Source organism: Micromonospora sp. WMMD964, assembly GCF_029581455.1.
In the GTDB taxonomy this organism is placed as follows: Bacteria; Actinomycetota; Actinomycetes; order Mycobacteriales; family Micromonosporaceae; genus Micromonospora.
Genome location: NZ_CP120860.1, coordinates 6,748,612 through 6,806,282, shown reverse-complemented (window position 1 = coordinate 6,806,282; position 57,671 = coordinate 6,748,612). Strand labels below are relative to the sequence as shown.

Sequence of the window (57,671 nt, the reverse complement as noted above, 5' to 3'; positions counted from 1 at the left end):
CCCGACCTGCTGCCGGACCGGCCGGCATGCCTGACGCACGGCGACCTGTGGGCGCAGAACGTCCTCGCCACTGCGGACGGACAGCCCGCGCTGATCGACCCGGCGGTGTCCTACCTGTGGGCCGAGGTGGACCTCGCCCACGTGTGGTCGACGGCGCCCCCGCCCGAGGCGCATCGGTTCTTCGCGGTCTACGCGGAGCTGACCTCCCTCGACAGCGACTGGCGGGCCCGGATGCCGATCGTCCAACTGCGACAACATCTCGCCGTGCTGGCCCAGTTCGACGACGACTGGGGGGCGGCTGATCAGATCCGGGCCACGCTCGCCCCGTTCCGGACGCGATCCTGACCGGAGGACGGGCGGTAGGGGCGGCTCGCCGTCTCGCCGTCGGGGACGCCGGCGACCCGCCCGACGCGGACGTGCCTGCCCGGCGCGGTGTGACGCAACCGGAATTGACAGTTGACCTGCCGCCGGAGCAGGGTTGCAGAGTGACAACGATGTCAACGGACAGAGAGGGAGGAATCGCACGGATGATCCCTCCGCCTGCGCAACCGGTACGGCCAGCCGGTTCGTGGGGTCCTGTTGACGGTTCTCCGGCGCGGACCCGGTCCGCCCGCCGATCCTGGCCGTATGTCCCTTTCCTACCCGACGGTGACCAGCTGAGATGACCGACCTGCCCCGATCCGACGCCGCCCCGACCCCCGCTCCGGCCGGGTCACCCGAACTACCCGACCTGGACGAGTTCCTCGCCGACCAGACCCGCACACTGCTCGACACGGCCGGTCGGTCGGTCCGCCCCGAGGGCGGCTTCTGGTGGCTCACCGACGACCGCACCCCGGACCGGGGCGAGCCGGTCTTCACCTGGATCACCTGCCGGATGACCCACGTGGCCGCCCTTGCCCATCGCGGTGGTGACCCGGACGCCGCCGCCCTCGTCGACCACGGCGTCGCCGCGCTCAGCACACTGCTGCGCGACGACCGGTACGGCGGCTGGTTCAGTGCCGTTGACCAGCAGGGCGCACCCGTCGACGACCGGAAGGCCGGCTACGACCACGCGTTCGTGCTGCTCGCCGCGTCCAGCGCCGTGCGCGCGGGCCGACCGGGCGCGGAGCAGTTGCTCGCCGACGTGCTGGCCGTGGTGCGGGACCGGTTCTGGGACGACGAGGTCGGCGCGGTCCGCGAGTCGTGGAACCGGGACTGGACCGTCACCGAGGACTACCGGGGCGCCAACAGCAGCATGCACATGGTCGAGGCGTTCCTCGCGGCCACCGCCGCGACCGGCGACGCGAGTTGGGCCGACCGGGCCCTGCGGATCGCTACCCACCTGGTCCACGGCGAGGCCGCCCGGCACGACTGGCGGCTCCCCGAGCACTTCACCGCTGACTGGACGCCGCTGCCCGACTACAACCGGGATCAGCCCGCCGACCCGTTCCGCCCGTACGGCTCCACCATCGGCCACTGGCTCGAATGGGCCCGCCTGCTGCTGGAGCTGGAGGCCGTCCTTCCGCAGCCACCGCGCTGGCTGCTCAGCGACGCCCGTGCCCTGTTCGCCGCCTCCGTACGGCGTGGGTGGGCGGTCGACGGCGCCGACGGCTTCGTCTACACGATCGACTGGGACGACCGGCCGGTGGTCCGCTCCCGGATGCACTGGGTCCTCGCCGAGGCGGTCGGTGCGGCGATCACCCTGCACCGGCGCACCGGTGACGAGGTCTACGCCGACTGGTACCGGGTGTTCTGGGCGTACGCCCGTCGCAACCTGATCGACGGCACCGGGTGGCGGCACGAGCTGGACGCGCAGAATCTGCCCTCGGACACGGTCTGGCACGGCAGGCCGGACGTCTACCACGCGTACCAGGCGGTGCTGCTGTCCCGCGCGGCCGACGGTCTCGGCGGCACCGGTCCACTCGCACCGGGGGAGGTGACCGCGTGATCGTGGTCGCGGGTGAGGCGCTGATCGACCTGGTGGTCACCGCCGACGGAGAGCGGGCCGTGCCGGGTGGCTCCCCGGCGAACGTGGCGGTCACCCTGGCGCGGCTCGACCAGCCGGTACGACTGCTGGCCCGGCTCGGCACCGACGACTACGGCCGGCAGGTCGCCGAGCACCTGAGGGCCAACCAGGTCGACCTGGACTGGGCGGTCCGCGCCGAGGAGCCGACCTCGGTGGCGGTGGCCACGTTGAACGCGACCGGGCAGGCGAGCTACGAGTTCCGGCTGGCCGGCGCGGCGGACTGGCAGTGGACGCCGCAGGAGCTGCCCGAGCTGGCCGGGTCCTCGGCAGTCGCGTTCCACACCGGGTCGCTCGCGCTCGCGCTGGCCCCCGGCGGGCAGGTGTTGGAGGACCTGCTCGCCCGCGAACGCCACCGGGACGGGCTCACCCTCTCCATCGACCTCAACCTGCGGCCGAGCATCGTCACCGACCGGGAGGCCGAGCAGCAGCGCGTACGCCGGCAGGTGCCCCTCGCGCACCTGGTCAAGGCCAGTGACGAGGACCTGGCCTGGCTGTATCCGGACCGGTCGGTGGCCGACGTCATGGCCGAGTGGCGTGAGGTCGGGGTGTCCTGCGCGGTGGTGACCCGGGGTGGTGAGGGCGCCTGGCTGCTGGCCCCGAACGGCACGCTGCACGAGGCGGCGGCGGTACGCACCACTGTCGTCGACACCGTCGGTGCCGGCGACTCCTTCACCGGTGGCCTGCTCGCCGCGTTGGCCGACCTCGACGCGCTCGGCGACCGACCGGCCGACCGCCTCGCCGCGGTGACCGAGCAGCAGTGGGACGCCGTGCTCCGGCAGGCTGCCACGGTGGCCGCGTTGACCTGTGGCCGCCGAGGCGCCGACCCACCCCGTCTCACCGAGCTCAACGCCCTGCTGACCCCGCAGGTCTGACCAACCCCGTCGATCATGGAGTTGTGGTGGCCGTTTGACGGCGTTCCGCGGCATATGCGGGGCACCACAACTCCATGATCGACCGGGGGTTAGGACAGGCCGCGAGGCATCAGGTTCGTGGGGAGCACTGTGGTGGCGGGTGGGGAGTCGTCGCCGGCGATCCGGCTGAACAGCCGCTCGGTGGCGACCCGGGCCAGCTCCCGGGTGTCGTACGCGACGACGGTCAGCGGTCGGGGCATCAGGTGGGCCAGTTCGAAGTCGTCGAAGCCGACCAGTGCCGCGTCGTCGCCCCGGCGGTGCAGCTCCTGGAGCGCACCCACGGTGAGCCGGTTGTTGGCGCAGAAGAACGCGGTGGGCGGATCCGGAAGGTCGAGCAGTTCGCCGACCGCCCGCCCCGCCTCCTCCGGCGCGATCAGCCTCTCGCGGAGCAGCGAGTCGTCCGGCTCGACACCGGCGGCGACCAACGCCGCCCGCGCACCGGCCAGCCGCTCGCGCATCGTGGGCACGCTCGGTGCGCCGAGCAGCAGGCCCACCCGGCGGTGCCCCTCGTCGAGCAGCGCGCCCACCCCGGCGTGGCTGCCGCCCCGGTTGTCCAGCAGCACCGCGTCGGCCTGCAGCTCCTGCGGCGGCCGGTCCAGGAACACCACGGGCATTCCCAGCTCGACCTCGCGGCGCAGGAACGAGTGGTCCAGGCCCGCCGGCACCACCAGCAGCCCGTCCACCCGACGTTGGGTGAAGTCCTGGAGCAGGGCACGTTCCCGCTCCGGGTCCTCCTCCGAGGAGGCGGTGATCAGCATGGTGCCGTGGGCGGCGGCGATCTCGGCGGCGACACTGGCGATCGTCGCGTAGAACGGGTTGGCGATCTCCTCGATGAGTAACCCGACGGTGGCGTTGAGCTGCCGGGAGCGCAGGTTGCGGGCGATGTCGTTGCGCCGGAAGCCCAGCTCGGCGATGGCGGCCAGCACCCGGCTGACCAGCTCCTGCCCCACGGGCTCGTCGTTGACCACCCGGGAGACCGTCTTCAGGCTGACGTCGGCACGGCGGGCCACGTCGACCATCGTCGGGCGTCGGCGCACTGTCGGCCGGGTCGGGGTCTGGGTCACGGGGTGGTCCTCCACGGCGAACGCGGGTCAGCGGTCGAGCGCGGCGAGCGCATCGACCGCTTTTCGGGCGGCGATGAGCACCGGGTCCCACACCGGCGCGTACGGCGGAGCGTAGCCCAGGTCCAGTGCTGTCATATCGTCCACCGTCATGCCGTTCCAGAGTGCCACGGCAAGTGCGTCGATCCGTTTAGCCGCCTCCGACCAGCCGACGATCTGCGCGCCGAGCAGCCGACCGTTGGGACGCTCGGCGATCAGTTTCACTGTCATCGGGCGGGCACCCGGGTAGTAGCCGGCCCGGTTGGTCGACTCGGCGATCACCGAGACGAAGTCGAAGCCGGCCGCCTCGGCCTCGCCCTCGCGCAGGCCCGTCCGACCCACCTCCAGGTCACAGACCTTGGTCACCGCCGTGCCGATCACCCCGGCGAACGTGGCGTACCCGCCGCCGATGTTGATCCCCGCCACCCGGCCCTGCTTGTTGGCGTGCGTGCCCAGCGGCACGTGCACCGGCATCCCGCTGACCCGGTGCAGCGTCTCCACACAGTCGCCGGCCGCCCAGATGCCGGGCATCCCGGGCACCCGCATCCGGCGGTCCACCCGGACCCCACCGGTCGTGCCGATCGGCAGCCCGGCAGCCGCGGCGAGCGCGGCGTTGGGGCGTACACCGAGACCCAGGACCACGACGTCGGTGGGCATCGGCCCCTCGGCCGTGACCACCGCGGACACCCGGCCGTCCCGCTGTTCCAGGCCGGTCACCGGCAGGCCGGCGCGGATCGTGATGCCGAGGCCGCGCATGGCCTCGGCCACCAGTTCGCCCATGTCGGGGTCCACCGTCGACATGGGCTGCGTGCCCGCCTCGACCAGGGTCACCGAGAGGCCGCGCTGGATCAGGGCCTCGGCGATCTCGACGCCGATGTAGCCGCCACCGACCACCACGGCCCGGCGCGGTCGCGGCTCGGCGTCCAGCCACTCGCGCAGCGCCGCCCCGTCGTCCAGGGTCTGCATGCCGAACACGCCACCCGCGTCGGTGGCCGCCCACGGTGGCTTCACCGGCACCGCGCCGGTGGCGTACATCAGCTCGTCGAAGCGCTCGCGGACCTCGCCGCCGCCCTCCAGGTCCCGGGCCACCACCTCCCGGCGCTCCAGGTCGATGGCCGTGACCTCGTGCCGCATCCGCACGTCCATCGCGTACTCGGTGCGGAACGTCTCCGGATCCCGGGCGATCAGCGCCTCCGGGCCGGGCACCAGGCCGCTGATCCAGTACGGGATGCCGCAGGCCGAGTAGGAGGTGAAGTGACCGCGCTCGAAGACCATGATCTCCAGGTCGTCGCGGCCGCGGCGGCGACGGGCCTGGGACGCCGCCGACATGCCGGCGGCGTCCCCGCCGATGACGATCAACCGTTGGGCCACGGGATCATCCTGTCACGAGGTGTTCAACCGCGGGTCTGTCGCGCGACGTCCTGCACCACGTCGGTGAGTCGGCCGGTACGCGCGTACACCGCGCGTTGCCGCGCCGCCCCGCTGCCGTGCCGGCGCAACCCACCCAGCAGGTCGGTCACCTCGGCCCAGTCGCCGTGCTGCTCCAGCGCCGGTCGCATCCGGTCCACGAACCGGTCCAACAGTTCCCAGGCGGTGGCCAGCTCGCCGGTGGTGACGTCGACGGCCTGGCCCTCCAGGCCGTCGTGGGCGGCCCGCCAGTGCGCCCCGACCAGCAGGTGATGGTCGGTCCGCAACGCCGGTCGGCCGGCCTCGACGTCCGCCATCGCGGTGGACACCAGGGCCCGGACCAGCGCGGCGACCAGCACCGCGTCGTCCACCGACGGGCAGACGTCGCCGATCCGCAGCTCCACCGTCGGGTACTTCGCCGACAGGCGGGCGTACCAGTAGAGCATCCCCTCGTCGAGCATCACCCCGCTGGAGATCAACTGACGGATCAGCCGCTGGTAGTGCTCGTGCGACTCCAGCCACGGCGTCGGGGCCACCGACGGCCAGCGTTCCCACTCCACCGACCGCCAACTGGCGTAGCCGGTGTCCGCGCCACGGGCGAAGGGCGAGTTGGTGGTCATCGCGTGCAGCAGCGGCAGCCACGGCCGCACGTGGTTGAGCACCTGCACGCCGGTCTCCGGGTCGGGCACGCCGACGTGCACGTGCATGCCGTTGTTGCCCGGGCCGGGGACGAGCAGCTGGAACCGCTCGATCATCCGGTCGAACCGGGGCTTGTCCACCACCGGCGGCACCGGGCCGTCCACCGGACCGGTGCCGATGGCGAGCAGGCGTACGCCGGCCCGCTCGGCGGCGTCGGCGAGCGCCCCGCGCAGCACGCCGAGGGAGTGGCGGATCGACGAGAGCTCCAACCCGGGTGGGCTGCCGATCTCGATCTGACTGGTCTGGAACTCCCGCTCGACCTGCCCGCGCAACTCGGCCGGCACCTGCTCCATGACCAGGTCGACGGCCGGGACCGCAGCCCCGGTGTGCGGGTCGACGAGGAGGAACTCCTCCTCGACACCCACGGTGAGCAATCCGGTCGCCGCAGCCGTTCCGCTGGGCGCCTCCGCCACCTGGCCGGTCATCGACACCACCGTCCGTTCCTACCGTTCGCGGTCCGTCCGCGTCGGTCCGCCGTTTGGTTACCCAACGTGGCGAGGCCGGGAAACGTGGCGACGGCACCTCGTGACCGGCTTGCCGGTGATCGGCCGGACGACGTGACACGGAGTCCTATGCTGAGCCCGTGCCGGTGCCGCTGGGATTCTTCGGGTTCGCGTGGTTGTCCGCGTTCGCCCAGCTCACAGTGCTCGCCGACCGGCCGGTCGACCTGCTCGCGGGTGCCGCGCTGACCGCACTGGTGCTGCTCGCCGTGGTGCTGGCGGCGCGGCTGCGCGACCGCTCGGGTGCACCCGGCGTCGGGCCCCGTTGGGCCGGCCTGCGGGCCCGTTCCCGGGGTCGACGGATGCCCCGCCAGATCGACCCGGACGCCGCCGGTCGACCCCGTCCCCGCGCTCCCGGGCACCCCTCGGCCGCGTAGCGCCACGCCGCCGCGCGGCCGATCCCGCCGTCACCGGTCCCCCTGCCGAGCGCACGCCGCCGGAGGGGAGACCGCACCGGAATCGGACCGAGGGGTTTCCCATGCTTGCCTTCGCACCACTGCACGGCGTTGTCGGCGCTGCCGGCACCGCGTTGTCCTGGCTCACCGATCTGCTCGAACCGCTGGCCGGCGGCATGGCGACCGCCGCCGCCATCGTGCTCTTCACCATCGCCATCAGACTGCTGATCTCGCCGCTCACCGTCGTGCAGGTCCGCGGCGAGCGACGCCGCGCGGCCCTCGCCCCGCAGGTGCGTGAGCTTCAGCGGCGGTACGCCGACGACCCGGCCACCCTTCAGCGCGAGGTGTTCGCGTTGTACTCCGAGGCCGGTGCGAACCCGATCGCCGGCTGCCTGCCGTTGCTGCTCCAGGCGCCGTTCCTGCTGGTCCTGTACCGGCTGTTCACCACGAGTGAGGGCGGCACCGGGCTGCTGGAGGAGCGGCTCGCCGGGGTGCCCCTGGGCCACCATCTCACCGACGGGCTGACCGGCGCGGCGGGTCCGCTGTTCGCCGTGCTGCTGGCGGTGCTGGTGGCGGTGGCCTGGTGGTCGTCGCGGCGGGCTCGTCGGGCCTCGGCGGCGGTCGGCACGGTGGCCGGTACGCCCACCGAGGGGCCGGGGGCGGCGGTGCTCGGGCGGCTGCTGCCCCTGCTGCCGTTCACGACCGTGCTGGTGGCGCTGGTGCTGCCGCTCGCCGCAGTGATCTACCTGGTGACCACGAGTGTGTGGTCGGCGGCCGAGCAGGCGGTGCTCCGTCGGCCGCAGGCGGTGTCGACGAACGCCGACGCAGATCGACGTTGACAAATGTCATGACCGAGGCGTACAACCCTGAGAGAGCGCTCTCTCGACCCGTCTCCGTAGAGAGGCACGTCCATGACACCTCCTTCGGCGGCCCCCGCCGCCCCGCTCGTCCGACGCCGGCTGCGGCTGGCCTCCGTCCTGCTCGTCGCCACCACCACCGTCCTGGCCGGCGTCACCGTCACCGCGCAAGCGGCCGTGCCGCCACCACCGACCGGCTGGAGCACGGTCTGGAGCGACGACTTCACCGGTGCCGCCGGCACCCTGCCCTCGTCCGCCAACTGGATCATCGACACCGGTCACAGCTATCCCGGTGGTCCGGGCAACTGGGGCACCGGCGAGATCCAGAACTACACCGCCAGCACCGCCAACGTCAGCCACGACGGTGGTGGCAACCTGCGGATCACGCCGCTGCGCGACAGCGGAGGCGGCTGGACCTCCGCCCGGATCGAGACCGTGCGCAGCAACTTCAAGGCCCCGTCCGGCGGCGTGCTCGCCATCGAGGGTCGAATCCAGATGCCGAACGTCACCGGCGCCGCGGCGGCCGGCTACTGGCCCGCGTTCTGGGCCCTCGGCGCGCCCTACCGGGGCAACTACCAGAACTGGCCGGGCATCGGTGAGTTCGACGTGATGGAGAACGTCAACGGCATCAACTCGGTCTGGGGTGTGCTGCACTGCGGCGTCGCGCCGGGCGGGCCGTGCAACGAGTCCAACGGCCTCGGCGCGTCCCGGGCCTGCCCGGGGTCGAGCTGCCAGTCCGCGTTCCACACGTACCGGTTCGAGTGGGACGCCTCGATCAGCCCGCAACAACTGCGCTGGTACGTCGACGGGCAGCTCTACCACACCGTCACGTCCAGTCAGGTCGGTGCGTCCGCCTGGTCGCAGATGACCTCGCACCAGGGCTACTTCCTGCTGCTCAACGTCGCGATCGGCGGGGCCTTCCCGAACGGTGTGGCCGGCAGCGGCACGCCGACCTCGGCCACCGTCCCGGGTCGGCCGATGCTCGTCGACTACGTGGCGGTGTACCAGCGCGGAAGTGGCACCACCCCGCCGCCCACCACACCGCCACCCTCCGGCACGAGGGACGCGTACGCGCAGATCCAGGCCGAGTCGTTCAACGGTCAGAACGGCGTGCTCGTCGAGGCGTGCTCGGAGGGCGGGCAGAACATCGCCGCGCTGCGCAACGGTGACTGGGTCCGCTACGACAATGTCGAGTTCGGCTCCGCCTCGCCCCGGGACTTCCTGGCCCGGGTCGCCTCCGGCGCGGGTGGCGGTGCGAGTGGCCTCGTCGAGGTGCGGTTGGGCAGCCCGACCGCGACGCCGATCGGCAGCTTCGCGATCGGCAACACCGGCGGCTGGCAGAGCTGGCGCTCGGTGCCCGGCAACGTGGGGGCGGTGACCGGTCGGCACTCCGTGTACCTGACCTTCACCAGTGGCCAGCCGAACGACTTCGTCAACGTCAACTGGTTCACCTTCCGCCGCTGAGCGGGCCTTCCCGGTTCTCCCGTCGCGTCGGCGCGCGGCGGGAGGCCGGTCACCCGCGCCTCTGGACAGGAACAGTTAACTGTCTTAATAATAAGCGGAACGTCGACGTCCATGGATGCCCGAGCCGGGCGCGGAGGGCCGCATGAAACGCTCCAGATCCCTTGTCCTGTCCCTGGTCACCGCCCTCGTCGCTACGCTCGGCGCGGCCTGGGTGGCACTGCCCGCGTACGCCGCGGGGGCCACCGCCAGCTTCGTCAAGACCGCCGACTGGGGTTCCGGTTGGGAGGGGAAGTACACCATCACCAACGGTGGCACCTCGACCATCAACGGCTGGAGCCTCGCCTTCGACCTGCCGTCCGGCACCACGCTCGGCAGCTACTGGGACGCGCTGCTCACCTCCGCGGGCCAGCGGCACACCTTCACCAACCGGTCCTGGAACGGCACCATCGCCCCGGGCGCCTCGGTCTCCTTCGGCTTCCTGGCCAGCGGCTCCGGCTCACCCAGCGGCTGCCGGCTCAACGGCGCGTCGTGCGGCGGCGGCACCCCGCCCACCACGCCACCGCCCACGACTCCGCCGCCGACCACGCCACCGCCCACCACCCCACCGCCGACGAACCCGCCCACCGGTGGCCTGCCCGAGCATCTGCTCACCGGCTACTGGCACAACTTCGACAACCCGGCCGTCGAGCTGCGGCTGCGTGACGTCCCCACCGAGTACGACCTGGTGGCGGTGGCCTTCGCCGAGGCCACCTCGACGTCCGGCGCGCTCACCTTCGGCATCGATCCCGGCCTCGCCGCGTCGCTCGGCGGCTACACCGACGCGGACTTCACCAACGACGTACGCACCCTGCACAGCCGGGGCAAGAAGGTGATCCTCTCGGTGGGCGGTGAGACCGGCCGGGTCACCGTGAACGACGGCGCGTCGGCCACCGCGTTCGCCGACACGGCCGCCGCGCTGATCGCCCGGTACGGCTTCGACGGTATCGACATCGACCTGGAGAACGGCCTCAACCCGACGTACATGGCGCAGGCGCTGCGCGCGCTCCGGGCCAAAGTCGGGTCGAGCCTGATCATCGCGATGGCCCCGCAGACGATCGACATGCAGAACCCGGCCGGCGGTTATTTCAAGCTGGCGCTCGACATCAAGGACATCCTCACCGTCGTCAACACCCAGTTCTACAACTCCGGGGCGATGCTCGGCTGCGACCAGAACGCCGCGTACGGGCAGGGCACGGTGAACTTCATCGTCGCGTTGGCCTGCATCCAACTGGAAGCCGGGCTCCGCCCCGACCAGGTCGGCCTCGGTCTGCCCGCCGGACCGGGGGCGGCCGGTGGTGGCATCGTCGCGCCCAGCGTGGTCAACGCGGCGCTCGACTGCCTGGCCCGGGGCACCAACTGCGGCAGCTTCCGCCCGCCGCGCACCTATCCCGGCATCCGCGGTGCGATGACCTGGTCGGTGAACTGGGACGTCAGCAACGGCAACACCTTCGCCCGCACGGTGGCCCCGCACCTGGACACCCTGCCCTGACAGTCCTGGCTGGCGTCTGTGCCAGCGGCAACCGGTAGCGCGGATCAGCGACCGGCGGTCACCGACCGCCGGTCGTCGCGGTCCCGGCGTCGCCGAAGCTTGCGGACCACCCAGGCGACCACCATCACCACGAAGACCGCGCCGATCGCGTAGTTGAACCAGTCGCTGTAGCGCTCGACGTCCTGCCACCGGCTGCCCAGCGCGTAGCCGGCCCCCACGATCAATCCGTTCCACACCCCGCTGCCGATCGTGGTGAACAGGATGAACTCGCCGAGCGGCATCCGGTTGGCCCCGGCCGGAACGGAGACCAGACTCCGGACCACCGGCACCACCCGGCCGATCAACACCGCCCACCGGCCGTGCCGCTCGAACCAACGGTCGGCCCTCTCCAGGTCGTCGCTGTCCACCAGCGGGATGCGGTCCAGCCACCGCTTGAGCCGGTCCTCGCCGAGCGCCGCGCCGAGCCAGTAGAGCACCAGCGCGCCGACGAGCGAACCGACGGTCGCGGCCACCACCACGACCACCACGTTGAACCGGCCCTCGTGAGCGAGGAAGCCGGCCATCGCCAACACGATCTCGCTGGGGATGGGTGGGACGATGCTCTCCAACGCCACCAGCAGCGCCACGCCGACCGGGCCCATGGCCTCGATCACGGTGGCCACCCACCCGGTCAGCCCGGTGAACTCGGACGGGTCGCCACTCTGGGCGTACGCCATGGTCGTCCTTCCGCGTCGGCTCCGGGGGATCGGGTGGTCATACCCGACCGGGCCGGTCGTTACACCTCCGGGTGCAGCGCGGCGTCCGCCGGCCCCTGCCGCCAACCAGTGAACACCACGGTCAGGCCGGCGCGGGACGGCGCGCAGCAGAACGGACCGGCCATCGCCTCCGCCGTCGGATCCAGCGGGGTGAGCCGGACCAGTCGCCACGGCTCGTCGTCGGCCCGGGCGCGGACGGTCAACGCGTCGCCGGCGCGGCTGACCCGCACTGTCACCTCCCGGCCCGACCACTGCGGCACCGGCGCCACCGACCAGTCGGAGAACTCCCGGGTCACCACCGCGCCGAGCTGCGACTCGCCGTCACTCATCTCGACACCGGCCTTGGTCCAGGTCCGTTCGTCGACCCGGACGAGCACACCCGTTTGGTCGAACTGCGCCGAGAAGTCGAGCCGGAAACCCACCTCCATGGCCGTGCCCACGGGAAGGGGCGCCAGCAGGGCCGGAGCGTCGTCGTGGACGAATCCGTAGCTGGTCCGCCGCCACAGGTCGCTTCCGGCCGCCGGTTCCACGACCAGCTCACCGGTCGGCCGCTCCTCGACGCGTACCGGCGGGTGCAGCCACCGCCCCCGGGACCAGTCCAACGGTTCGCTCGGTGGTACGAGGTCGTCTCCCATGACGGGCACGATAACCAAGGGTTTGCCGAGCTGATCGTTCGGAGATGTTCCTCCGGCATGGGTGACCGTTGGTATTCCGAAGCCGTCGTCTACTGCCTCGACATCGACACGTACGCCGACTCCGACGGCGACGGGGTCGGTGACATCCGGGGGCTGATCGGAAGATTGGACTATCTGGCCCGTCTCGGGGTGACCTGCCTGTGGCTGCACCCGATCCACCCGTCGCCCAACCGTGACGACGGCTACGACGTCACCGACTTCTACAACGTGGACCCGCGCTTCGGCACCCTGGGGGACTTCGCCGAGCTGCTGCACCAGGCGCAGAACCGGGGCATCCGCGTGATCATCGACCTGGTCGTCAACCACACCTCCGACGAGCACCCGTGGTTCCAGTCCGCCCGCTCCTCGCCGGACTCGCCGTACCGGGACTGGTACGTCTGGTCCGACACCGAGCCGGACGACCGGCACCAGGGCATGGTCTTCCCCGGCGAGCAGAACGAGACCTGGAGCTACGACCGGACCGCCAAGGCGTGGTTCTACCACCGGTTCTACAAGTTCCAGCCGGACCTGAACTTCGCCAACCCGGAGGTCCGGGCCGAGGTCAAGAAGATCATGTCGTTCTGGCTCCAGCTCGGCGTCTCCGGCTTCCGGATGGACGCGGTGCCGTTCATCATCGAGCTGACCGAGCCGGGTAACCCGAACTCCCCGAAGGACTTCGAGTTCCTCACCGAGATGCGCCAGCACGTGCAGTGGCGCCGTGGCGACGCCGTCCTGTTGGCCGAGGCGAACGTCGAGCCGGACCAGCTACCCACGTTCTTCGGCGACTCCAGCGGCTCCGGCAACCGGATCCACATGCTCTTCGACTTCATGCTCAACGGTCGGCTCATGCTCGCCCTGGCCCGGGAGGACCCGGAGTCGTTGATCGAGGCGCTGCGCGACACCCCGAAGCTGCCGGTCGGCGGGCAGTGGGCCACCTTCCTGCGTAACCACGACGAGATCGACCTGTCCCGGCTCACCACCGAACAACGCAACCAGGTGTACGCGCAGTTCGGCCCGGACGAGAACATGCGCATCTACGACCGGGGCATCCGTCGCCGGTTCGCCCCGATGCTCGGTAACGACCGGCGGCGCATCGAACTGGCGTACGCCCTGCAGTTCTCGATGCGCGGCACGCCGGTGTTGCGCTACGGCGAGGAGATCGGGATGGGCGAGAACCTGTCGCTGCCCGGTCGGGAGGCGATCCGTACCCCGATGCAGTGGTCGTACCAGCCGAACGCCGGATTCTCCACGGCGGACCCGGAGAAGCTGGTCCGCCCGGTGATCGACAAGGGTGAGTTCGGCTACCAGAACGTCAACGTCACCGCCCAGCGCAGCGACCCGAAGTCGTTGCTCGCCTGGTTCGAGCGGATGATCCGTACGCTGCGCGAGGCCCCCGAGATCGGCTCCGGCTCGACCACCCACATCGACGTGGCGATGCCGGCCGGCGTGCTCGCGCACCGGGCGGACGGGCCGACCGGGACCATGGTGTTCCTGCACAACCTGGGCACCGACGACGTCGAGGTGGACCTGAGCAGTCTCGAACCCGAGGCCGACCTGCCGATCGACGTGCTCACCGACCGGGGTTACGGCGAGCTGGGCAAGCTCGGCGCGGTGAAGGTCTCCGGGCACGGATACCGGTGGATTCGCCTATGCCGGGGCCGGGGGTTCTGACGCTAAGCTCCTCCGATCACCCAAGTTACTCGGAGGTAGTCATGTCGGAGGAGCCCCGCGTCGCCATCGTCACCGGAGCCGCGCGCGGTATCGGCGCGGCCACCGCCCGGCGGTTGGCCGCCGACGGGATGGCTGTCGCCGTGGTCGACATCGAGGAGGCGGCCACCAAGGAGACGGTCGACGCCATCGCCGCCGCAGGCGGCCGTTCGCTGGGCGTGGGCGCCGACGTGTCCGACCGGGAGCAGGTGGAGGCGGCCGTGGAACGGATCGCCACCGAGTTGGGCGCGCCCACCGTCCTGGTCAACAACGCCGGTGTGCTGCGGGACAACCTGCTCTTCAAGATGACCAGCGCCGACTGGGACACCGTGATGGGCGTACACCTGCGGGGCGCGTTCCTGTTCAGCCAGGCCGCGCAGAAGCACATGGTGGAGCGCAAGTGGGGCCGGATCGTCAACCTCTCCAGCACCTCGGCGCTGGGCAACCGGGGCCAGGCGAACTACGCCGCCGCCAAGGCCGGCCTCCAGGGCTTCACCAAGACGCTCGCCATCGAGCTGGGGCCGTTCGGGGTGACGGTCAACGCGGTCGCGCCCGGCTTCATCGTCACGGACATGACCGCGGCCACCGCCGCGCGGATGAAGGTCGACTTCGACGACTTCCAGAAGCACGCCGCCGCCGAGATCCCGGTGCGCCGTCCGGGGCGGCCGGAGGATGTCGCGCACACCATCTCGTTCCTGGCGAGCGAGGGCGCCGGATTCGTGTCCGGCCAGGTCATCTACGTGGCGGGCGGCCCACGGGACTGACTCGTACCCCGGCGGGGCGTTCCCTCGTGCGGGGAACGCCTCCGCCGCCGGGTCAGGCGGGGTCGCGGCGGGTGCGCCAGAGCCAGATCAGGCCGAGCACCGGCAACACCAGCGGGATGTAGCCGTACCCGCTGCCGAACTGCGACCACACCGTCTCGTCCGGGAACAGTTCCTTGTCGACGAGGCTCAGGATGCCGACCGCGACCACGCCGACCAGCTCCACGGAGCAGCAGGCCAACGCCACCCGTCGGCCGGTGTGCCCGGCCCGGGCCAGCCCCACGGCCGCCACGATGTAGATGAGCGCGGCCAGCGCGGACAGCAGGTACGCGACCGGGGCCTCGTCGAACTTCGTCGCGATCTGCAAACCCGCCCGGCTGGTCGCGGCGATGGCGAAGAGCAGGTAGACCGCGATCAGCAGCCGACCGGGGCCGGAGTTCGTGCGGCGTCGAGCCGATGCGGTCTCAACCACCGAGCACCTCCCAGGTCTGCTGCAACCGGACCACCACCACCGGGATCACCAGGCAGACCGCGCACACGATGGCCGAACCCCACCGGGTCGGCTCCATCCGGGCCAGCACCCAGGCCAGCGGTGGCAGGCACACGAGCGTGACCAGGTAACCGAAGAAGGCCCCGGGCTCGCCGGGCCGGTCCCCGCCGCCCACCGCGACGAGCGCCAGCACGCCCAGCACGAGCAACGACACCTCGAGTACGGCCAGGCCGACGAACTGCACCCGGTCCGGCGGTCGTTGGCGCACCGCCACGACCAGCGCCCACACCGCGACGAGCAGCGACAGCACGATCGGCACCGTCGCGACGATCCCGTCCACCGGTGAGTCGACGCCCACGCTGGTCACCGGCCCCACCCGGTCGTTGCCTCGGTCACCGGCACAGCCTACTAACCGTTGTAGTAAACGGCTGAACCCGCCTCGGCTCGCGTCCGTCAGTCGCTGCCCTGCAACCAGTACACGGAGACGGCGAGGAGCGGGTCCGGTCCGTCGTTGCGGATCTGGTGCGGCACCCTGCTGTCGAACGCCGCGACGTCCCCGGCCCGCAGCACGCTCGTCTGGTCGCCGAAGGTCAGGGTTCCCGTGCCGGACACGATGATCCACACTTCGCGGGAGCGATGGACATCGAGGTCGTTGGAGGTGTTCGGCGCCACCGACCAGCGAGCGACCTCGAACGGTGCGGGCGCGCTCGCCGGGAACGGCAGCAGGCCCTGGTGCACGGGCCCGCCCTCGGCGAAGTCGTACCAGTGGGCGAAGGCGACCGGGCCGCTGGTCGATGGTGGGTTCGTGTTCGGCATGCCGTCGAGGCTGCCGCCCGGAACCCGGTGTGTCTGGCGGCAAACGGACCTGGCGTTGCCGGGGAAGGGCCCCTGGGAAACGGGGAGTGGGCCGCTTCGATTGGTCGAACCCGCCGCCGTCGTGGCTGGTGGGGCGACTAGCGTGGATCACGTCCGTGGCGTCGCCACGGCGGGGGGAAAAGCGGAGGTACACGTGCTGCGGTTCGGTTTGTTCGGCACCGGTCACTGGGCGATCGAGACGCACGGGAAGGCGTTGCACGCCCACCCGGACGCGGAGTTGGTCGGGGTGTGGGGTCGCAACCCGGAGCGCGCCGCCGCGCTGGCCGAGCGGTACGGGGTGCCCGCCTACGCCGACGTCGACGCGCTGATCGAGCAGTGCGAGGCGGTCGCCGTCGCCCTGCCGCCGGACGTCCAGGCCGACATCGCGGTCCGGGCCGCCTCCGCCGGGCGGCACCTGCTGTTGGACAAGCCGCTGGCGCTCAGCGTGGCCGACGCCGACCGGGTGGTGGCCGCCGCCGAGGAGTCCGGGGTCGCCTCGGTCGTCTTCTTCACCCAGCGCTTCCAGCCGAACGTGACGGCGTTCCTCGCCGCGACCGCCGCCGCCGGGGGTTGGCAGCACGGCCGGACCACCGCGTTCGCCTCGATCTTCCAGGAGGGCAGCCCGTACGGTGGTTCGTTGTGGCGTCGGGAGCACGGCGCGCTCTGGGACATCGCCCCGCACGCGCTCTCCATCCTCCTGCCCGTGCTGGGTCGGGTGACCCAGGTGGCGGCGATGGACGGACCGAGCGGCATGGTGCACCTGCTGCTCACCCACGAGGGCGGTGCCACGAGCAGCGCCTCGCTCTCCCTGGACGCCCCGACCGAGTCGATGACCCGGGAGTTCGTGTTCTACGGCGAGAACGGCATCGAGAACGTCCCGTTCGGCGAGAACGACGCCGCCACCGCGTTCGGCGTCGCCATCGACCAGTTGATCGAGCAGGTGCGGGCCGGTACGCGGGACCACCGCTGCGACGTCCGCTTCGGCCGCGAGGTCGTCGAGATCATCGCCGCCGCCGAGACCGCCCGCGCCGAATCCCGCACCGTCCCCCTCCCCGCCTAACCCCCCGGCCCCCATCCACCGCCCTGGTGATCACCCCAGGCCCACGCCAAGATCGCGCTCGATCATTGATGTAGTGGTGTCGGCGCGCCTGTGAGGCCACTACTGCCTGGTTCGAGCGCGATCTTGGCGTCGCGTGGCCAAGATCCGCACAAGTTCGGGGATGTTGCTGCCTCGGACGTCCGGGAGGCAGCAACATCCCGGAAAGTGCGCGGATCTTGGCGGCAGTCCAGACGCCGGCCCCGGGAGCGTGTGGCCCGCCCCTCGCCGGTGCCGCGCGTCCCGGGGGTGGGGGCGGCACGACCCAGTGGGTGGTAGGTCTACGTCATGCGGCACGGCGTGTCGTGACGCAAACCTCTTGATCACCGAGGGAAGAGGGTGTGCGGCCGCCGGGGGGCGGGTTGCGGTTTGTCGGTGGGGCGGTCGGGTAGCCGCTGGCATGCTGGTTCAGCGGCTCGGCGCGCCGAGCGATTTCGACCCGTTGCTGGAGCGCGTCCGGGACGCCCGGGTGGTGATGATCGGCGAGTCCACCCACGGCAGTTACGACTACTACCGGTTGCGTGAGCAGCTCACCCGTCGGTTGATCGCGGAGTGCGGCTTCTCCTTCGTCGCCGTGGAGGGTGACTGGCCGGACTGTGATCGGGTGCACCGGGCGGTGACCGCCGCGCCGGGCGGCGCGCTCGAACCGCAGCTCGCACTCGACCAGTTCGAGCGGTGGCCGACCTGGATGTGGGCCAACGCCGAGGTGGCCCGATTCACCAGTTGGTTGCGCGCCTGGAACGTGGAGCGGCCGGAGGACCAACGGGCCGGGTTCCACGGGCTCGACGTGTACAGCCTCTGGGAGTCGATGCAAGCGATCTTCGACTACCTGGGGGAGGAGGACCCGAAGTCGCTGGAGGCGGCGCAGGACGCGTACCGGTGCTTCGAGCCGTACGGCAAGAGGGTCGAGGAGTACGGCGCAGCCTCCAGGTTCGTCTCGGCCCGGTGCGAGGAGGAGGTGGTCCGGCTGCTCGCCCGGACCCGTGAACACGCTCTCTCCGACGGCCCGGACAGCTTCTCGGCCTGGCAGAACGCGGAGGTGGTGGCCGGCGCGGAGCGTTACTACCGGGCGATGGTGGCCGGCGGGCCGGATTCCTGGAACATCCGCGACACCCACATGCAGGACACCCTGGACCGGCTGCTGGACCGGTACGGGCCGGACGCCCGAGGGATCGTCTGGGCGCACAACACGCACGTCGGGGATGCCCGGGCCACCGACATGACCGCCGACGGGATGGTCAACATCGGTCAGTTGGCCAGGGAACGGCACGGCGAGGACGCCGTCGCCCTGATCGGCTTCGGTACGTACCGGGGCACCGCGATCGCCGCTCCCCGCTGGGGTTCGCCGGCCGAGGCGATGGTGGTGCCTCCGGCCCGCGAGGGGTCGATCGAGCGCCGGTTGCACGAGCTGATGCCGGAGCGGGCGGTGCTGATCTTCGGTGGTGACGACCAACCGGGCTGGGTCACCGACACCACTGACCATCGGGCGATCGGTGTCGTCTACGACCCGTCGTTCGAGTCCTGGGGCAACTACGTCCCGACCCGCCTGGGTGACCGCTACGACGCCTTCATCTGGTGCGACGAGACGACAGCCCTGCACCCGCTGCCGGTCCCGGCTGCCCCCGGCGAGATGGAAACCTACCCCGCGGGCGTCTGAGTCGCGTCGATCATGGAGTTGTGGTGCTGGACGAAGGCCCCTGACCGGGGCGCGACGGGCACCACAACTCCATGATCCTTTCGAAGCGCGATCAGACGGGGGTCGGGGTGCGCTCCTTGAGCTGGGTGCGCAGGCCCTCGCCCTCGATGTCGACGTTCGGCAGGGCGCGGTTGAGCCAGCGCGGCAGCCACCAGGCGCGGTCGCCGAGCAGTGACATGACCGCCGGGACGATGGTCATCCGGACCACGAACGCGTCGATGGCGACGCCGATGGCGAGAGCGAAGCCCATCGACTTGATCACCGGGTCCTCCAGGAAGACGAAGCCCCCGAAGACCGAGATCATGATCAGTGCGGCGGCGGTGACGACCCGCGCGCCGTGCCCCATGCCGCTGATGGTGGCCTGGCGGGCCGACTCACCGTGGACGAAGTCCTCCCGCATCCGGGACACCAGGAAGACCTCGTAGTCCATCGCGAGCCCGAACAGGATGCCGATGAGCAGGATCGGCAGGAAGCTGATCAGGGGGCCCGGGGTGTCCAGACCGACCAGGTCGGCGAGGTGTCCCTGCTGGAAGACCGCCACCGTGATGCCGAACGTGGCGGCGACGGTGAGCAGGAAGCCCAGCGCGGCCTTGACCGGCACCAGCAGCGAGCGGAACACCAGCATGAGCAGCAGCACCGAGAGCCCGACCACCAGCAACAGGTAGACCGGTAGCGCGTCGGAGAGCTTCTCGGAGACGTCGATGCCGATCGCCGTGACGCCGGTGAGCAGCACGTCCGCGTCACGGATTCCGCTCACCGAGTCACGGATGTCGTGCACCAGGGTCTCTGTGGCCTCGTCGGTGGGGCCGGTCTTGGGCACCACGCCGAGCAGCGCCGTCCGACCGTCCGGGCTGAGCTGCGGCGGGGCCACCGCGAGGACGTTCTCGGTGCGTTGCAGCAGCGCGGTCACCTGCGGCACGGCGCCCGAGGTGGCCTCGGGCGTGTCACCGGCGACGACCACCGCGAGTCGGCCGGTGAAGCCCGGTCCGAAGCCCTCGACGGTCAGGTCGTTCGCCACCCGGGCGGGTGAGCCGACGGCGGCCGTCGCGGCGCCCGGCAGGGCCAGCCGCATGTCCGGCGTGGGCAGCGCGAGCAGGCCGAGGCCGAGCAGACCGACCAGGATGACGGGTACGCGGAACCGCGTGACCATCCGTGCCCAGCGGAAGCCGAACGCGGAGCGGTCCTCGACGGCGGCCGGTCGGTCGGTGACGTCCGACTCGGTGTCCGACGTGCCGTCGGTGGCCGTGGTGCCGTCGGTGGCGACCGTCCGCAGCCGACGGGGGAGCACCCGACGGCCAGCGAAGCCGAGCAGTGCCGGCTGGAGGGTGATCGCGACGAGGACCGCGACGGTGACCGTTCCGGCGGCGGCGAGACCCATCACGGTGAGGAACGGGATGTTCACCACGGCGAGCCCGGCCAGCGCGATGACCACCGTGGCACCGGCGAAGACCACCGCGGAGCCGGCGGTGCCGACCGCACGGCCGACCGCCTCCTCCGGGGACAGGCCGTCGAGCAGGTTCTGCCGGTGCCGGGAGGTGATGAACAGCGAGTAGTCGATGCCGACCGCGAGTCCGAGCATCAGCGCCAGGATCGGTGCGGTGCTGGTCAGTTGGATCGCGCCGCTGAGCGCGAACAGGCCCGCCATCCCGACGCCCACACCGATCAGCGCGTTGAGCATGGTCATGCCGGCCGCGACCAGGGAGCCGAACGTGATGATCAGGACGATCGCGGCGACCAGGACGCCGAGCGCCTCGGTGGAGCCGATCTCAGGCTCGCCGCCGAGCACCTCGCCGCCCGGGGCGACCTGCCATCCCTGGGCCTTCGCCGCCGCACCCACCTGCTCGTACGCGGTGCGCTGCTCGTCGGTCACCTCGTCCCCGCCGGTCGCGAACTGGACCTGGACCAGCGCGTACCGGCCGTTGGGGGTGACCGCGCCGACCTGGAACGGGTCGACGGCGCCGACCACGCCGGGCAGTGTGGACGCCTGCTGGACCAGCTCCCGGACCACGGTCTGGCCCTCCGGGGTGGCCAGTCGGCCGTCGGCCGGTGCCTTGACCGTGATGGTGCCGGTGGCGCCGCTGGCGGCGGGGAACTGCTCGGCGAGCAGATCGAGCGCGCGTTGGCTCTCGGTGCCGGGCATGGTGAAGTTGCTCGCCGTCGGGCCGCGCAGGGTCGCCGCGGCCAGGCCGGCGACGACGAGTACGACGAGCCAGAGCGCGACGACGAGCCGTCGCCGGCGCAACGCGCCCCGGCCGAGCCGGTAGAGCAGGGTGGCCATCAGGAGTCCTTGTCCTCGGTCGTGGGTGGTTGGGGCAGGGGAACGGCGACGGGCTCGACGGCCCGTCGGACGAGGGTGAGCAGGGCGGGGCGCAGTTCGTCGTCGGGGATGTCCGCGAACTCGGCACACGCCTCGGAGATTCCGGCGAGCAACACCAAGGCGGCGATCCGGGCGCCCGGCCGGTCGGAGTGACCGGCCAACGCGTCGCGCAGCCGGTCGGAGATCTGCTGGATGTGTGCGAAGGCCGGCTGGCACAGCAGTTCGGGGAACTCGCCGCGGAGCACCGCTATCTCTCGCCGGAACCGGACCGCGAGGTCGACGAAACCCTGCGCGGCGACCTCCTGGGCCGCCGCTCCGGTCAGGCCGGTGAGCCGGTCGTCGAGGTCCCGCAGCACGCCGATCGCCGGGGCCATCAGCTCGGCGAGCAGGGCTTCCTTGTTGGCGAAGTGGTAGAGGACGGTGGCCTTGGAGCAGCCCACCTCACGGGCGATGTCCTGCAGCGAGGTGCCCCGGTAGCCGGTCACCGCGAACCGCCGCGCCGCCGCGGCGAGGATCTCGCCGTGCGTCTCGGACACCGCTCTGGCCATCACTGGTCCACCTCCGCAGACCAGCATGCCTGACCGATCGGTCAGACCCTGACCGATCGGTCAGAACGAAGCGGTGGTGTTCGCCACACCCCGGGCGCGTTTCACTCGGCGTGCTCGGCGTCGTACCTGGTCCGCGCCTCGGCGATGGCCCGGCGATGCCGCTCGGCCCAGTTGGTCAGCGCCACCAGTGACTCGTAGAGCTCCAGCGCCATCGGGGTCGCCGTGTACTCGACCTTGGGCGGGACGGTCGGATAGACCGTGCGGCGCAGCAGGCCGTCCCGTTCCAGGTTGCGCAGGGTCAGCGTGAGCATCCGCCGACTGATCCCCTCGACGTGCCGCTCCAACTCGGTGAAGCGCACCGGGCCGTGCGAGGCGGACACCAGGATGCTGATGCTCCATTTGCCGCCGACCCGGTCGAGCACCTCGCGGACGGTGCACGCCCGTGCCTGGCCGGGGGTGAACGGCACGTTGTCGGCCGTGCAGGCCACGTCGGCTGCGACCTGCGCGGACACATCGCTGTTCCTCTGGGACACAACAGTGCCTCCTTCCGCTCCGGCTCATGGTCACAGACGATGACCTCGGTAACAAACCGTGCACCTAGGAGGAGTGTCGTGGAGAGTGTCGTCCCATCCCGCTGGCCGGCCATGCTGGTTCTCTGCGCCGGCAGCCTGATGATCATTCTGGATGGCACGGTCGTCGCGGTGGCGCTGCCCGCCGTACAACGGGATCTGGGTTTCACCGCCGCCGGTCTGGCCTGGGTGGTCAACGCCTACCTGGTCGCGTTCGGCGGGCTGCTGCTGCTCGCCGGACGCCTCGGTGACCTGCTCGGCCGACGGACGGTGTTCCTGGCCGGCGTCGCGCTGTTCACGGCGTCCTCGCTCGCGTGCGCGGTCGCCACCGGACCGGCGGTGCTGGTCGGCGCACGTTTCGGGCAGGGCGTGGGTGGCGCCCTGGCGATGGCGGTCAGCCTCGGCATGATCGTGCGGCTCTATCCCGAGGCGGCCGAACGGGCCCGTGCCATCGCCGTGTTCAGCTTCACCGGCGCTGCCGGCGCGTCGGTGGGCACTGTCGCCGGAGGGGTACTCACCGACGTGGCCGGCTGGCGGTCGATCTTCCTGGTCAACCTGCCGATCGGTGCGGTCATCCTGCTCGCCGCCGTCCGCCGGCTCCCCGCCGAACGGGGGATCGGCCTGCGGGCCGGGCTGGACGTGCCCGGCGCACTGCTCGCCACCGCCGGTCTGATGGCCGCCGTGCTGGGCATCGTGGGCACCGCCGAGCACGGCTGGACCAGCGCCCGCACCCTCGTCACGGCGGTGCTCGCGGCGCTGCTGCTCGGCGGGTTCGCGGTACGTCAGCGGACGGCGACCACCCCGCTGTTGCCGCCCCGGGTGCTGCGCGTCCCAGGCCTGGTGGCGGCGAACGCGGTGCAGTTCCTCATGGTCTGCGCGTACTTCGGCTTCCAGTTCCTGCTCGCCGTGGAGTTGCAGGTGGTGCTCGGGCTGGGCGCGTCGGCCACCGGCTGGGCCTTCCTGCCCACCCCGGTGACGATCGCCGTGGTCTCGCTCGGACTGGCCGGTCGGCTGATCGCCCGCTGGGGTGCCCGGAGCGTGCTCCTCGCCGGGCTCGGCCTGGCGACTGTCGGTTTCCTGCTGCTCGCGCGGCTCCCCGTCGACGGCGTCTACGCGGTGGACGTACTCCCCGCGATGTTGATCTTCGGTTTGGCCGGCGGTCTGACCCTGCCGGCGGTCACCACACTGGCCATGGCCGGCGCGACCGACGCGGACGCCGGGCTCGCCTCCGGCCTCGCCAACACCACCCAGCAGGTCGGCGGCGCTGTCGGCCTGGCCGTGCTGGCCACCCTGGCCGCCAGTCGCAGCGACGGCCTACGGGCCGCCGGCTGGGCCGAGACCGCCGCGCTGGCCGGCGGCTACCGGACCGCGTTCGCCGTGGCCGCCGGGCTGGTGGTCGCCGCACTGCTGGTGGCGGTGACGACACTGCCCCGACGCTCGGCCGGGTCGTCGCCGGACGCCGAACCGTCGGGTCCGGCCACGACGAGCACCGACGACGATCGGCAGGTCCGGTTGACCGGCGGCACCGGGGCCGGGAGGGTGGTCGGGTGAGCAAGGCTGACGAGACCCGGGACGGCGTGGCCCTGACCAATCTGGACCAGCCGCTGTCCGACCGCGACGACGCGACGAAGCGTGACCTGGTCGACTACCTCGACGCGGTCCACGACCGCATCCTCCCGCACCTGGCCGGCCGGCCGCTGTCGGTGATCCGGGTCCGCCCCGGCCAGCCGCCGTTCATGCAGAAGAACCTGCCCCGCTACACCCCGGAGTGGGTGCGTCGGACGTCGGTCTGGGCGGAGGCGTCGCAGCGTGAGATCTCGTACGCCCTCTGCGACGACCGGCGCACCCTGCTCTGGTTCGCCAACCAGCGGGCGGTGGAGTACCACCCGACGCTGGCGACCACGGCCGACCTGCACCGCCCGACCCATCTGGTGCTCGACCTGGATCCACCCGAGGGCGACGGGTTCCGCGCGGCGGTCGGCGCGGCCCTGCTGGTCCGTCAGGCGCTCGCCGACGCCGGTCTGGCCGGCGCGGTCAAGACCAGCGGCGCCAAGGGCGTGCACGTCTTCGTCCCGGTGACCGAGGAGCCGACGGCCGAGGAGTTGGCCGCCGCCACCCGGGCACTCGCCGTCCGCGCCGAGCGGCTCGACCCGACGCTGGCGACCACGGCGTACATCAAGGAGGACCGGGGCGGTCGGGTGTTCGTGGACGCCACCCGCGCGGGCGGTGCGACGGTCGCCGCCGCGTACAGCCCTCGGCTGCGCCCCGGGATGCCGGTCTCGTTCCCGGTCGACTGGGCCGACCTGACCGAGGTGACCCCCGCCGACTTCACCATCCGGACCGCGCCGACGCTGCTCGCCGACGGCGACCCGTGGGCGGCGCTGATGCCGGCCCCGCAGTCACTCCCCGCCGACCTGATCGCCGAGGGCCGGACCATCCCGGTGGCCCGGGTGCAGGCCATGCACGAGGGGAAGCGCCGCGCCCGCGCCCGGCGCGAGGCCGGCTGACCAGGCTCGACCGCCGCGCTCGCGGCCGGGCTGAGTCGGCCTCCCTGGCCGCGCTCGCGGCCGGCTGGCGGCCGATTGTCGGTGGGTTGTGGCACGATCTGCCAGGTGAGCAGCAGGACTGACGCGACCCAGCGCCTCGCCGACCTCGCGGTGCTGCGCCGGGTCCGCGACCGGATCGACAGGGAGTACGCGTCTCCGCTGGACGTCGAGGCGCTCGCCCGTGGTGCGCACATGTCGGCCGGGCATCTCAGCCGCGAGTTCCGGGTCGCCTATGGCGAATCCCCCTACAGCTATCTCATGACTCGCCGGATCGAGCGGGCCATGGCCCTGCTGCGTCGCGGCGACCAGAGTGTCACCGATGTCTGTTTCGCCGTCGGATGTTCGTCGCTGGGCACCTTCAGCACCCGCTTCACCGAGCTGGTCGGTGTGCCGCCCAGCGTCTACCGGCGGCAGGCGGCACAGGCGACGGCGGGGATGCCGTCGTGCGTGGCGAAGCAGGTGACCAGACCGGTCAGGAATCGAGAAGCGCGGCCCGCCGAGCCGCAGTTAGCGTGACCGGCATGGACATCACCATTCACTCGAGCTTCCTTCCGCACACCGACCCGGAGGCCTCGCTGGCCTTCTACCGGGACGTTCTCGGCTTCGAGGTCCGCCTCGACGTCGGGTACGAGGGGATGCGCTGGATCACGGTCGGGCCGGCCGGCCAGCCCAGCACGTCCATCGTCCTGCACCCGCCGGCCGCCAACCCGGGCATCACCGACGACGAGCGGCAGACCATCCTCGAGTTGATGGCCAAGGGCAGCTACTTCGGCGTCAACCTCGCCACCACCGACCTCGACGCCACCTTCGCCAAGCTGGAGGCCAGCGACGCCGAGGTGGTCCAGGAGCCGACCGAGCAGCCGTACGGCGTGCGGGACTGTGCCTTCCGCGACCCGGCGGGCAACATGGTCCGCATCCAGGAAGTGCGCTGAGTCATCCGCGCCCGACAGATGGAGACACGATGAGCACGGCCGTCCAGCCGTCCACGCCACACGTCGCCGACAGTCACGACCTGATCCGCGTGCAGGGCGCACGCGTCAACAACCTCAGGGACGTCAGCGTCGAGATCCCGAAGCGGCGGCTGACGGTGTTCACCGGTGTCTCCGGCTCCGGCAAGAGCTCGCTGGTGTTCGGCACCATCGCCGCCGAGTCGCAGCGGATGATCAATGAGACGTACAGCGCGTTCGTGCAGGGCTTCATGCCGACGCTGGCACGCCCCGAGGTCGACCTGCTGGACGGTCTGACGACGGCGATCATCGTGGACCAGGAGCGGATGGGCGCCAACTCCCGGTCCACCGTGGGCACCGCCACCGACGCCAACGCGATGCTGCGCATCCTGTTCAGCCGGCTCGGGCAGCCGCACATCGGCTCGCCCAACGCGTACTCCTTCAACGTCCCCTCGGTGAAGGCCACCGGCGCGATCACCGTCGAGCGGGGTGCCGGCAAGACGAAGACCGAGAAGGCGACCTTCACCCGACTCGGTGGCATGTGCCCCCGGTGTGAGGGCATGGGCGCGGTCACCGACATCGACCTGACCGCGCTCTACGACGACAAGCTCTCGCTCAACGAGGGTGCGATCACGATCCCCGGTTACAGCATGGAGGGCTGGTACGGCCGGATCTTCCGGGGCTGCGGTTACTTCGACCCGGACAAGCCGATCGGCAAGTTCACCAAGCGGGAGCAGCACGACCTGCTGCACCGGGAGCCCACCAAGATCAAGATCGACGGCATCAACCTGACGTACGCGGGCCTCATCCCGTCGATCCAGAAGTCCTTCCTCTCCAAGGACATCGACGCGTTGCAACCGCACATCCGCGCCTTCGTGGAGCGGGCGGTGACGTTCACGACCTGCCCCGAGTGCGCCGGCACCCGGCTCAGCCAGGAGGCCCGGTCGTCGAAGATCAAGGGTAAGAACATCGCCGACGCGTGCGCGATGCAGATCAGCGACCTCGCCGCCTGGGTGCGCGGCATCGACGAGCCGTCGGTGGCCCCGCTGCTGGCCGGGCTGCAACACCTTCTCGACTCGTTCGAGGAGATCGGGCTGGGCTACCTCTCGCTGGACCGGCCGTCGGGCACCCTCTCCGGCGGTGAGGCGCAGCGCACCAAGATGATCCGCCACCTCGGCTCGTCGCTCACCGACGTCACCTACGTCTTCGACGAGCCGACGATCGGGCTGCACCCGCACGACATCCAGCGGATGAACGAGCTGCTGCTCCAACTGCGCGACAAGGGCAACACCGTGCTCGTCGTGGAGCACAAGCCGGAGGCCATCGCCATCGCCGACCACGTCGTCGACCTCGGGCCCGGCGCCGGCACCGACGGCGGCACCGTCTGCTACGAGGGCAGCCTGGAGGGCCTACGCGCCAGCGGCACCATCACCGGCCGCCACCTCGACGACCGGGCGGCCCTCAAGGAGAAGGTCCGCACGCCCACCGGCAAGCTGGAGATCCGTGGCGCGACCGCCAACAACCTCCGGAACGTCGACGTCGACGTACCCCTCGGAGTGCTCGTCGTGGTGACCGGGGTCGCCGGCTCCGGCAAGAGTTCCCTGGTGCACGGGTCCATCCCTCCCGGTGCGGGTGTGGTGTCGATCGACCAGGGCGCGATCCGTGGCTCGCGGCGGAGCAACCCGGCCACGTACACCGGGCTGCTGGACCCGATCCGCAAGGCGTTCGCGAAGGCCAACGGTGTGAAGCCGGCGCTGTTCAGCGCCAACTCCGAGGGCGCCTGCCCGAGCTGCAACGGCGCCGGCGTGATCTACACGGACCTGGGGATGATGGCCGGCGTCGCCGCACCCTGCGAGGACTGCGAGGGCAAGCGGTTCCAGGCGTCGGTGCTGGAGTACCGCCTCGGCGGTCGCGACATCAGCGAGGTGCTCGCGATGTCGGTGACGGAGGCGGAGAAGTTCTTCGGCGCCGGTGACGCCCGTACGCCGGCCGCGCACGCCATCCTCAACCGGCTCGCCGACGTCGGGCTCGGCTACCTCAGCCTGGGTCAACCGCTCACCACCCTGTCCGGCGGCGAGCGGCAACGCCTCAAGCTGGCCACCCACATGGCCGAGAAAGGCGGCGTCTACGTCCTCGACGAGCCGACCACCGGCCTGCACCTGGCCGACGTGGAGCAACTGCTGGGCCTCCTCGACCGCCTGGTCGACTCGGGGAAGTCGGTGATCGTCATCGAGCACCACCAGGCGGTCATGGCGCACGCCGACTGGATCATCGACCTCGGCCCCGGTGCCGGCCACGACGGTGGCCAGATCGTCTTCGAGGGCACCCCCGCCGACCTCGTCGCCAACCGCTCCACCCTCACCGGCGAACACCTGGCGGCGTACGTCGGCGGCTGACGATCCGGTGCGGGCCCGTCTGCCTCTCCGGCTTTGCGGCTGACGGTCTCCGGTTCAGGCGACAGGCGGTCGGGTCTTCTCTGCCGTCCTGCTCGCGAGGGCTGCGCAGACGACGGCAATCAGCCCGAGGGCGACAGTGGCCGGGGTGACGTACCCGGGCACCGACGAGGTGACGTACGACCCGCCGCCGGTGAGGTGGCACTCGAAGTGCATCGGAAAAAGGCTGACGCCGTACCCGTCGACCATGCTCGCCACCTGCGGCCCGACCTCCCGGCAGGGTTCGATCGGGGAGGCGCCGGTTCCGCCGTCCTCCGCGCGCATCACCGCGTAGCCGAGGTTGAGCAGGCCCCAGGCGTACACGGCGACGGCCCCCGCGCCGACGAGGAGCGCTGCGGCCCACAGTCGCCCCGACTGCCTCCGGAACACCGCTCTGAGCCCACGGACGGCGAGGATCGTCGCCGCGACGGCTCCGGCCAGTGCGGCGAGGATCAGTCCGAGAAACAGCATGACGACATCTTGATCATGCCGGGTCACGGATGCAAGAACCCGGGAACCAAGGCCCCTTCACGAGGGCGGCCGCCATGGCCGGACGCGGCCGGACATACGAGTAAGGCCCCTGACCGGGGTTTCCCTGGTCAAAGGCCTTTGGTGCTGGTGGAGCTTTCTTAGCAAGTGTGCCCCCGGCAGGATTCGAACCTGCGCCCCCGCCTCCGGAGGGCGGTGCTCTATCCCCTGAGCTACGGGGGCTCAGCGACTGGAGAAGACTAGCAAACCTCCCCTCCGTACGCCGAATCGGTATCGGGTGAGCCGATCGTGTCGACGACCGGCCCGCCCCAGCGGTCAGGCCGCTACCGCCCGGCGGTCAGGCCGCTACCGCCCGGCGGTCAGGCCGCTACCGCCCGGCCGCAGCTGGGCAGCGGGTGCAGGACGATCCGACGTGGGAGCCGGCGCGGCCACTCGTTGCGCGGCCAGGAACCGTCCACGATCAGGTGTACGGTGCGCTGCTCCTCGCCGCTGAGCCGCAGCACGAAGTCGCGGGGGAGCGGCGGGTCCACCGTCGGCGTGGTGATCATGAAGCGCACCCGACCACGGGACGAGACCGCCGAGATCACGTCTGCGGCCGGCATCGTGCCGCGCAGCCGGACCCGGCCGATCCAGTAGACCTCCGCGAGGTGCTCCTGGGCGGCCCGGGTGATCGCCGGGTACTCGCTGCGGACCCAGCGCTCCACCGCACTGACGCAGAGCCCGCAGGCGCGCTCGCGTGGCTCGCGCGGACCCAACCCCCAGGCCCGCAGGTACGCCCCGACGGCGCCGGGCTCCAGCGGCAGGTCGAAGCGCCGCTGGATGAGCGTGGTGAGGCTCTGCCTCGTCCACAGCTCCTCGTCCAGCCCGAACTCGTCCGGGTGGACGCCCCGCAGCGCGTCGATCAGTTCGAGTTCCTGTTCGCGGCTGAGCATTCCCGGCTCGCCCTGCCGCTGTCCGCGACGGACGGCTGCCACCGCCCCGTCACCACCGATGGTGTGGCGTCGGCACCAACTGGTCACCGAACGCCGTGCGTCTCTGAGTGCAACCCCCACGTCTTGGGCAACGAGCCCGAATCGCAACTGGTCACGATATGTGTGGAGAAAACTCTCTAAGCAGCGTAATCGCCTGGACCGCTCGAATCGACCAAGGCGGACATAAGCGGACAACTACCCTCAAGTGCCCCTCGGGGGTGATCGATCAAGCCAGGAGCGCCGTGCCCCGCTCTTGATCCACTCCATGTCGGCGATGTCGGGGTACCAACACCGCAGGACACCCCCAGTTCGCCGATCTGGAGTGGATCAAGGCCGCACAGGCCCTGTCGGACCGCGCAGACCTGCTGCCAGACCCCGCCCGGCCTGCCGGACCCCGCGCGACTCGCCTCGGCGCAGGCTCGTGGCGGATCGGCGATGTGGCGGTGTCCGGATGTCCGGAACACCGCCACATCGGCGACCTTGTGTAGATCTTGTGGATCTTGCGGACCTCGACGAGATCGGCCTCGGGATGACGCAGACCGGTGCTGCCTCGGCCGGTCGGATCAGCCCTTGGCTGCCTGCGCCTGGAGCTGCCGGAGGTTGTTCAGTTCGGTCTGCTGGGTGGCCTTCATGGTCTTCGCCACCCGCAGCACCTCGTCGTTGTCCGTCACGTCGAGCGCAGCGTCGATCATGTGGATGCCGCCCAGGTGGTGGGCGTACATCAGGGTCAGGAACTGCCTGTCGACCTCGATGCCCTGGGCGTCCCGCAGGGAGGTCATCTGCGCCGGGGTGGCCATGCCCGGCATCAGGCCGTCCTTGAGGGTGGCCCCGTCGGACATCCACGACATCGGCGGCTGCGAGCCGGTCGGGCTCAGGCCCCACTCGCGGAGCCAGGTCTGCATGGCACCGATCTCGCCCTGCTGCCCGGTGGCGATGTCGACGGCGATCTGCCGCACCTCGGGGAGGGTGGCCGACCGGTACGCGATGAGGCTCATCTCCACCGCCTGCGCGTGGTGGGTCGTCATGTCCCGGGCGAAGCCCGCCTCGACCGACGCGTCACCGGGTCGGGTGAGCCGGGGGGTGAGCAGGCCGCCCGCATACCCGAGGAGCAGCCCCACCACCACCATGATGGCGAGCGCCGACACGCCGTAGCGCGCCGCCGGGGCCCGACCGCCCTCGTCCGGGACGGTCGGGGTGTCGTCGTACTCGCTGTCGGTGGTGGTGGGGGCGGTCATCGGGGTCCTTACTGGGTGGGCTGCTGCTGGAGCTCACGCGGCGTGGTGCCGGTGGCGGTGATGCCGGTGTTGCAGAGCGCCGTCGGGCCCTCGACCGAGGCGTTGACCCGCAGGTCCTTGATGAACTCGTCGATCCGCGAGTCGTCGGCGTTGTCGACCTTGAGCTGGTAGCCCCACGCCTGCAGCGAGATCGGCTTGTCCAGGCCCTCGTACGGGCTCATGAAGGTCTTCTCGACGCCGCGCACCTTGCCGGCGAGCTTGTCGACCTGGTCCTGGGGCAGGTCCGGCCGGTACGTGATCCAGACGGCGCCGTGCTCCAGGCTGTGCACCGCGTGCTCGTTGGCGATCGGGGCGTCGTAGACGTCGCCCATGCAGTTCTGCCAGGCGGCGTTGTGCACCCCACCCACCGGCGGCGAGTACTTCCAGGTCAGCGGGCCCGACTTGTGCGACTCGTACTTGAGGCTGTCGGGGTCGGACTTGCGGATGTTGGCGATGCCGTCGATGGCGTTGGCCCGCTTGTCCCACGGCTTGGAGCCCTGGAAGGACGCCCAGGCGCCGTACCCGATGATGCCGGCCGCCAGCACGCCGACCGCGACGAAGAGCGCGATCGGGCCCCAGGCGCGGCCCTGGGTCACCTTGACCGGGGTGACCGGCTTGCGCGGGCCCTTGCCGCCGGATCGGGGGGAGCCCGCCGGCTTGCCCGTCGGCTTGCCGGAACCGGCCTTGGCGCCGGACGCAGGCCGGCCCGCTGCCGGCTTCTTGCCGGTGCTGACCACGGTCGGGCGGCGCTCCGGGCCACCCGGGGTGCTGATGCTCATCGTGCCTCGTCAAGTCGGTCGGTCAGGGGAGTGGCGGGCCGGATGACGCGCAGGGGAGCCGCCGAGTGCCCGAGTCTACCCCCGATAACATGGTTGGGTGACTCCTGCAGAACTAGCCTCGGTCGTCCTTGCCGCCGCACACGCCGTCTTCGACCAGCGCGGGCTCGACCGCGCCGCGTTGCCGGAGCGCACTGTGGTGGAGCGACCGCGCAACCCCGAGCACGGCGACTACGCCTCGACGCTCGCGCTGCAGTTGAGCAAGAAGGTGGGCGTTCCGCCCCGGGAGTTGGCGACGGCCCTGGCCGACGAGCTGGGCCGGGCAGCGGGTGTCAAATCGGTGGAAATCGCCGGGCCGGGCTTCCTGAACATCCGGCTCGACGCCGCTGCCGCCGGTCAGCTCGCCCGGGTGATCGTCGAGGCCGGCGCGGAGTACGGTCGCAGCGACCGCCTGGCCGGCGAGAAGATCAACCTGGAGTTCGTCTCGGCCAACCCGACCGGCCCGGTGCACATCGGCGGGGTCCGCTGGGCGGCCGTCGGCGACGCGCTGAGCCGGCTGCTGCGGGCCACCGGGGCCGACGTCGGCACGGAGTACTACTTCAACGACGCCGGTTCGCAGATCGACCGGTTCGCCCGGTCGCTGCTGGCCGCCGCGAAGGGTGAGGCCGCGCCGGAGGACGGCTACGGCGGGGCGTACATCGCCGAGATCGCCACCGAGGTGCAGGCCCGGCGGCCGGAGGTGCGGTCGCTGGACGACGACGCCGCCCAGGAGGTCTTCCGGGTCGAGGGTGTCGCGCTGATGTTCGACGAGATCCGCTCCTCGCTGCGCGACTTCGGGGTGGAGTTCGACACCTACTTCAACGAGAAGGACCTGCACGACCGGGGCGAACTCGACCTGGCGTTGAACCGGCTGCGCGCGCAGGGGCACCTCTACGAGTCCGAGGGCGCGACCTGGCTGCGCACCACCGACTTCGGCGACGACAAGGACCGGGTGCTGCGCAAGTCCAACGGCGAGTGGACGTACTTCGCCGCGGACTGCGCCTACTACCTGGACAAGCGGGAGCGCGGCTTCGAGCGGGTCGTGATCATGCTGGGCGCCGACCACCACGGCTACATCGGCCGGATGAAGGCCATGGCGGCGTGCTTCGGCGACGACCCGGAGCGCAACCTGGAGATCCTCATCGGGCAGCTGGTCAACCTGCTGCACGACGGCGCCCCGATGCGGATGAGCAAGCGGGCCGGCACCGTGATCACCCTGGAGGACCTGGTCGACGCGATCGGCGTGGACGCCTCCCGGTACGCGCTGGCCCGCTACTCCAGCGACTCCCCGATCGACATCGACATCGAGCTGTGGACGCGGGCGACCCGCGACAATCCGGTCTACTACGTGCAGTACGTCGCCGCCCGGACGGCGGGCGTGGCCCGCAACGCCGCCGAGGTGGGGCTGGTCCCGGGCGACGCCGACGCGTTCCGCCCCGACCTGCTCGACCACGAGAAGGAGAACGAGCTGCTCAAGGCGCTCGCCGAGTTCCCGGCGGTGGTGGCGACCGCGGCCGAGCTGCGCGAGCCGCACCGGGTGGCCCGCTACCTGGAGGAGAGCGTCGCCGCCTCCTACCACCGGTTCTACGACAACTGCCGGGTGCTGCCGTTGGGCGACGAGGAGGTCACCGACCTGCACCGTGCCCGGCTCTGGTTGAACAACGCCACCCGCACGGTGATCGCCAACGGCCTGCACCTGCTCGGCGTCTCCGCCCCGGAGAGGATGTAACACGATGCGCGCTCACGAGGCCGGTGCGCTGCACGCGGACATCAACAACCGGGGGCCGGCCTGGCTGCGTACCCCGGAGGACGTGAACGCCCTGCTGCCGACGCTGTGGCCGCGCAGCGTGACGCGCGGCGCGGACGGCGCGCTCGCCGTCGCGGGCCTGAGCGTCCGCGACATCGCGGCCGAGTTCGGCACCCCGGTGTACGTCCTCGACGAGGCCGACCTGCGGTCGCGCTGCCGCGACTTCCGGGCGGCCTTCCCGACCGAGGACGTGTTCTACGCGGGCAAGGCGTTCCTCTGCCGGGCGGTGGTCCGGATGATCGCCGAGGAGGGCCTGCACCTGGACGTCTGCACCGGAGGTGAGCTGGCCACCGCGCTGTCGGCCGGGATGCCACCGGAGCGGATCGGCTTCCACGGCAACAACAAGTCGGTAGCCGAGCTGGGCCGGGCGTTGGACGCCGGGGTGGGCCGGATCATCGTCGACTCGTTCACCGAGATCGACAGGCTCACCGCGTTGGCCCGCGAGCGCGGGGTGCGGCCCCGGGTGTTGGTCCGGGTCACCGTGGGCGTCGAGGCGCACACCCACGAGTTCATCGCCACCGCCCACGAGGACCAGAAGTTCGGCTTCTCCCTCGCGGGCGGTGCCGCCGCCAACGCCGCGTTCAAGATCCTCGATGAGGGCGTGTTGGAGCTGCGCGGTCTGCACTCGCACATCGGCTCGCAGATCTTCGACGCCAGCGGCTTCGAGGTCTCGGCCCGCCGGGTGCTCGCCCTGCAGGCGCAGATCCGCGACGCACGCGGGGTGGAGCTGCCCGAGCTGGACCTGGGCGGCGGCTTCGGCATCGCGTACACCACCCAGGACGACCCGGCCACCCCGCAGGACCTGGCCAAGCGACTACGCAAGATCGTCGATTCGGAGTGCGCGGCGGAGAACCTGGCCGTGCCGCACCTGTCGATCGAGCCGGGCCGGGCCATCGTCGGGCCGGCCGTGTTCACCCTCTACGAGGTCGGCACGGTCAAGACCCTCGACGGCATCCGGACGTACGTCAGCGTCGACGGCGGGATGAGCGACAACATCCGGACGGCCCTCTACGACGCGTCCTACTCGGCGACGCTGGCCTCGCGGGCCTCGGGCGCGCAGCCGTTGCTCGCCCGCGTGGTGGGAAAGCACTGTGAGTCCGGGGACATCGTGGTGAAGGATGAATTCCTGCCCGCCGACGTGCAGCCCGGAGATCTTGTCGCGGTGCCCGGCACCGGTGCGTACTGCCGCAGCATGGCCAGCAACTACAACCATGTGCCGCGGCCACCGGTGATCGCGGTACGCGACGGCCAGGCGCGCCTGATCGTCCGGCGGGAAACCGAAGAGGACCTGCTCGCATTGGATGTTGGATGACGTCACCTGTGCGCTTGGCGCTGCTCGGCTGCGGCACGGTCGGCCAGGAGGTGGTCCGCCTGCTGCACGAGCAGTCGGCCGACCTGGCCGCCCGGATCGGCGCTCCGCTGGAGATCGCCGGCATCGCCGTACGACGGCTCGGCCGGGACCGGGGTGACCTGCCGGTCGACGAGAGCCTGTTCACCACCGACGCGCTCGGCCTGATCAAGCGCGACGACGTGGACGTGGTGGTCGAGGTGGTCGGCGGCATCGAGCTGGCCCGAGGCTGGCTGGTCGAGGCGCTGCGCGCCGGCAAGAGCGTGGTCACCGCCAACAAGGCGCTGCTCGCCGAGGACGGCGTGGCCCTGCACGAGGCGGCGGCCGAGGGCGGCGGCGACCTCTACTACGAGGCGTCGGTGGCCGGGGCCATCCCGCTGCTGCGCCCGCTGCGCGAGTCGCTGCACGGTGACCGGATCAACCGGGTCACCGGCATCGTCAACGGCACCACCAACTTCATCCTCTCCGCGATGGACGCGACCGGCGCCGGCTTCGCCGAGGCGCTGGAGGAGGCGACCGCACTGGGGTACGCGGAGGCCGACCCGACCGCCGACGTCGAGGGCTTCGACGCGGCGGCGAAGGCGGCCATCCTGGCCTCGCTGGCGTTCCACACCCGGGTCGGCGCGGCGGACGTGCACCGGGAGGGCATCACCGAGGTGACCGCCGCGGACATGGCCAGCGCCCAGGCGATGGGCTGCACGATCAAGCTGCTCTGCATCGCGGCCCGGGGCGTCGACACCTTTGGCCGGGAGACCGTCAGCGTGCGGGTGCACCCGGCGATGATTCCGCGCAGCCACCCGCTGGCCAGCGTGGGTGACGCGTTCAACGCGGTCTTCGTGGAGGCGGACGCCGCCGGGCAACTGATGTTCTACGGCCGGGGCGCCGGGGGCGCACCGACCGCCAGCGCGGTGCTCGGTGACGTGGTCGCGGTGTCCCGCAACCGCCTCGCCGGGGTGCGCGCGGCCAGCGAGAGTGCGTACGCGGACCTGTCGGTGCGGCCGATGGGTGAGGCGCTGACCCGCTACCACGTCAGCCTCGACGTGGCCGACCGCCCCGGTGTGCTGGCCTCGGTGGCGGGCGTGTTCGCCCGGCACGACGTGTCGATCGCGACCGTGCGGCAGGGCTCGGCGGGCGGGCCGGCGAGCCGCGACGGCGACGCCGAGCTGGTCATCGTCACCCACGTGGCACCGGACGCCGCGCTCGCCGCGACGGTGGGCGAGCTGCGCGGCCTGGACATCGTCCGGTCGGTGACGAGCGTGCTGAGGGTCGAGGGCGGCGCCTGAGTCGTTGGACCGTCGACGGGACGGGCTCGGGCGTCCCGCCAGGTGGGTAAGCCGGGGTGTGCCATCGACAGCCGCGCAAGGCTGGTCCAAGGTGGCCCCGACGAGGTCGGCGCGGTGGCAGAGGCGAGGAGAACGACATGTGGCGGGGTCTGATCGAGGCGTACCGGGATCGGCTGCCGGTCACCGCGGCCACGCCGGTCGTCACGCTGCACGAGGGGAACACCCCGCTGTTGCCCGCGCCGGTGCTGTCCGCCCGGCTCGGCTGCGACGTGCACCTGAAGGTGGAGGGCGCCAACCCGACCGGCTCGTTCAAGGACCGCGGCATGACCGTGGCGGTGTCCAAGGCGGTCGAGGCGGGCAACAAGGCGATCATCTGCGCCTCCACCGGCAACACCAGCGCCTCCGCCGCGGCGTACGCGGCGCGGGCCGGGCTGACCTGTGCGGTGCTGGTGCCGCAGGGCAAGATCGCACTGGGCAAGCTCGCCCAGGCGCTGGTGCACGGCGCGAAGCTCCTGCAGGTGAGCGGCAACTTCGACGACTGCCTGTCACTCGCCGCGAAGCTGGCCCAGGATCACCCGGTCGCGTTGGTCAACTCGGTGAACATCGACCGGCTGCACGGCCAGAAGACCGCCGCGTTCGAGATCGTCGAGGCGCTCGGTGACGCGCCCGACATCCACTGCCTGCCGGTCGGCAACGCCGGCAACATCTCCGCCTACTGGATGGGTTACGCGGAGGAGCGGGACGCCGGCACCACCACCCGGACGCCGAAGATGTACGGCTTCCAGGCCGCCGGTGCGGCTCCGATCGTGACCGGCAAGGTGGTGCCGGAGCCGTCGACGATCGCCACGGCGATCCGGATCGGCAACCCGGCGAGCTGGACCAAGGCGTTGGACGCCCGGGACACCTCCGGTGGGTTGATCGCCGCGGTGACCGACCGGGAGATCCTGTCGGCGTACCGGCTGCTCGCCCGGGAGGTCGGGGTCTTCGTCGAGTTGGGCAGCGCGGCCAGCGTGGCCGGTCTGCTCCAGCAGGCCGCCGCGGGCGCGGTGCCGCCCGGTTCGACCGTCGTCTGCACGGTGACCGGTCACGGTTTGAAGGACCCGGAGTGGGCGATCTCCACCGCGCCGGCCCCGTTGACCATCGCGAACGACCCGATGGCGGCGGCCCGGGCACTCGACCTGGCCTGAGCGCACCACCACCGAGGGTGGGCCGCCTCCGGGGGCGGCGGGGGTTCCGGTGATCGAGTCCGGCACACTTTCACGTATCCCCGCCCGCATTCTCGTTCAGGAGTGAGCCAGGCCGATGTCGCTGCTCGCCAGATTCAGCCTCGCCAACCGAGGGCTGATCGCCCTCATCGCGGTGGTGACCACGGTGTTCGGAGCGTTCGCCGTACCGTCGCTGAAGCAGCAACTGCTGCCGTCGCTCGAGTTCCCGGCCGCGTTCATCGTGGCCGCCTACCCCGGTGCCGGTCCCGAGATCGTCGAGTCGCAGGTGACCGAGCCGATCGAGAACGCCCTGCAGGGCATCCCGGGGCTCGACAAGGTCACCTCCACGTCCCGCGAGGGCTCGGCCACCGTCCAGGTGACGTACGAGTTCGGCACCGACCTGGACGACGTGGTCAACAAGATGCAGACCGCGCTGAGCCGGATCGACGCCCAGTTGCCGGAGAGCGTCGACCCGCAGGTCATCGCGGGTAGCACCGACGACCTCCCGGCGGTGGTGCTGGCCGCCGCCGGCACGGCCGACGAGCGGGCGCTCGCCGAGAAGCTGAGCGCGACGGTGGTGCCCGAGTTGGAGGGCATCGAGGGGGTGCGCACGGTCGAGGTGACCGGCACCCGTGACGACGTCGTGGTGGTCACCCCGGACCCGGCGAAGCTCGCCGCGGCCCAGATCCAGCCGACGGCGATCGGCGCGGCGTTGAAGACCAACGGCGTGGCGGTGCCGGCCGGCGCGGTGACCAACGGGGCGCTGGCCCTCCCGGTCCAGGTCGGCTCGCCGATCGGCACCATCGAGGACCTGCGCGGCATCGTGGTCGCCCCGGGTGCGGCACCCGTCCGCCTCGGCGACGTGGCGACCGTCGAGCAGCAGCTCGCGCCGGCCACCGCGATCACCCGTACCAACGGCAAGGACAGCCTCGGCATCGCGGTCACCGCCGCGCCGGACGGCAACGCGGTGCAGATCTCGCACGAGATCCGCGACCGGCTCGCCGACCTGAAGGACGCGTCCGGCGCGGAGTTGACCGTCGTCTTCGACCAGGCGCCGTTCGTCGAGAAGTCGATCGAGTCGTTGACCACCGAGGGCCTGCTGGGCCTGGTGATGGCGGTCATCGTCATCCTGGTCTTCCTGCTGTCGGTGCGCTCGACGGTGGTCACCGCCGTCTCCATCCCGCTCTCCGTGCTGGTGGCGCTGATCGCCCTGTGGATCGGTGACTACTCGCTCAACCTGCTCACCCTCGGCGCGCTGACGATCGCGGTGGGCCGGGTGGTGGACGACTCGATCGTGGTGTTGGAGAACATCAAACGCCACCTGGAGTACGGCGAGGAGAAGCGGCACGCCATCATCACCGGCGTCCGCGAGGTGGCCGGCGCGGTGACCGCGTCCACCCTCACCACGGTGGCGGTGTTCGCGCCGATCGCGTTGGTCGGCGGGTTCGTGGGCCAGCTCTTCGCGCCGTTCGCGATCACCGTGACGGTGGCCCTGCTCGCGTCGCTGCTGGTGTCGCTGACCGTGATCCCGGTGCTCGCGTACTGGTTCCTCAAGCCGCGCGGCGGCACCGCGGACGACGAGGCGGTACGCCGCGACGCGGAGGAGAAGGAGCTGCGCAGCCCGTTGCAGCGGGCGTACCTGCCGGTGATCGGGTTCGCCACCCGCAAGCGGTCCACCCGCTGGATCACCGTCGGGCTCGGCCTGCTGGTGCTCTTCGGCACCTTCGGTCTGGCGCAGAAGCTGGAGACCAACTTCCTGGACGACTCCGGCCAGGACACCCTGAACATGAGTCAGGAACTGCCGGCAGGTAGCGGCCTGGCGGCCACCGACGCGGCGGCCAAGCAGGTCGAGGCGGTGCTGTCGCGGACCAAGGGTGTCGAGACGTACCAGCTGACGGCGGGCGCCGGGGACAACCCGTGGGCGGGTGGCGGCGGCAACAACGTCGCGAACTGGTCGTTGGCGCTCGACGGCGACATCGACGCCAAGCAGATGCGCGAGGTGCTGCGCAAGGAGTTCGACAAGCTCGGCACCGGCGTGGGTGAGATCAGCTTCGGTGGTGGGCAGGAGGCGTCGACCAGCCAGCTCGAGGTCATCGTCCAGGCCAGCGACCCGGAGGTGCTGACCCGGGCCGCCGAGGAGGCACGGGCGGCGATGGCCGGTGTGCCGGACGTCGAGGACGTCTCCACCAGCCTGGCCGAGCGGGTGCCGCGGGTCGACGTGACCGTCGACCGGGTCGCCGCCGGTCGGGTCGGCCTCACCGAGGCCGCCGTCGGGCAGGTGGTGTCGCAGGCGTTCCGGGGCGCGCCGCTGGGGCAGGTCGCGCTCGACGGCCGGCAGCAGAACGTGGTGCTGCGGCTGGGAGCGAAGCCGCCGATGACGGTGGAGGAGCTGCGGGCGCTGCCGGTGGGTCCGGTCAAGCTGGACGACATCGCGGACGTCACCCAGGGCGAGGGTCCACAGCAGGTCACCCGCATCGACGGTGAGCGCAGCGTGTCGGTCACCGGTGCGGCGACCGGCTCGAACCTCGGCGCCACCAGCCAGGAGTTGCAGAAGCGCCTGGACGGCATCGACGTGCCCGGCGCCAGCTTCACCATCGGCGGTGTCAGCGCCGATCAGGCGGACGCCTTCGCCGACCTGGGCCTTGCGGTCCTGGCCGCGATCGCGATCGTCTTCCTGATCATGGTGGCGACGTTCCGTAGCCTCACCCAGTCGCTGATCCTGCTGATCTCCATTCCGTTCGCCTCGACCGGCGCGATCGGGTTGCTGCTGATCACCGGCACGCCGCTCGGCGTACCGGCGTTGATCGGTGTGCTGATGCTGGTCGGCATCGTGGTCACCAACGCGATCGTGCTGCTCGACCTGATCAACCAGTACCGCGCGCAGGGCATGGGGGTCCGGGAGGCGGTGGTCGAGGGAGGCCGACGCCGGCTGCGTCCGATCCTGATGACCGCGGTGGCGACCATCTTCGCGTTGCTGCCGATGGCGTTCGGGTTGACCGGTGAGGGCGGCTTCATCTCGCAACCGCTCGCGGTCGTGGTGATCGGCGGTCTGCTCAGCTCGACGTTGCTCACGCTGATCCTGGTGCCGACGCTGTACTCGATGGTGGAGCACACCAAGGAGTCGCTGCGGGGCCGGCGTGATCGGCGGCGTTCCGGCGCGCCGGAGGTGGACGTGGCGAAGGCCGACGAGGCCGACACCCCGAACCAGGTCGCCGTGCCGAGCGGTGCGTCGACCCCGGCCGCGACCGAGGGTACGAAGCCGGCGCCGCGTCCCGCCCCGTCGGGCGCGTTGGTGGAGGGCACGGACCAGTTCGAGGTGCTGCGGCTGCCCCGTAGCCGTACCTCTCCGCTGCCTCCGTCGGAGCCGACCGAGTAGGTTCCACCGCATTGCGGAACGCCCCCGGCAGGGATCTGCCGGGGGCGTTTCCGACTGGACCGGCCGAGACACTCCGATCCGACCGCCCATGCACGCGGCGTCACGTCTTGCATACTCCACGTGGAGATGGGGAGGGTGGAGGTCGTCTGGTCCGGGCCGACCCGACAGCGACTGGTGGCCCTCACTTCGACGACGGCACAGCACCACAGTGGACGTCGATGGTGCTCGCGGCGTCCCGGCTGGACTACCGACTGGTGCTCTCGACGCTGCAGATGGTGGAGCGTGAGTTCCCCGACGATCCGGTCGGCCACGCCCGGCGCACCGTCGCCGATGTCAGACCGGGAACGATCGTGCTCGGTCATGATGTCGGCGCGGCCCGGAGACTGGTCGCGCTGCGCGGCCTGCCCGACATGATCGGCGGGCTGCGCGCCCGTGGCTACACCTCCGTCACCGTCTCCGCGCTGCTGGGAGCAGGCGTGCCGGACACCCCGACCAGGTAGGGTGCCGCTCCGTGACGTCCACCCTCTCGGTTCTGACCGGCAACAGGAGCTTCCGTAACCTCTTCCTCGCCGAGTTGGTGGTCTTCGGCGCCGACTGGTTCGTCATGGTGCCGCTGCTGGTCCTGCTGCCGCACCTGACCGGCAGTGGAGTCTGGGGTGCGCTGGTGCTGGCTGTGGACACCGGCATCGTGGCGCTCCTGCTGCCGTACACCGGCACGATCGCCGACCGCTTCGACCGGCGAAAGATCATGATCGCCGCGAACGTGGCGGCGCTCGCGGGCGTACTGCTGCTGCTCGGAGTACGGGGCGCGGGCACCGCCTGGTTGGCGCTCGTCGCGATCGGCGTGGTGGCGGTCGCCAAGGCGTTCTACTCGCCGGCCGCGCAGGCCGCGCTGCCCAACGTGCTGGAGCCGCACGAGTTGGCCGCCGGTAACGCCGTGGCCGGCTCCGCCTGGGGCACCATGACAGTCGTCGGTGCCTCCCTCGGCGGGGTCCTGAGCACCGTCGCCGGCCCGTACGCCTGCTTCTGGGTGGCGGCGGTGGGCCTCGTGCTGGCCGCGGGCCTCGCCACCCGGATCCGCCGCCCCCTCCAGGCGCCGCGCGACGCCGACCGACCCGCCCAGCGGACCTGGGCGGCGGTCCGTGAGGCGCTGCGCTACATCGGGCACCGGCCCCGGGTGCTCGCGCTGGTCACGGTGAAGTCGGCGGTCGGCCTGGGCAACGGCGTGCTGACCGTGTTCCCGTTGCTGGCCGGCGTGTACGGCGTCGGCCCGCTCGGCGCCGGTCTGCTCTTCGCGGTGCGGGGAGCCGGGGCGTTGGTGGGCCCGATCCTGATGCGTCGGGTGCTGACCAACCGAGCCTGGTTGCTGCCCGGGCTCGCGCTGTCCATGTCGTTGTACGGCCTGTCCTACCTGGGCACATCGGTGGTCAGGTGGTTCCCGCTGGTGCTGCTGCTGGTGTTCGTGGCGCACTTCGCGGGCGGCAGCAACTGGGTGATCTCCAACTTCGCCCTTCAGGGCGAGGTTCCGGACCACCTGCGTGGACGCGTCTTCGCCACCGACATGATGCTCGCGACGCTGGCGATCTCGGTGAGCCAACTGGCTGTGGCCCTGGTGGTCGACGTGGTGGACGAACGTGTCGTGCTCGCCGGCTGCGGGCTGATCACCGTCGTCTACGCCGTCGGCTGGCGCATCGCCACCCGTCGGCTCTCGCTCACCGAACCGGCCACCGAACCGGTCGCGGGCACCGCCGGCTGAACCCCGGCATGCCCCGTCCACGGGGCGGCTCAACCGGCGCCGGACGAGGTGTGCGCACACAGGCGGCGGGTCCCAGGCTGCGGACGCGGGACCGGATCGTCGGTGCCGGGCCCTAGCATGAGCGCGTGCCGACGAACTTCACCGCCGGGCCGGTTCGGGTCCGGGTTCCCGCGACCAGCGCCAACCTGGGCCCCGGCTTCGACGCGTTGGGTCTCGCCCTCGGGCTCTACGACGATCTGGCCGCCGAGGTCGCGTCCGCCGGGGTCCGGGTGACGGTGACCGGGCAGGGCGCCGGCGAGTTGCCCGACGATGATCGGCACCTGGTGGTCCACGCCATGCGTGTCGCGTTCGACGTGCTCGGCGGCCAACCCACGGGGCTGAGCGTGGAGTGCGTCAACCGGATCCCCCAGGCGCGAGGGCTCGGGTCCTCGTCCGCCGCGATCGTCGCCGGGGTGTTGCTGGCCCGCGCCCTGGTCACCGACGGGGACGACCGGCTGGACGACGCCGGCGTGCTCCGGCTGGCCGCCGAGATCGAGGGCCATCCCGACAACGTCGCGCCCTGCCTGCTCGGGGGCTTCACCGTGGCCTGGTCCGAGCCGACCGGCGCCCGGGCGGTTTCGCTGCCGGTCGCCGACGGGGTGCGGCCGGTCGTCTTCGTGCCCGCGGAACGCGGATTGACCGCCACCGCGCGGGCCGCGTTGCCGGTCTCCGTCCCGCACGGCGACGCCGCGTTGACCGCCGGGCGGGCGGCGCTGCTGGTGCACGCGCTGACCGCTGACCCGACCCTGCTGCTGCCGGCGACCGTCGACCGGCTCCACCAGGATTACCGCGCAGCCGGCATGCCCGCCACGTCTTCCCTGGTCAGCGCGTTGCGAGCGGCCGGTGTGGCAGCTGTGGTCAGTGGGGCCGGGCCCACTGTGCTGGCGCTCAGCGAGCCTCCGGCGAGCTTTCCGGCGGGAACAGACTGGCAGATCTGGCAGTTACCGATAGACGTCAGCGGCGCTCGGGTTGCTCGGGGTAGACTGGGACACGCCGAGCGGGACCCTGTTGCCGCAGGTCGGAAGAGTTGATTACGCTCTAGACCTAGCACAGCCGCGAAGCACGCGATCTCCTGCGGGGCGGCGCACCCCCGAAGCTCTCGGCGGTCAGCCCGTCAACCCCTGCCAAGGCCCACGCCGCGCCGCAGTTTCCACAGGTCGCCGCAGACGGCGAGACCTGCTCACCGACGTTGGTGAGTCGGGATACCACCGGCTGCTGTGTCACAGACTCCCGCGACGCGTCCATGCGAGGCGGGTGCACCGAGGCCGCCCGGCCACCTGAGTTCCGACTCCGGGCAGTCCCGGCCTTATCGAGGGAAGGAATCCATTGAGCGACACCACCGACGTGACGTCGGATGTTTCCAACGTCGCTGGCGATGCCACCGCCGCCGCTCCCGCCCGTCGTCGGCGTAGCGGCACCGGTCTGTCGGCGATGCTGCTGCCAGAGCTGCAGAGCCTGGCTGCGTCGCTCGGCATCTCCGGCACGGCTCGCATGCGCAAGGGCGAGCTGATCGCCGCGATCTCCGAGCGGCAGGGCGGCAACGCCGCCGGGACCCCTCGACCACGGGCCGAGGTCGCGGCCGCGGCCGCTCCCACCCGTGAGGGTGTGCGCGCCGAGGTGCGGGAGACCGCCGACCGGCCGGCAGCCGAAGGGCGTGGCGCCGAGCAGGCGTCGGCCGAGCCGGCCGCCGAGACCGAGGGCCGTGGTCGCACCCGGCGGAGCCGGGTCGCAGCGACCGAGTCGCGTCCCGCCGAGTCTCGGGCGGCCGAGTCGCGTCCGACTGAGTCCCGCGCGGCCGAGTCGCGTACCGATGAGGCGGAGGCCGGCGAGCGGACCGACCGTGGTGAGACCCGCCGCGAGCGGGCCGAGCGTCCGGAGCGGGCCGAGCGGGGCGACCGTGCGGAGCGGGGCGACCGGGGCGAGCGCAACGAGCGGGGCGAGCGCAACGAGCGGGGTGAGCGTGCCGACCGCGGTGAGCGGGGCGAGCGCAACGACCGGGGCGAGCGTGCCGAGCGGGGCGAGCGTGCCGAGCGGGGCGAGCGCAACGACCGCTCGGACCGTAACGACCGTTCGGAGCGCAACGACCGCAACGACCGCAACGACCGGGGTCAGCAGCGGGCGGAGCGCGACAGCGACGACGACGACGGTGAGGGCGGTGGTCGGCGCGGCCGGCGCAGCCGTTTCCGGGACCGTCGCCGTGGGCGCGGCGACCGCGCCGAGACCGGTGGCGACACCGGTGGGCGTGAGCCGCAGGTCGGCGAGGACGACGTGCTCGTCCCGGTGGCCGGCATCATCGACGTGCTCGACAACTACGCCTTCGTGCGGACGACCGGTTACCTGGCCGGCCCGAACGACGTGTACGTCTCGATGTCCCAGATCAAGAAGTACGGCCTGCGCCGCGGTGACGCGATCACCGGTGCGGTGCGGGCGGCCCGCGAGGGCGGCAACAGCGGCGACCAGCGGCGGGACAAGTACAACCCGCTGATGCGGCTGGACACGATCAACGGGATGGAGCCGGAGGAGGCCCGGCGTCGGCCGGAGTTCTACAAGCTCACCCCGCTCTACCCGCAGGAGCGCCTGCGCCTGGAGACCGAGCCGCACATCCTCACCACCCGGGTCATCGACCTGGTCATGCCGATCGGCAAGGGCCAGCGGGCACTCATCCAGTCGCCGCCCAAGGCGGGTAAGACGATGGTGCTGCAGGCGATCGCCAACGCGATCACCCGCAACAACCCGGAGTGCCACCTGATGGTGGTGCTGGTGGACGAGCGGCCCGAAGAGGTCACCGACATGCAGCGGTCGATCAAGGGCGAGGTCATCGCGGCCACGTTCGACCGTCCGCCGCAGGACCACACCACGGTGGCCGAGCTGGCCATCGAGCGGGCCAAGCGCCTGGTCGAGCTCGGCCACGACGTGGTCGTGCTGCTCGACTCGGTGACGCGGCTCGGCCGGTCGTACAACCTGGCGGCTCCGGCCAGCGGCCGGATCATGTCGGGTGGTATCGACTCCACCGCCCTCTACCCGCCGAAGCGCTTCCTCGGCGCGGCCCGCAACATCGAGAACGGCGGGTCGTTGACCATCATCGCCACGGCGCTGGTGGAGACCGGTTCCATGGCCGACACGGTCATCTTCGAGGAGTTCAAGGGCACCGGTAACGCGGAGTTGAAGCTGGACCGGAAGATCGCCGACAAGCGGACCTTCCCGGCCATCGACATCAACCCGTCCGGTACGCGTAAGGAAGAGGTCCTGCTCGCACCCGAAGAGCTGGCCATCATCCACAAGCTCCGGAAGGTCCTGCACTCGCTGGACTCGCAGGCGGCCATGGACCTGCTGCTGGACCGGCTCAAGCAGTCCCGTACCAACATCGAGTTCCTGATGCAGATCGCGAAGTCGACGCCGGGGGAGTAACGGTCCCCGGGTGATCGACGACGAAAGGGCACGGCCGTCATGGCCGTGCCCTTTCGTCATGTGTCTTCGTGTGGATCGGCCCCGGGGAGCCTGACCCCACCAGGCCTCCCGCGCATCCTTTGCTCTGCTTATGCGGAGGCACCAGTGTGGACCGTGGGGGTGGTGCGTCCGCATAAGCAGAGCAAAGGCGGGTGGCAGGGTGGCCAGCCTCGGCGGCATCGAGGGCCTCGGCCTCGGCGGCGTCAGCCTGGGCGGCGGCCTCGGGGGCCGCGGCGCGGCGGCCGCGTGCCGAGGCCGTGCCGTCTCAGAAGTCGCCGTCGGCCACCTGGAAGACGGTGAGGCCGAGGGCCCGCCACATCTGGACCACCTGCACGCGGTCGTCGAAGACGCCGGCCACCCGGTAGCGGTCCCGGATCTCCCGGTCGTAGATCTCCCGCTTGACGATCGAGTCCTTGCGATTGTCGCCGACGGCCCGCATGTGCAGGCCGAGGTGGGGGACCCGGACGTGCCGGGCCAGCCACGCCTCGGTGGCCGAGCGGGCCGAGGCGTCCCGCCCCGAGCAGAAGACCACCCCGTACCCGGCGGCGTGCATCGCCCGGACCGCCGCGATCACCGCCGTGTTCGGCTGGTCCTCGCCGACCCGGGTCATGTCGTACGGGCTGCGGGACACGGCCAGCGCGACGGTGCCGTCGATGTCCACCAGGACGATCTCCGGTGGTTCGGCCGTCGGTGGGTGCACGGCGGCGGGGCGTCCGGTGCGGGCCTGCGGCACCGGCAACGGCAGCGACTTCCCCTCCAGGTAGCGCTCGTGCAGACGGCGGATCGCCTCCGCGCCGACCTGGTCGGCTGCCGGACGCGCCGCGTCCCGGCGCAGGCACTCGGTCAGCGGCACGTCGGTGAAGTCGTGCACCTCGAAATCCGCGCCGTGGCGGGCGGCCAGATCAGCCCAGCTCCGCAGCGTCCGCGCGCGCAGGTTGGTGTCGTCCACGCAGACGTCCGCGCGGGCCCGCAGCAGCGCCTCGACCTGCACCCGCTGGACGACCGTCACCTGGGCCTCGGCCCACTGGGTGAAGAGCCGCTCGCCGTGCAGCATTCGGCGCAGGTCGTCCCGGTTGACCCGGACGACGGACGGCTGGAGGGTGCGGGCGAACGTCGTCTTACCCGAGGCGGGCAGCCCTCGGGTGGCGATCAGGCGGGTCATCGGCGGACCTTCGGCTCGGCGTGCGTACCCCGGGCGGGGTACCCGGCGGTGGTCCGCCGGGTGCGCGAATGCCCCGTCGGGCGGCGGGAATGCGGATGGGGAGGCACGTGTTGACGATGCCGGACGAGGTGTGCGGCCCGATTACCGGGTCGGTTCAGGCCCATGGCACACTGGTCAATCGGCCACCGGTTCCGGTTCACGCCCGAGCCCGTCGCGTACGGCGCGACGAGCGATGACGGCGACCCGGCGACCACCAACGAGAGGACCGAGGCGAGATGAAGGCAAACATCCACCCGGAGTACACGACCACCGAGGTCAGCTGCTCCTGTGGCAACACGTTCACGACCCGCAGCACCGCCAAGGGCGGGGCGATCCACGTCGAGACCTGCAGCGCCTGCCACCCGTTCTACACCGGTAAGCAGCGCGTTCTCGACACCGCCGGCCGGGTCGCGAAGTTCCAGCAGAAGTACGCCAAGGTTCAGGCCAAGAAGGCCAAGTAACTCCTCGTTCGGCGCCCGTGTCCGGTTCACCACCGGACGCGGGCGCCGTCCGCGTTTAACCCAGTTTCCGCCCGACCGCCGGCCATTCCGGCCGCCCGGTCCGGCGCGCACCGTCGAAGGAGCATCCGCAGCATGAGCAGCGAGCGTCTGGCCGGCCTCCTCGACGAGTACGCGGAGCTGGAGAAGCGGCTGGCCGATCCGGCGATCCACGCCGACCAGGCCACCGCCCGCCGGGTCGGCCGCCGGTACGCCGAGTTGGTGCCGCTGCACAAGGCTGCCGGCGAGCTGGAGCAGGCTCGCGCCGACCTCGTCGCGGCTCGCGAGTTGGCCGCCGAGGATCCGGCCTTCGCGGGTGAGGCGGAGTCCATCGCCGCGTCCCTTCCGGTGCTGGAGGAACGCCTCGCCGAGTTGCTCATCCCCCGCGACCCGCACGACGCCAAGGACGTGATCGTCGAGATCAAGGCCGGTGAGGGCGGCGAGGAGTCGGCGCTGTTCGCCGGTGACCTGCTCCGGATGTACACCCGCTACGCCGAGCGGCACGGCTGGGTCACCGAGGTGATCGACGCACAGGATTCCGACCTCGGCGGGGTCAAGGACGTCTCCCTGGCGATCAAGACCAAGGGTGTGCCGGACGGCGGCAACGGCGTCTGGTCGCGACTCAAGTGGGAGGGCGGCGTGCACCGGGTGCAGCGCGTCCCGGTGACCGAGTCGCAGGGACGGATCCACACCAGCGCCGCCGGGGTGCTGGTGCTGCCGGAGGCCGAGGACGTCGACGTCACCATCGACCAGAACGACCTGCGCATCGACGTGTTCCGCTCGTCCGGCCCGGGCGGTCAGTCGGTGAACACCACCGATTCGGCGGTACGGATCACCCACCTGCCGACCGGCATCGTCGTCTCCTGCCAGAACGAGAAGTCCCAGTTGCAGAACCGGGAGCAGGCGATGCGGATCCTGCGGGCACGACTCCTCGCCAACGCCCAGGAGCAGGCCGACGCCGCCGCCTCGGACGCCCGGAAGGCACAGGTGCGTACGGTGGACCGCTCCGAGCGGATCCGCACCTACAACTTCCCGCAGAACCGGATCACCGACCACCGGATCGGCTACACGGCGTACAACCTGGATCTGGCACTCGCCGGTGAACTGGACGGGGTGCTGGACGCCCTCACCGAGGCCGACCGCGCCGCCCGGCTCGCCGGCGACACCGAGCTGACCCGCCGCTGACCGCGGCCGTGAGCTGACCCGCCGCTGACCGCGGCCGTGAGTTGACCCGCCGCTGACCGCGGCCGTGAGCTGACCCGCTGTCGGGTGCTGACCCGCGGCCCTCAGCTCGCGCGGGGGCGGGTCTTGGCGCGGAGCATCTCCCGGTCGGCCAGCTCGAACGCGACGCTGAGCGCGTCGCGCAACCCGCTGCCGCCGGAGACCTCCGCGAAGCCGATGCTCACCCCGACCGGCGTCCCCGGCACCAGTGACTCCCAGTCCTCCAGTCGGACCGCGGCCTCGATCCGGCGGGCCACCTCGGCGGCCTCGGCCATGTTGGTGTCCGGGAGCACCACCACGAACTCGTCACCGCCGTAGCGGGCGACGAAGTCGCCCCGGCGCATCACCCGGTTGATCACGCCGGCGATGCGTTGCAGCACCAGGTCGCCGGAGTGGTGCCCGTGCCGGGTGTTGACGGCCTTGAAGCCGTCCAGGTCACAGACGCCGATGACCACCCGTTCGCCCCGGGTGACCACGGCGGTGATGTACCGCTCCAGCCGACGCCGGTTGGGCAGCCCGGTCAGCGGGTCGGTCAGCGCCTCGCCCTCGAACCGGGCCGCCTCGCGGCGCATCTCCTCGTGGTCGATCCGGGCGGCGATGCCGTCGATGTAGACGTCGCGCAGCCGGTCGTTGCGCTGGGCGGCCAGCCGGAACGCCAGACGGTCGGCCCGGTGCGCCGCCAGGTGGTCGCCGGCGCGGGTCAGCGCGATGCTGCGCAGCCGGGCCGGCTCGGCCGCGCCGAGCGTCTCGTTGGACACCTGGACGGTGTCGAGTCGGGTGACGGCCTCGATCGGCCGCCCGTCGGCCACCGCGAGGCACACCTGGCCGAGCTGTCGCATGTCGCGTGCGCGGGCGCTGTCCCCACCGTGGGTGATCAACCGGGCCGGCTGGGCCTCCCCGCTGCTCTCCACCCGGTCGCCGAGTGCCGCCTGCCGAGCCGCCGCGTAGCCGTACGCGGCGAGGCTGCTCGGGCGGAGGTGGCCGGCCCGACCGGTGCGCAGGAAACGGGCCAGGTCGGAGGCCACGTCCCGGAGCACCCGCAGGCAGCCGTCGCTGTCACCGTTGTGGTCCAGCGCCACCGCGTTGCGCAACCGGATGCCCGGGGCGGCGAAGGTCTCCTCCGGGATCCCGGCGGTCACCCCGAGCTGGCGGGCCCGTTCGATGGCCCCCAGGGCGTACCCGTGGAAGCTGAGGTAGCTGTAGGCCATCGCCAGGTCGTGCCAACCCCACGCGGTGTCCCGGTCCGGGTCCTCCACCGCGCCGAGGGCGCGGGCGGCCCGGACGAGGTGCATGACGCAGCGGTCCAGCGCGCCCTGGTGGTGGGCGGCGAGAGCGGCCAGTGCGTTGAGGTGCCCGTGCAGGTACGGCTCGGCGAGGTCGCGGACCGCTGCCGACGCCTCCTCGATGGCCCGGGTGAACTCCGCGGTCCGACCGAGATTGATCAGCGCGGAGAGGCGCTGCACCATCGCGTCCGCTCGCGCCGCCGGGTCGTTGGTGGTGCGGATCACACGCTCCAACAGGACGTACGCCTCCGCTGAACGGCTGGCCTCCTGCAACGCCCGGGCGTGCGTGAGCGCATCAACCTGGTCCTCGACCCGGTCGAGCCAGCCCACCCGCCAACCTCCTGTCGTGCGCCTCGGCGCACCAGTTCGTCACGTCGCCCGCGACGCTTCATGATTATGTCGTGAGTACTTTGCCGCAACACCCCCCCGAAGGGACAGGCCCCATCCGGCCGTCCGCCGCGGTGGCCCGGACGGCCCGGGTGCTCGCCGCCGCCGGGGTCGGCTCGGCCCGGGTGGAGGCCGAGGTGCTGACCGCGTACGTGCTCGGGGTGCCCCGGGGCCGGCTGGCGCTCGCCGACGATCTCGGCGTCGACCAGGTGGCGCGGCTGGACGAGTTGACGCGTCGTCGGGCCGGGCGGGAGCCGTTGCAGCATCTGACCGGTCGGGCCGGGTTCCGGCATCTGGAGCTGTCGGTCGGCCCGGGTGTCTTCGTACCCCGGCCGGAGACCGAGTTGCTCGCCGGGTGGGGTGTCGAGCAGGCTCGCGGGCGGCCCGACCCGGTGGTTGTCGACCTGTGCAGTGGCTCGGGCGCGATCGCGCTGGCGGTGGCTCAGGAGTTGCCGGGGGCGCGGGTGATCGCGGTGGAGCGGTCCCCGGAGGCGTTGGCCTGGTTGCGGCGCAACGCGGCGGAGCGGGCCGGGGCGGGGGACCGGCCGATCGAGGTGGTCGAGGCCGACGTGACCGCGCCGGATCTGCTGGCGGAGCTGGTGGGCCGGGTGGACGTGCTGCTGTGCAACCCGCCGTACGTGCCGGACGAGGTGGTGGTCCCGCCGGAGGTGGCCGCGTACGACCCGGCGGAGGCGGTCTTCGGGGGCGCGGACGGTCTGGCGGTGATCCGGCCGGTCGTCACCCGCGCGGCGGCCCTGCTGCGCCCCGGCGGCGCGTTCGGTGTCGAACACGACGACACGCACGGCTCGGCGGTGCCCAGGCTGCTCGCCGAGGAGGGCGGTTTCGACGCTGTCACCGAGCATCGGGACCTCGTCGGGCGGCCCCGCTTCGCCACCGCGTCCCGACGGGCGGACGGCCAGGACGCCACGATCGGGGCGGCGTGGCAGACTGACTCCTCGTGATGCTCTACGACTGCCGGTCGCCCGCCGACCGGGACCGCGGCATCGCTGCGGCGATCGAGGCGGTCAAGAACGGCGAGCTGGTCGTCCTCCCGACCGACACCGTGTACGGGATCGGCGCGGACGCGTTCACCCCGTACGCGGTCAAGGCGTTGCTGGATGCCAAGGGCCGGGGTCGGCAGATGCCGCCGCCGGTGCTGATCGGCTCGCGGCACACCCTGGACGGGTTGGTCTTCTCGCTGCCCACGGCCGCTCGTGATCTCGTCGAGGCGTTCTGGCCGGGTGCTCTGACGATCGTGATCGAGCACTCGCCGAGCCTCCAGTGGGACCTGGGTGACAAGACGGGCACGGTGGCGGTGCGGATGCCGCTGCACCCGGTGGCGTTGGAGGTGCTGCGCGAGACCGGTCCGATGGCGGTGTCGTCGGCCAACAAGACCGGGCAGCCCGCCGCGGTGACCGCCGAGGAGGCGCGTGACCAGCTCAGCTACTCGGTGCGGGCCTACCTGGAGGCGGGCCCCTGCCCGGACCCGGTGCCCAGCACGATCGTGGATCTGACCGGTGAGGTGCCCCAGCTGCTGCGCGCCGGGGCGATCCCGTTGGAGAAGCTGCGCGACGTCGTACCGGATCTCGTCGACGGTCGGGGGGTCTGAGTGCCCCCGTTCACGGTTCTGCACGTCTGCATGGGCAACATCTGCCGCTCGCCGATGGCGGAGCGGCTGCTCGCCCTGGCGGTGCGGGAGCGTTTGACGCGGCGCGCGGAGGATCCGGCCCGGGCCGAGGAGCTGGTGCACAGCCACAGCGCGGGCACCGGTGGTTGGCACGCGGGCGAGGAGATGAACCCGCCGGCGGCGCGGCAGGTGACCGGTCGTGGTGGTGACGTCGAGGGGTTCGCGGCGCGCAAGTTGCGCTCGGACCACATCGACGCCGCCGACCTGGTCCTGACCGCGACGGCCGACCAGCAGGAGTACGTGGTGGCGTTGCGGCCGGACGCGGCGGCCCGCACGTTCGTGCTCGGTGAGTTCGGCCGGATGCTGGCCGCGGTGGACGCCGCCGCGTTGCCGTCGGCCGAGGCGACCCCGGAGGCGGTGTACGCGCGGGGCGTCGCGTTGGTGGCGGCGGCTCACGACGCCCGGTTGGGGGCGTCCTCGTTGCCCACCGACGACTTGGACGACCCGTGGGGTCGCGGGGACCAGTGCTTCAGCCGGGTCGCCGACGAGATCGAGGAGACGGTCCACCCGCTGGCCGGCGCGCTGCTCCCCTGAGCCCGGTGCGAGTTTCCTCCGGGTTTGGGGAAAACCAGGGGCTAAAAGGGCATTCCGGGTCATTCTGAACGGGTCCTAGCGTGACCGGCTCCTGCGGGGAGAGCTGATGATCCGGGCCCATCTCGACAAACTGCTGACCGTGGTGATCGCCGGAGTGCTGGCCGGGTTGGTGCTGGCCGCCGCCGCCCTGCCGGCGGCGCTGGCCTTCGGGATCGGCTTCAGCAACCTGTCCACGCCGTACTCGGAGCTGCCGAACACCCTCCGGACGCCGCCGACCGCCCAGCGCTCCAACCTCTACGCCAGCGACGGCACCACCCTGATCACCTCGTTCTACCAGGAGGACCGGGTGGACGTGCCGCTGCACGAGGTGGCCCCGGTGATGCGGCAGGCGATCGTGGCCGCCGAGGACGTCCGGTTCTACCAGCACAGTGGCGTCGACCTGCGGGGCGTGGCACGCGCCTTCACCGCCAACAAGAGCGGCGGCCGGACCGTGCAGGGCGCGAGCACGCTCACCATGCAGTACGTCCGCAACGTGCTCAGCAGCGACCCACGGCTGACCGAGGCGCAGCGGATGGCCGCCACCGAGGTCACCACCGTGCGCAAACTCCAGGAGATGCGGTACGCCCTCGCGCTGGAGCGCGAACTCGACAAGGAGGAGATCCTCACCCGCTACCTGAACATCGCGTACTTCGGCGCCGGGGCGTACGGCATCGCGGCGGCGAGCAAGCGCTACTTCTCCCGGTCCCCGGCCGAGCTGACCCTGGCCCAGGCGGCGCTGCTGGCCGGCCTGGTCCGTTCTCCGGACAGCGACGACCCGATCAACGGCGACGCCGACAGCGCGCTGGAGCGGCGGGCGTACGTGTTGGAGCGGCTGGTGGAGTCGGGCCAGGTGCCGGCGGACGTGGCGGCGGCGGCTCGGGCCGAACCGTTGCGGCTGCAACCCAGCGAGACCCCGAACGACTGCACGGGGGTGCCCGAGGCGCACAACGACTGGGGCTTCTTCTGCGACTGGTTCACCCGCTGGTGGAGCAGCCAGTCCGCGTTCGGGGCGAGCGCCGACGAGCGCCAGCGGGCGCTGCGCCGGGGTGGGTTCTCCATCGTGTCGTCGCTGGACCCGGCGGTGCAGCGGGCCACCACCGAGCAGGTCCTGAAGATCTACCGGCCGACGGATGCGGAGGCGGTGCCGACCGCGGTGGTGCAGCCGGGCACCGGTCGGGTGCTGGCCATGTCGGTGAACCGCGCCTACAGCGTGCAGGACAACCCGGTGGGGCAGAAGAACCGCCCGAACACGGTCAACCAGTTGGTGGCCGGCGGTGGGGCGATCGAGGGCTACCAGGGTGGCTCGACGTTCAAGCTCTTCACCATGCTCGCCGCGTTGGAGTCCGGCCTGCCGCTGTCGACCGAGTTCGTGGCACCCACCCGACTGCTCACCCGCTTCCCGGTGACCGGGCAGGCGAGCTGCGACGGCCGCTGGTGTCCGGCGAACGCCAGCCCGTCGTCGATGGACGGCCCCCGCACCATGTGGAGCGCGTTCGGACGCTCGGTGAACACGTACTTCGCCTGGCTGACCGAGAAGATCGGCGCCGACCGGGTGGTGGAGATGGCCGAGCGGCTCGGCATCGTGCTGCGGGCCGAGTCCGACGCCGACCTGGCCCGGAACGGCGCGAAGAACTGGGGTCCGTTCACCCTGGGCGTGGCCGCCACCACCCCGCTCGACCTGGCCACCGCGTACGCCACGGTGGCGGCCGAGGGGACCTGGTGCGCCCCGCTGCCGGTGGTCTCGATCACCGACTCGGGCGGTCGGCCGGTCGACGCCGCCAAGCCGGACTGCCGCCAGGTGCTCGACGCCGACGTGGCCCGGGCGGCCACCGACGCGGCGCGCTGCCCGGTCGGCGACCAGTCGATGTACGGGCGATGCGACGGCGCCACCGCGCCGAGACTGCGCGCGCAGGTCGGCCGCCCGGTGGCGGGCAAGACCGGAAGCTCGGAGCGGTACGAGACGGAGACGGTGGTGGCGTTCACCCCGCAGTTGGCGGTCGCCTCGATGGCGGCGAACCCGGACGACCCCCGGGACGCGGTCGGTCAGGCGGTGCAGGCCCGGATGGTGGACGCGGTCGGCGAGGTGCTCGTCGTCGGGCTGCGCGACCAACCGGTACGCGACTTCGTCCCGCCCAGCGAGCGAACCGCCTTCCAGATCACCGGAGCCCGCACCGGCAACTGACCCAGGGTCGGGTCAGGGGGGCTGTTCGGCGTTGCGGGCTATGTTGCGGGCCATTCCGCCGAAGACCACCGCGTGGAAGGGGGCGACCGAGCCCCAGTAGGTGTGCCCGGCCAGGCCACGCGGCAGGAAGACGGCGCGTTGCTGGTACCGGCTGCGGCCGTCGTCGGTCGGCACCACCCGCATCTCCAACCAGGCCCGTCCGGGCAGCCGCATCTCGGCACGCAGTCGTAGCAACTCGCCCGGGACGATCTCCTCGACCCGCCAGAAGTCCAACGCCTCACCGACCTGGAGGCGGTGCGGGTCGCGTCGGCCCCGGCGTAGCCCGACCCCGCCGACCAGCCGGTCCAGCCAGCCCCGGACGGACCAGGCGAGCGGGAACGAGTACCAGCCGTGTTCGCCGCCGACGCCCTCGACGACCCGCCAGAGCGCCGCCGGTGACGCGTCAACCGCCCGCTCGCGGACGTCGGTGTAGGCGGTGCCGCCGGACCAGTCCGGGTCGCTGGGCAGCGGCTCGGCGGGCGCGTCCGGGCCGCTCGCCGTCGACCAGCGGGTCTCCACCTGGGCGTCGCGCACCTTGGCCAGGGCCAGCGCCACCGCCTCGTCGAAGCCGGTCAGCCCGTCGGGCGGGTCGGGGACGTACCGGGCGATGTCGTGTTCGTGGGCGACCGCCTCGTGGATCAGGCTCTCCACCAGGGGGCGGGCGATCTTGTTCGGTACCGGGGTGATCAGGCCGACCCAGTGCGAGGAGAGCGACGGGGTGAGCGGGCGGACCGGCAGGATGATCCGCCGCCGCAACCCGGCCACCCGGGCGTAGCGCTGCATCATGTCGCTGAAGGTCAGCACGTCCGGCCCGCCGACGTCGAAGCCCCGGTTGACCTCCGACGGCAACTCGACGCAGCCGGCCAGGTAGTGCAGCACGTCGCGGACCGCGATCGGTTGGATCCGGTTGCGGACCCAGCGCGGGGTGATCATCGCGGGAAGTCGCTCGGTCAGGTAGCGCAGCATCTCGAAGGACGCCGAGCCGGAACCGATGATCACCGCGGCGCGCAGCACCGCCGTGGGCACCCCGCTGGACAGCAGGATCCGGCCCACCTCGGCCCGGGAGCGCAGGTGCGGGGAGGGGACCTCCGCGTCGGCTGCCGGCTCCGGCCCACCCAGGTACACGATCCGGCGTACGCCCGCAGCGCGGGCCGCCGTCGCGAAGTTGGTCGCCGCGGTCCGGTCGGCCTCCTCGAAGTCCGGTCGGCCGAGCGAGTGGACCAGGAAGTAGGCGACGTCCACGTCCGCGAACGCGGCCGGCAGCGTCTCCGGCTTGCTGAGGTCGCCCTCGACGATCTCGGCGGCTTCCGCCCAGGGCACGTCCCGCAGTCGCATCGCCTTACGTGCCAGGCAGCGGACGGTGTGCCCGTTCGCGAGCAGCAGGGGCGTCAGCCGCCCGCCGATGTACCCGGTGGCTCCGGTGACGAGGCATCTCACGGCTCCCAGTCTGCGGCGTCCGAGGGCCTGTTGCACAAGAACTGGCCGGCCTGCGGCGGGCCCGGACGACGCCCGGCGGCGTTGCGGTCACGCCCGGATACGACACCGGTATCCGGACGTGACCGCGCCTTGCCGGATCGCCGCCCGGACTCCGCCTCGGCTCGGCCGCCCTTGTGCAACAGGCCCTAGACTCGTTCGCTGTGGAGACCGAGACGAGCACCTTCTGGGGGCCGGATTTCGCGCAGCTCAGGGCCACCGACCCGGAGATCGCCGAGGTGGTCCTCGGTGAGCTGGACCGGTTGCGGGGCGGCCTTCAGCTCATCGCCAGCGAGAACCTGACCTCGCCGGCGGTGCTGGCCGCGCTCGGTTCGACGCTGACCAACAAGTACGCCGAGGGTTACCCGGGTCGGCGCTACTACGGCGGTTGCGCCGAGGTGGACCGGGCGGAGGAGATCGGCATCGCCCGGGCCAAGGAACTCTTCGGTGCCGAGCACGCCAACCTCCAGCCGCACTCCGGGGCGAGCGCCAACCTGGCCGCGTACGCCGCGTTGGTGCAGCCGGGGGACACGGTGCTGGCGATGGACCTCCCGCACGGCGGCCACCTCACCCACGGCAGCCGGGTGAACTTCTCCGGCAAGTGGTTCCACCCGGTCGGTTACCCGGTCCGGCCGGACACCGAGCTGATCGACTACGACGAGGTCCGGGACCTCGCCCGGGCCCACCGGCCCAAGCTGATCATCTGCGGTGCCACCGCGTACCCCCGGTTGATCGACTTCGCCCGGTTCCGGGAGATCGCCGACGAGGTCGGCGCGTACCTGATGGTGGACGCCGCGCACTTCATCGGCCTGGTCGCCGGCCGGGCGATCCCGTCCCCGGTGCCGTACGCCGACGTCGTCTGCGCGACCACCCACAAGGTGCTGCGCGGGCCGCGCGGCGGCATGATCCTGTGCCGCGAGGGGCTGGCCCAGCGGATCGACAAGGCGGTCTTCCCGTTCACCCAGGGTGGCCCGCTGATGCACGCCGTCGCGGCCAAGGCCGTCGCGCTGCGCGAGGCCGCCCAGCCGGAGTTCCAGACGTACGCCGGTCAGGTCGTCC

Annotated in this window: 49 protein-coding genes, 1 tRNA gene and 1 pseudogene (2 of these 51 only partly in view); 32 read left to right on the top strand and 19 right to left on the bottom strand. The window is 71.6% G+C overall.

Annotated features, from left to right (window positions below):
• The 3 genes from O7616_RS31025 to O7616_RS31015 form a co-directional block, all read left to right on the top strand.
• Positions 1-345, top strand: partial view of a fructosamine kinase family protein gene (locus tag O7616_RS31025; RefSeq protein WP_282305127.1) — the 3' end only. The gene continues 537 nt to the left of window position 1, outside the view; 345 of the gene's 882 nt are visible here — the last part of the coding sequence; the start codon falls outside the window, past its left edge; it ends in the stop codon at positions 343-345.
• A 316-nt stretch (positions 346-661) separates the two neighbouring features.
• A complete protein-coding gene (locus O7616_RS31020; protein ID WP_348773844.1) occupies positions 662-1,927 on the top strand; it encodes an AGE family epimerase/isomerase in 1,266 nt (421 codons plus the stop codon).
• The gene (locus tag O7616_RS31015) at positions 1,924-2,877 is read left to right on the top strand and encodes a carbohydrate kinase (protein ID WP_282305126.1); all 954 of its coding nucleotides are present in this window, start codon (positions 1,924-1,926) and stop codon (positions 2,875-2,877) included. The genes O7616_RS31020 and O7616_RS31015 overlap by 4 nt, the downstream gene beginning before the upstream one ends.
• An 89-nt stretch (positions 2,878-2,966) precedes the next feature.
• Here O7616_RS31015 and O7616_RS31010 read toward each other — a convergent pair whose 3' ends face one another.
• The 3 genes from O7616_RS31010 to O7616_RS31000 all read right to left on the bottom strand — a co-directional run bounded on the left by O7616_RS31010 (position 2,967) and on the right by O7616_RS31000 (position 6,547).
• Positions 2,967-3,935, bottom strand: a complete 969-nt coding sequence (locus tag O7616_RS31010; protein ID WP_282307791.1) for a LacI family DNA-binding transcriptional regulator — start codon at positions 3,933-3,935, stop codon at positions 2,967-2,969.
• 72 nt (positions 3,936-4,007) lie between these two features.
• Complete coding sequence (locus tag O7616_RS31005) at positions 4,008-5,387, bottom strand: FAD-dependent oxidoreductase (RefSeq protein ID WP_282256873.1); 1,380 nt, start codon at positions 5,385-5,387, stop codon at positions 4,008-4,010.
• Positions 5,388-5,410: 23 nt separating this feature from the next.
• Positions 5,411-6,547 (bottom strand): glutamate--cysteine ligase, encoded by a 1,137-nt coding sequence (locus O7616_RS31000; RefSeq protein ID WP_282256874.1) that lies wholly within the window; start codon positions 6,545-6,547, stop codon positions 5,411-5,413.
• A 158-nt stretch (positions 6,548-6,705) separates the two neighbouring features.
• On the opposite strand from O7616_RS31000, the gene O7616_RS30995 reads away from it, so the two are divergent.
• The 4 genes from O7616_RS30995 (at position 6,706) to O7616_RS30980 (ending at position 10,866) form a co-directional block, all read left to right on the top strand.
• Positions 6,706-6,999, top strand: a complete 294-nt coding sequence (locus O7616_RS30995) for a DUF6412 domain-containing protein (protein ID WP_282305125.1) — start codon at positions 6,706-6,708, stop codon at positions 6,997-6,999.
• Positions 7,000-7,100: 101 nt separating this feature from the next.
• The gene (yidC, locus tag O7616_RS30990; RefSeq protein ID WP_282305124.1) at positions 7,101-7,856 is read left to right on the top strand and encodes a membrane protein insertase YidC; all 756 of its coding nucleotides are present in this window, start codon (positions 7,101-7,103) and stop codon (positions 7,854-7,856) included.
• A gap of 72 nt (positions 7,857-7,928) precedes the next feature.
• Entirely contained in the window at positions 7,929-9,338 is a 1,410-nt protein-coding gene (locus tag O7616_RS30985) for a carbohydrate-binding protein (protein WP_282256877.1), read from the top strand.
• Positions 9,339-9,480: 142 nt separating this feature from the next.
• Entirely contained in the window at positions 9,481-10,866 is a 1,386-nt protein-coding gene (locus O7616_RS30980) for a cellulose binding domain-containing protein (RefSeq protein WP_282305123.1), read from the top strand.
• A gap of 44 nt (positions 10,867-10,910) precedes the next feature.
• Here O7616_RS30980 and O7616_RS30975 read toward each other — a convergent pair whose 3' ends face one another.
• Positions 10,911-11,582, bottom strand: coding sequence for a DedA family protein (locus O7616_RS30975; RefSeq protein WP_282305121.1), 672 nt, complete (start codon positions 11,580-11,582; stop codon positions 10,911-10,913).
• A gap of 59 nt (positions 11,583-11,641) precedes the next feature.
• Complete coding sequence (locus O7616_RS30970; protein WP_282305120.1) at positions 11,642-12,256, bottom strand: DUF1349 domain-containing protein; 615 nt, start codon at positions 12,254-12,256, stop codon at positions 11,642-11,644.
• 57 nt (positions 12,257-12,313) lie between these two features.
• Between O7616_RS30970 and O7616_RS30965 the strand changes: the two genes are divergently transcribed.
• Together O7616_RS30965 and fabG are read left to right on the top strand one after the other, a co-directional pair.
• Complete coding sequence (locus tag O7616_RS30965) at positions 12,314-13,966, top strand: alpha-amylase family protein (protein WP_282305119.1); 1,653 nt, start codon at positions 12,314-12,316, stop codon at positions 13,964-13,966.
• 41 nt (positions 13,967-14,007) lie between these two features.
• A complete protein-coding gene (fabG, locus tag O7616_RS30960) occupies positions 14,008-14,766 on the top strand; it encodes a 3-oxoacyl-ACP reductase FabG (RefSeq protein WP_282305118.1) in 759 nt (252 codons plus the stop codon).
• 52 nt (positions 14,767-14,818) lie between these two features.
• Here the strand turns inward: fabG and O7616_RS30955 are convergent, their stop codons facing one another.
• The 3 genes and pseudogenes from O7616_RS30955 to O7616_RS30945 form a co-directional block, all read right to left on the bottom strand.
• Positions 14,819-15,235 (bottom strand): hypothetical protein, encoded by a 417-nt coding sequence (locus O7616_RS30955; protein WP_282305117.1) that lies wholly within the window; start codon positions 15,233-15,235, stop codon positions 14,819-14,821.
• Positions 15,228-15,655: pseudogene (locus O7616_RS30950) on the bottom strand (hypothetical protein). Before O7616_RS30950 ends, O7616_RS30955 begins: the two are co-directional and overlap by 8 nt.
• Positions 15,656-15,706: 51 nt before the next feature.
• Entirely contained in the window at positions 15,707-16,069 is a 363-nt protein-coding gene (locus tag O7616_RS30945) for a cupin domain-containing protein (protein WP_282305115.1), read from the bottom strand.
• Positions 16,070-16,262: 193 nt separating this feature from the next.
• Between O7616_RS30945 and O7616_RS30940 the strand changes: the two genes are divergently transcribed.
• Positions 16,263-17,168, top strand: coding sequence for a Gfo/Idh/MocA family oxidoreductase (locus O7616_RS30940; RefSeq protein ID WP_282305114.1), 906 nt, complete (start codon positions 16,263-16,265; stop codon positions 17,166-17,168).
• Positions 17,169-17,604: 436 nt separating this feature from the next.
• A complete protein-coding gene (locus O7616_RS30935) occupies positions 17,605-18,861 on the top strand; it encodes an erythromycin esterase family protein (RefSeq protein WP_282305113.1) in 1,257 nt (418 codons plus the stop codon).
• A 91-nt stretch (positions 18,862-18,952) separates the two neighbouring features.
• Here O7616_RS30935 and O7616_RS30930 read toward each other — a convergent pair whose 3' ends face one another.
• The 3 genes from O7616_RS30930 to O7616_RS30920 form a co-directional block, all read right to left on the bottom strand.
• On the bottom strand, positions 18,953-21,178 hold the full coding sequence (locus tag O7616_RS30930) for an MMPL family transporter (RefSeq protein WP_282305112.1): 2,226 nt from the start codon (positions 21,176-21,178) through the stop codon (positions 18,953-18,955).
• The gene (locus O7616_RS30925) at positions 21,178-21,765 is read right to left on the bottom strand and encodes a TetR/AcrR family transcriptional regulator (protein WP_282305111.1); all 588 of its coding nucleotides are present in this window, start codon (positions 21,763-21,765) and stop codon (positions 21,178-21,180) included. The genes O7616_RS30930 and O7616_RS30925 overlap by 1 nt, the downstream gene beginning before the upstream one ends.
• 101 nt (positions 21,766-21,866) lie before the next feature.
• Positions 21,867-22,253, bottom strand: coding sequence for a helix-turn-helix domain-containing protein (locus tag O7616_RS30920; protein WP_282307789.1), 387 nt, complete (start codon positions 22,251-22,253; stop codon positions 21,867-21,869).
• A gap of 123 nt (positions 22,254-22,376) precedes the next feature.
• Between O7616_RS30920 and O7616_RS30915 the strand changes: the two genes are divergently transcribed.
• The 5 genes from O7616_RS30915 to O7616_RS30895 all read left to right on the top strand — a co-directional run bounded on the left by O7616_RS30915 (position 22,377) and on the right by O7616_RS30895 (position 28,223).
• Entirely contained in the window at positions 22,377-23,885 is a 1,509-nt protein-coding gene (locus O7616_RS30915; protein WP_282305110.1) for an MFS transporter, read from the top strand.
• Complete coding sequence (ligD, locus tag O7616_RS30910) at positions 23,882-24,841, top strand: non-homologous end-joining DNA ligase (protein ID WP_282305109.1); 960 nt, start codon at positions 23,882-23,884, stop codon at positions 24,839-24,841. Before O7616_RS30915 ends, ligD begins: the two co-directional genes overlap by 4 nt.
• Before the next feature lie 105 nt (positions 24,842-24,946).
• Positions 24,947-25,396 carry a helix-turn-helix transcriptional regulator gene (locus O7616_RS30905; RefSeq protein WP_282305108.1) on the top strand — a complete coding sequence of 150 codons (450 nt, stop codon included), beginning with the start codon at positions 24,947-24,949 and terminating at the stop codon, positions 25,394-25,396.
• Between the two features lie 5 nt (positions 25,397-25,401).
• Positions 25,402-25,812 carry a VOC family protein gene (locus O7616_RS30900; protein WP_282256894.1) on the top strand — a complete coding sequence of 137 codons (411 nt, stop codon included), beginning with the start codon at positions 25,402-25,404 and terminating at the stop codon, positions 25,810-25,812.
• Positions 25,813-25,841: 29 nt separating this feature from the next.
• Positions 25,842-28,223 carry an excinuclease ABC subunit UvrA gene (locus O7616_RS30895; protein WP_282305106.1) on the top strand — a complete coding sequence of 794 codons (2,382 nt, stop codon included), beginning with the start codon at positions 25,842-25,844 and terminating at the stop codon, positions 28,221-28,223.
• Between the two features lie 54 nt (positions 28,224-28,277).
• Here the strand turns inward: O7616_RS30895 and O7616_RS30890 are convergent, their stop codons facing one another.
• From O7616_RS30890 to O7616_RS30870, 5 genes are all read right to left on the bottom strand, one after another.
• Positions 28,278-28,730 carry a hypothetical protein gene (locus tag O7616_RS30890; protein ID WP_282305105.1) on the bottom strand — a complete coding sequence of 151 codons (453 nt, stop codon included), beginning with the start codon at positions 28,728-28,730 and terminating at the stop codon, positions 28,278-28,280.
• Positions 28,731-28,898: 168 nt separating this feature from the next.
• Positions 28,899-28,970: transfer RNA gene (locus O7616_RS30885), tRNA-Arg, on the bottom strand.
• A gap of 137 nt (positions 28,971-29,107) precedes the next feature.
• A complete protein-coding gene (locus tag O7616_RS30880; RefSeq protein ID WP_282256897.1) occupies positions 29,108-29,800 on the bottom strand; it encodes a winged helix-turn-helix domain-containing protein in 693 nt (230 codons plus the stop codon).
• A gap of 482 nt (positions 29,801-30,282) precedes the next feature.
• The gene (locus O7616_RS30875) at positions 30,283-30,954 is read right to left on the bottom strand and encodes a DUF305 domain-containing protein (protein ID WP_282305104.1); all 672 of its coding nucleotides are present in this window, start codon (positions 30,952-30,954) and stop codon (positions 30,283-30,285) included.
• Between the two features lie 8 nt (positions 30,955-30,962).
• Entirely contained in the window at positions 30,963-31,772 is an 810-nt protein-coding gene (locus O7616_RS30870) for a DUF3105 domain-containing protein (RefSeq protein WP_282305103.1), read from the bottom strand.
• A gap of 97 nt (positions 31,773-31,869) precedes the next feature.
• Here O7616_RS30870 and argS point away from each other — a divergent pair, with 97 nt between their 5' ends.
• The 9 genes from argS to rho all read left to right on the top strand — a co-directional run bounded on the left by argS (position 31,870) and on the right by rho (position 46,030).
• A complete protein-coding gene (gene argS, locus O7616_RS30865) occupies positions 31,870-33,537 on the top strand; it encodes an arginine--tRNA ligase (RefSeq protein WP_282305102.1) in 1,668 nt (555 codons plus the stop codon).
• A 4-nt stretch (positions 33,538-33,541) separates the two neighbouring features.
• A complete protein-coding gene (gene lysA / locus O7616_RS30860) occupies positions 33,542-34,927 on the top strand; it encodes a diaminopimelate decarboxylase (RefSeq protein ID WP_282256901.1) in 1,386 nt (461 codons plus the stop codon).
• An 8-nt stretch (positions 34,928-34,935) separates the two neighbouring features.
• Positions 34,936-36,246 carry a homoserine dehydrogenase gene (locus O7616_RS30855; protein WP_282307788.1) on the top strand — a complete coding sequence of 437 codons (1,311 nt, stop codon included), beginning with the start codon at positions 34,936-34,938 and terminating at the stop codon, positions 36,244-36,246.
• 137 nt (positions 36,247-36,383) lie between these two features.
• The gene (gene thrC / locus O7616_RS30850) at positions 36,384-37,433 is read left to right on the top strand and encodes a threonine synthase (RefSeq protein WP_282305100.1); all 1,050 of its coding nucleotides are present in this window, start codon (positions 36,384-36,386) and stop codon (positions 37,431-37,433) included.
• Positions 37,434-37,548: 115 nt separating this feature from the next.
• Positions 37,549-40,827, top strand: coding sequence for an efflux RND transporter permease subunit (locus O7616_RS30845; protein ID WP_282305099.1), 3,279 nt, complete (start codon positions 37,549-37,551; stop codon positions 40,825-40,827).
• Between the two features lie 218 nt (positions 40,828-41,045).
• Entirely contained in the window at positions 41,046-41,327 is a 282-nt protein-coding gene (locus tag O7616_RS30840) for a hypothetical protein (RefSeq protein WP_282305098.1), read from the top strand.
• Between the two features lie 11 nt (positions 41,328-41,338).
• Entirely contained in the window at positions 41,339-42,583 is a 1,245-nt protein-coding gene (locus O7616_RS30835; protein ID WP_282256905.1) for an MFS transporter, read from the top strand.
• A gap of 125 nt (positions 42,584-42,708) precedes the next feature.
• On the top strand, positions 42,709-43,653 hold the full coding sequence (gene thrB / locus O7616_RS30830) for a homoserine kinase (RefSeq protein ID WP_282256906.1): 945 nt from the start codon (positions 42,709-42,711) through the stop codon (positions 43,651-43,653).
• A 295-nt stretch (positions 43,654-43,948) separates the two neighbouring features.
• Positions 43,949-46,030: a transcription termination factor Rho gene (gene rho, locus O7616_RS30825; protein WP_282305097.1), complete on the top strand. Its 2,082-nt coding sequence runs from the start codon at positions 43,949-43,951 to the stop codon at positions 46,028-46,030.
• Between the two features lie 304 nt (positions 46,031-46,334).
• On the opposite strand, the gene O7616_RS30820 is transcribed toward rho, so the two are convergent.
• Positions 46,335-47,231, bottom strand: a complete 897-nt coding sequence (locus O7616_RS30820) for an AAA family ATPase (protein WP_282305096.1) — start codon at positions 47,229-47,231, stop codon at positions 46,335-46,337.
• Between the two features lie 275 nt (positions 47,232-47,506).
• On the opposite strand from O7616_RS30820, the gene rpmE reads away from it, so the two are divergent.
• Both rpmE and prfA read left to right on the top strand, forming a co-directional pair.
• Positions 47,507-47,731: a 50S ribosomal protein L31 gene (rpmE, locus tag O7616_RS30815; RefSeq protein ID WP_088987870.1), complete on the top strand. Its 225-nt coding sequence runs from the start codon at positions 47,507-47,509 to the stop codon at positions 47,729-47,731.
• Positions 47,732-47,863: 132 nt separating this feature from the next.
• Positions 47,864-48,952 carry a peptide chain release factor 1 gene (gene prfA / locus O7616_RS30810; RefSeq protein WP_282256910.1) on the top strand — a complete coding sequence of 363 codons (1,089 nt, stop codon included), beginning with the start codon at positions 47,864-47,866 and terminating at the stop codon, positions 48,950-48,952.
• A 101-nt stretch (positions 48,953-49,053) separates the two neighbouring features.
• Here prfA and O7616_RS30805 read toward each other — a convergent pair whose 3' ends face one another.
• Complete coding sequence (locus O7616_RS30805) at positions 49,054-50,601, bottom strand: GGDEF domain-containing protein (protein WP_282305095.1); 1,548 nt, start codon at positions 50,599-50,601, stop codon at positions 49,054-49,056.
• A 71-nt stretch (positions 50,602-50,672) separates the two neighbouring features.
• Here O7616_RS30805 and prmC point away from each other — a divergent pair, with 71 nt between their 5' ends.
• The 4 genes from prmC to O7616_RS30785 all read left to right on the top strand — a co-directional run bounded on the left by prmC (position 50,673) and on the right by O7616_RS30785 (position 55,100).
• Positions 50,673-51,620: a peptide chain release factor N(5)-glutamine methyltransferase gene (gene prmC / locus O7616_RS30800; protein ID WP_282256912.1), complete on the top strand. Its 948-nt coding sequence runs from the start codon at positions 50,673-50,675 to the stop codon at positions 51,618-51,620.
• On the top strand, positions 51,620-52,267 hold the full coding sequence (locus O7616_RS30795) for an L-threonylcarbamoyladenylate synthase (RefSeq protein WP_088987874.1): 648 nt from the start codon (positions 51,620-51,622) through the stop codon (positions 52,265-52,267). The genes prmC and O7616_RS30795 overlap by 1 nt, the downstream gene beginning before the upstream one ends.
• The gene (locus tag O7616_RS30790; protein ID WP_282256913.1) at positions 52,268-52,879 is read left to right on the top strand and encodes a phosphotyrosine protein phosphatase; all 612 of its coding nucleotides are present in this window, start codon (positions 52,268-52,270) and stop codon (positions 52,877-52,879) included.
• A 106-nt stretch (positions 52,880-52,985) separates the two neighbouring features.
• Positions 52,986-55,100, top strand: a complete 2,115-nt coding sequence (locus tag O7616_RS30785) for a transglycosylase domain-containing protein (RefSeq protein WP_282305094.1) — start codon at positions 52,986-52,988, stop codon at positions 55,098-55,100.
• Positions 55,101-55,112: 12 nt separating this feature from the next.
• Here the strand turns inward: O7616_RS30785 and O7616_RS30780 are convergent, their stop codons facing one another.
• Positions 55,113-56,576, bottom strand: coding sequence for an SDR family oxidoreductase (locus O7616_RS30780; protein ID WP_282305093.1), 1,464 nt, complete (start codon positions 56,574-56,576; stop codon positions 55,113-55,115).
• A 200-nt stretch (positions 56,577-56,776) separates the two neighbouring features.
• On the opposite strand from O7616_RS30780, the gene glyA reads away from it, so the two are divergent.
• Positions 56,777-57,671 carry the 5' portion of a serine hydroxymethyltransferase gene (gene glyA, locus O7616_RS30775; RefSeq protein WP_282305092.1) on the top strand. The gene runs 395 nt beyond the window's last position, so the window shows 895 of its 1,290 coding nt (coding positions 1-895); the start codon lies at positions 56,777-56,779; its stop codon lies off the right edge, out of view.

What these genes read in the sequence shown, in the direction of transcription:
- O7616_RS31020 (WP_348773844.1), top strand. Translation starts at nt 662, where the DNA reads ATGACCGACCTGCCCCGATCCGACGCCGCCCCGACCCCCGCTCCGGCC.
- O7616_RS31010 (WP_282307791.1), bottom strand. Translation starts at nt 3,935, where the DNA reads ATGGTCGACGTGGCCCGCCGTGCCGACGTCAGCCTGAAGACGGTCTCC.
- O7616_RS31000 (WP_282256874.1), bottom strand. Translation starts at nt 6,547, where the DNA reads ATGACCGGCCAGGTGGCGGAGGCGCCCAGCGGAACGGCTGCGGCGACC.
- yidC (WP_282305124.1), top strand. Translation starts at nt 7,101, where the DNA reads ATGCTTGCCTTCGCACCACTGCACGGCGTTGTCGGCGCTGCCGGCACC.
- O7616_RS30985 (WP_282256877.1), top strand. Translation starts at nt 7,929, where the DNA reads ATGACACCTCCTTCGGCGGCCCCCGCCGCCCCGCTCGTCCGACGCCGG.
- O7616_RS30980 (WP_282305123.1), top strand. Translation starts at nt 9,481, where the DNA reads ATGAAACGCTCCAGATCCCTTGTCCTGTCCCTGGTCACCGCCCTCGTC.
- O7616_RS30975 (WP_282305121.1), bottom strand. Translation starts at nt 11,582, where the DNA reads ATGGCGTACGCCCAGAGTGGCGACCCGTCCGAGTTCACCGGGCTGACC.
- O7616_RS30970 (WP_282305120.1), bottom strand. Translation starts at nt 12,256, where the DNA reads ATGGGAGACGACCTCGTACCACCGAGCGAACCGTTGGACTGGTCCCGG.
- O7616_RS30965 (WP_282305119.1), top strand. Translation starts at nt 12,314, where the DNA reads ATGGGTGACCGTTGGTATTCCGAAGCCGTCGTCTACTGCCTCGACATC.
- fabG (WP_282305118.1), top strand. Translation starts at nt 14,008, where the DNA reads ATGTCGGAGGAGCCCCGCGTCGCCATCGTCACCGGAGCCGCGCGCGGT.
- O7616_RS30945 (WP_282305115.1), bottom strand. Translation starts at nt 16,069, where the DNA reads ATGCCGAACACGAACCCACCATCGACCAGCGGCCCGGTCGCCTTCGCC.
- O7616_RS30935 (WP_282305113.1), top strand. Translation starts at nt 17,605, where the DNA reads ATGCTGGTTCAGCGGCTCGGCGCGCCGAGCGATTTCGACCCGTTGCTG.
- O7616_RS30930 (WP_282305112.1), bottom strand. Translation starts at nt 21,178, where the DNA reads ATGGCCACCCTGCTCTACCGGCTCGGCCGGGGCGCGTTGCGCCGGCGA.
- O7616_RS30925 (WP_282305111.1), bottom strand. Translation starts at nt 21,765, where the DNA reads ATGGCCAGAGCGGTGTCCGAGACGCACGGCGAGATCCTCGCCGCGGCG.
- O7616_RS30900 (WP_282256894.1), top strand. Translation starts at nt 25,402, where the DNA reads ATGGACATCACCATTCACTCGAGCTTCCTTCCGCACACCGACCCGGAG.
- O7616_RS30895 (WP_282305106.1), top strand. Translation starts at nt 25,842, where the DNA reads ATGAGCACGGCCGTCCAGCCGTCCACGCCACACGTCGCCGACAGTCAC.
- O7616_RS30890 (WP_282305105.1), bottom strand. Translation starts at nt 28,730, where the DNA reads ATGCTGTTTCTCGGACTGATCCTCGCCGCACTGGCCGGAGCCGTCGCG.
- O7616_RS30875 (WP_282305104.1), bottom strand. Translation starts at nt 30,954, where the DNA reads ATGACCGCCCCCACCACCACCGACAGCGAGTACGACGACACCCCGACC.
- O7616_RS30870 (WP_282305103.1), bottom strand. Translation starts at nt 31,772, where the DNA reads ATGAGCATCAGCACCCCGGGTGGCCCGGAGCGCCGCCCGACCGTGGTC.
- lysA (WP_282256901.1), top strand. Translation starts at nt 33,542, where the DNA reads ATGCGCGCTCACGAGGCCGGTGCGCTGCACGCGGACATCAACAACCGG.
- thrC (WP_282305100.1), top strand. Translation starts at nt 36,384, where the DNA reads ATGTGGCGGGGTCTGATCGAGGCGTACCGGGATCGGCTGCCGGTCACC.
- O7616_RS30845 (WP_282305099.1), top strand. Translation starts at nt 37,549, where the DNA reads ATGTCGCTGCTCGCCAGATTCAGCCTCGCCAACCGAGGGCTGATCGCC.
- O7616_RS30840 (WP_282305098.1), top strand. Translation starts at nt 41,046, where the DNA reads ATGGTGCTCGCGGCGTCCCGGCTGGACTACCGACTGGTGCTCTCGACG.
- O7616_RS30820 (WP_282305096.1), bottom strand. Translation starts at nt 47,231, where the DNA reads ATGACCCGCCTGATCGCCACCCGAGGGCTGCCCGCCTCGGGTAAGACG.
- rpmE (WP_088987870.1), top strand. Translation starts at nt 47,507, where the DNA reads ATGAAGGCAAACATCCACCCGGAGTACACGACCACCGAGGTCAGCTGC.
- prfA (WP_282256910.1), top strand. Translation starts at nt 47,864, where the DNA reads ATGAGCAGCGAGCGTCTGGCCGGCCTCCTCGACGAGTACGCGGAGCTG.
- O7616_RS30795 (WP_088987874.1), top strand. Translation starts at nt 51,620, where the DNA reads ATGCTCTACGACTGCCGGTCGCCCGCCGACCGGGACCGCGGCATCGCT.
- O7616_RS30785 (WP_282305094.1), top strand. Translation starts at nt 52,986, where the DNA reads ATGATCCGGGCCCATCTCGACAAACTGCTGACCGTGGTGATCGCCGGA.